The sequence below is a fragment of the Ruegeria sp. CDSA033 genome, assembly GCF_059612305.1.
In genome coordinates this window covers 1-54,422 of the sequence record NZ_JBXWQI010000021.1, presented here as the reverse complement: position 1 = coordinate 54,422, position 54,422 = coordinate 1, and the positions used below count along the sequence as shown (strand labels likewise).

53 protein-coding genes and 1 pseudogene are annotated in these 54,422 nt (G+C 58.3%); 20 read left to right on the top strand and 34 right to left on the bottom strand.

Annotated elements, in window-relative coordinates; genetic code table 11:
* Nucleotides 1-368 (top strand): annotated as a pseudogene (locus AC2FLA_RS19550) (CAP domain-containing protein); the annotation flags it as partial.
* Nucleotides 369-428: 60 nt separating this feature from the next.
* Here AC2FLA_RS19550 and ppk2 read toward each other — a convergent pair.
* Entirely contained in the window at nt 429-1,346 is a 918-nt protein-coding gene (gene ppk2 / locus AC2FLA_RS19545; RefSeq protein WP_496724508.1) for a polyphosphate kinase 2, read from the bottom strand.
* Between the two features lie 289 nt (nt 1,347-1,635).
* On the opposite strand from ppk2, the gene AC2FLA_RS19540 reads away from it, so the two are divergent.
* Nucleotides 1,636-2,475 (top strand): CPBP family intramembrane glutamic endopeptidase, encoded by an 840-nt coding sequence (locus tag AC2FLA_RS19540; RefSeq protein ID WP_496724506.1) that lies wholly within the window; start codon nt 1,636-1,638, stop codon nt 2,473-2,475.
* Between the two features lie 3 nt (nt 2,476-2,478).
* Here the strand turns inward: AC2FLA_RS19540 and AC2FLA_RS19535 are convergent, their stop codons facing one another.
* Nucleotides 2,479-2,937 (bottom strand): Lrp/AsnC family transcriptional regulator, encoded by a 459-nt coding sequence (locus tag AC2FLA_RS19535; protein WP_058278916.1) that lies wholly within the window; start codon nt 2,935-2,937, stop codon nt 2,479-2,481.
* A gap of 138 nt (nt 2,938-3,075) precedes the next feature.
* Here AC2FLA_RS19535 and ald point away from each other — a divergent pair, with 138 nt between their 5' ends.
* The gene (gene ald / locus AC2FLA_RS19530; protein ID WP_496724504.1) at nt 3,076-4,194 is read left to right on the top strand and encodes an alanine dehydrogenase; all 1,119 of its coding nucleotides are present in this window, start codon (nt 3,076-3,078) and stop codon (nt 4,192-4,194) included.
* Between the two features lie 194 nt (nt 4,195-4,388).
* Here the strand turns inward: ald and AC2FLA_RS19525 are convergent, their stop codons facing one another.
* Nucleotides 4,389-5,201: a mechanosensitive ion channel family protein gene (locus tag AC2FLA_RS19525; protein ID WP_496724512.1), complete on the bottom strand. Its 813-nt coding sequence runs from the start codon at nt 5,199-5,201 to the stop codon at nt 4,389-4,391.
* 211 nt (nt 5,202-5,412) lie between these two features.
* On the opposite strand from AC2FLA_RS19525, the gene AC2FLA_RS19520 reads away from it, so the two are divergent.
* Nucleotides 5,413-6,111 carry a glutathione S-transferase family protein gene (locus tag AC2FLA_RS19520; protein WP_496724502.1) on the top strand — a complete coding sequence of 233 codons (699 nt, stop codon included), beginning with the start codon at nt 5,413-5,415 and terminating at the stop codon, nt 6,109-6,111.
* Here AC2FLA_RS19520 and AC2FLA_RS19515 read toward each other — a convergent pair.
* Together AC2FLA_RS19515 and AC2FLA_RS19510 are read right to left on the bottom strand one after the other, a co-directional pair.
* A complete protein-coding gene (locus tag AC2FLA_RS19515) occupies nt 6,092-7,699 on the bottom strand; it encodes a GMC family oxidoreductase (RefSeq protein WP_496724500.1) in 1,608 nt (535 codons plus the stop codon). The genes AC2FLA_RS19520 and AC2FLA_RS19515 overlap by 20 nt on opposite strands.
* A gap of 73 nt (nt 7,700-7,772) precedes the next feature.
* Nucleotides 7,773-8,222, bottom strand: a complete 450-nt coding sequence (locus AC2FLA_RS19510) for a YtoQ family protein (protein WP_496724498.1) — start codon at nt 8,220-8,222, stop codon at nt 7,773-7,775.
* Between the two features lie 226 nt (nt 8,223-8,448).
* Between AC2FLA_RS19510 and AC2FLA_RS19505 the strand changes: the two genes are divergently transcribed.
* Nucleotides 8,449-8,958, top strand: coding sequence for a hypothetical protein (locus AC2FLA_RS19505; protein ID WP_496724496.1), 510 nt, complete (start codon nt 8,449-8,451; stop codon nt 8,956-8,958).
* A 77-nt stretch (nt 8,959-9,035) separates the two neighbouring features.
* Here AC2FLA_RS19505 and pheT read toward each other — a convergent pair whose 3' ends face one another.
* The 10 genes from pheT to AC2FLA_RS19455 all read right to left on the bottom strand — a co-directional run bounded on the left by pheT (nt 9,036) and on the right by AC2FLA_RS19455 (nt 19,333).
* On the bottom strand, nt 9,036-11,432 hold the full coding sequence (pheT, locus tag AC2FLA_RS19500; protein WP_496724494.1) for a phenylalanine--tRNA ligase subunit beta: 2,397 nt from the start codon (nt 11,430-11,432) through the stop codon (nt 9,036-9,038).
* Nucleotides 11,433-11,520: 88 nt separating this feature from the next.
* Nucleotides 11,521-11,928, bottom strand: a complete 408-nt coding sequence (locus AC2FLA_RS19495; RefSeq protein WP_496724492.1) for a cupin domain-containing protein — start codon at nt 11,926-11,928, stop codon at nt 11,521-11,523.
* 65 nt (nt 11,929-11,993) lie between these two features.
* Complete coding sequence (locus AC2FLA_RS19490) at nt 11,994-12,788, bottom strand: CE1 family esterase (protein ID WP_496724490.1); 795 nt, start codon at nt 12,786-12,788, stop codon at nt 11,994-11,996.
* A 370-nt stretch (nt 12,789-13,158) separates the two neighbouring features.
* Nucleotides 13,159-13,470, bottom strand: coding sequence for a hypothetical protein (locus tag AC2FLA_RS19485; RefSeq protein ID WP_496698659.1), 312 nt, complete (start codon nt 13,468-13,470; stop codon nt 13,159-13,161).
* Between the two features lie 8 nt (nt 13,471-13,478).
* The gene (pheS, locus tag AC2FLA_RS19480; RefSeq protein WP_058273613.1) at nt 13,479-14,552 is read right to left on the bottom strand and encodes a phenylalanine--tRNA ligase subunit alpha; all 1,074 of its coding nucleotides are present in this window, start codon (nt 14,550-14,552) and stop codon (nt 13,479-13,481) included.
* 65 nt (nt 14,553-14,617) lie between these two features.
* Entirely contained in the window at nt 14,618-15,739 is a 1,122-nt protein-coding gene (locus tag AC2FLA_RS19475; protein ID WP_496724488.1) for a Hint domain-containing protein, read from the bottom strand.
* 64 nt (nt 15,740-15,803) lie between these two features.
* Nucleotides 15,804-17,174 (bottom strand): glutamate--cysteine ligase, encoded by a 1,371-nt coding sequence (locus AC2FLA_RS19470; protein ID WP_058273615.1) that lies wholly within the window; start codon nt 17,172-17,174, stop codon nt 15,804-15,806.
* Nucleotides 17,175-17,238: 64 nt separating this feature from the next.
* Complete coding sequence (locus tag AC2FLA_RS19465) at nt 17,239-17,766, bottom strand: hypothetical protein (protein WP_058273616.1); 528 nt, start codon at nt 17,764-17,766, stop codon at nt 17,239-17,241.
* Nucleotides 17,763-18,611: a GNAT family N-acetyltransferase gene (locus tag AC2FLA_RS19460; protein ID WP_496724487.1), complete on the bottom strand. Its 849-nt coding sequence runs from the start codon at nt 18,609-18,611 to the stop codon at nt 17,763-17,765. Before AC2FLA_RS19460 ends, AC2FLA_RS19465 begins: the two co-directional genes overlap by 4 nt.
* Nucleotides 18,608-19,333 carry a 16S rRNA (uracil(1498)-N(3))-methyltransferase gene (locus tag AC2FLA_RS19455; protein WP_496724485.1) on the bottom strand — a complete coding sequence of 242 codons (726 nt, stop codon included), beginning with the start codon at nt 19,331-19,333 and terminating at the stop codon, nt 18,608-18,610. The genes AC2FLA_RS19460 and AC2FLA_RS19455 overlap by 4 nt, the downstream gene beginning before the upstream one ends.
* 12 nt (nt 19,334-19,345) lie before the next feature.
* Here AC2FLA_RS19455 and ubiA point away from each other — a divergent pair, with 12 nt between their 5' ends.
* The 4 genes from ubiA (at nt 19,346) to AC2FLA_RS19435 (ending at nt 23,334) form a co-directional block, all read left to right on the top strand.
* Nucleotides 19,346-20,308: a 4-hydroxybenzoate octaprenyltransferase gene (gene ubiA, locus AC2FLA_RS19450; RefSeq protein ID WP_496724483.1), complete on the top strand. Its 963-nt coding sequence runs from the start codon at nt 19,346-19,348 to the stop codon at nt 20,306-20,308.
* Between the two features lie 65 nt (nt 20,309-20,373).
* On the top strand, nt 20,374-22,308 hold the full coding sequence (locus tag AC2FLA_RS19445; protein WP_496724481.1) for an OmpA family protein: 1,935 nt from the start codon (nt 20,374-20,376) through the stop codon (nt 22,306-22,308).
* 1 nt (nt 22,309) lies between these two features.
* Nucleotides 22,310-22,630, top strand: a complete 321-nt coding sequence (locus tag AC2FLA_RS19440) for a hypothetical protein (RefSeq protein WP_058273621.1) — start codon at nt 22,310-22,312, stop codon at nt 22,628-22,630.
* A gap of 173 nt (nt 22,631-22,803) precedes the next feature.
* Complete coding sequence (locus tag AC2FLA_RS19435; RefSeq protein ID WP_058278867.1) at nt 22,804-23,334, top strand: hypothetical protein; 531 nt, start codon at nt 22,804-22,806, stop codon at nt 23,332-23,334.
* Nucleotides 23,335-23,383: 49 nt separating this feature from the next.
* Here the strand turns inward: AC2FLA_RS19435 and AC2FLA_RS19430 are convergent, their stop codons facing one another.
* The 3 genes from AC2FLA_RS19430 to pgsA are packed head-to-tail and all read right to left on the bottom strand — an operon-like array spanning nt 23,384 to nt 24,749.
* The gene (locus tag AC2FLA_RS19430; protein WP_282121369.1) at nt 23,384-23,827 is read right to left on the bottom strand and encodes a molybdenum cofactor biosynthesis protein MoaE; all 444 of its coding nucleotides are present in this window, start codon (nt 23,825-23,827) and stop codon (nt 23,384-23,386) included.
* Between the two features lie 4 nt (nt 23,828-23,831).
* On the bottom strand, nt 23,832-24,077 hold the full coding sequence (moaD, locus tag AC2FLA_RS19425; RefSeq protein WP_058278869.1) for a molybdopterin converting factor subunit 1: 246 nt from the start codon (nt 24,075-24,077) through the stop codon (nt 23,832-23,834).
* Between the two features lie 3 nt (nt 24,078-24,080).
* Complete coding sequence (pgsA, locus tag AC2FLA_RS19420) at nt 24,081-24,749, bottom strand: CDP-diacylglycerol--glycerol-3-phosphate 3-phosphatidyltransferase (RefSeq protein ID WP_282121368.1); 669 nt, start codon at nt 24,747-24,749, stop codon at nt 24,081-24,083.
* 178 nt (nt 24,750-24,927) lie between these two features.
* Here pgsA and AC2FLA_RS19415 point away from each other — a divergent pair, with 178 nt between their 5' ends.
* Nucleotides 24,928-25,812 carry a DMT family transporter gene (locus AC2FLA_RS19415; RefSeq protein ID WP_496724510.1) on the top strand — a complete coding sequence of 295 codons (885 nt, stop codon included), beginning with the start codon at nt 24,928-24,930 and terminating at the stop codon, nt 25,810-25,812.
* Here the strand turns inward: AC2FLA_RS19415 and uvrC are convergent.
* The 7 genes from uvrC to AC2FLA_RS19380 all read right to left on the bottom strand — a co-directional run bounded on the left by uvrC (nt 25,809) and on the right by AC2FLA_RS19380 (nt 33,918).
* On the bottom strand, nt 25,809-27,683 hold the full coding sequence (uvrC, locus tag AC2FLA_RS19410; protein WP_496724478.1) for an excinuclease ABC subunit UvrC: 1,875 nt from the start codon (nt 27,681-27,683) through the stop codon (nt 25,809-25,811). The two genes, AC2FLA_RS19415 and uvrC, sit on opposite strands and share 4 nt — an antisense overlap.
* A gap of 290 nt (nt 27,684-27,973) precedes the next feature.
* Nucleotides 27,974-28,753: an SDR family oxidoreductase gene (locus AC2FLA_RS19405; protein WP_496724476.1), complete on the bottom strand. Its 780-nt coding sequence runs from the start codon at nt 28,751-28,753 to the stop codon at nt 27,974-27,976.
* Nucleotides 28,754-28,773: 20 nt separating this feature from the next.
* Nucleotides 28,774-29,736 carry a calcium/sodium antiporter gene (locus AC2FLA_RS19400; RefSeq protein ID WP_058273628.1) on the bottom strand — a complete coding sequence of 321 codons (963 nt, stop codon included), beginning with the start codon at nt 29,734-29,736 and terminating at the stop codon, nt 28,774-28,776.
* 168 nt (nt 29,737-29,904) lie between these two features.
* Nucleotides 29,905-30,702 (bottom strand): S49 family peptidase, encoded by a 798-nt coding sequence (locus tag AC2FLA_RS19395; RefSeq protein ID WP_496724474.1) that lies wholly within the window; start codon nt 30,700-30,702, stop codon nt 29,905-29,907.
* Nucleotides 30,703-30,806: 104 nt separating this feature from the next.
* Nucleotides 30,807-31,568, bottom strand: coding sequence for an ABC transporter permease (locus AC2FLA_RS19390; RefSeq protein WP_058273631.1), 762 nt, complete (start codon nt 31,566-31,568; stop codon nt 30,807-30,809).
* A complete protein-coding gene (locus AC2FLA_RS19385; RefSeq protein ID WP_496724472.1) occupies nt 31,565-32,494 on the bottom strand; it encodes an ABC transporter ATP-binding protein in 930 nt (309 codons plus the stop codon). The genes AC2FLA_RS19390 and AC2FLA_RS19385 overlap by 4 nt, the downstream gene beginning before the upstream one ends.
* Nucleotides 32,495-32,595: 101 nt before the next feature.
* Nucleotides 32,596-33,918, bottom strand: coding sequence for a TAXI family TRAP transporter solute-binding subunit (locus tag AC2FLA_RS19380; protein WP_496724470.1), 1,323 nt, complete (start codon nt 33,916-33,918; stop codon nt 32,596-32,598).
* A 66-nt stretch (nt 33,919-33,984) separates the two neighbouring features.
* On the opposite strand from AC2FLA_RS19380, the gene AC2FLA_RS19375 reads away from it, so the two are divergent.
* On the top strand, nt 33,985-35,094 hold the full coding sequence (locus AC2FLA_RS19375; RefSeq protein WP_496724468.1) for a CaiB/BaiF CoA transferase family protein: 1,110 nt from the start codon (nt 33,985-33,987) through the stop codon (nt 35,092-35,094).
* 47 nt (nt 35,095-35,141) lie between these two features.
* On the opposite strand, the gene hemE is transcribed toward AC2FLA_RS19375, so the two are convergent.
* Nucleotides 35,142-36,185, bottom strand: a complete 1,044-nt coding sequence (gene hemE, locus AC2FLA_RS19370; RefSeq protein ID WP_496724466.1) for a uroporphyrinogen decarboxylase — start codon at nt 36,183-36,185, stop codon at nt 35,142-35,144.
* Between the two features lie 107 nt (nt 36,186-36,292).
* Here hemE and hemC point away from each other — a divergent pair, with 107 nt between their 5' ends.
* Nucleotides 36,293-37,252, top strand: coding sequence for a hydroxymethylbilane synthase (gene hemC / locus AC2FLA_RS19365; protein ID WP_496724464.1), 960 nt, complete (start codon nt 36,293-36,295; stop codon nt 37,250-37,252).
* Between the two features lie 228 nt (nt 37,253-37,480).
* Here hemC and AC2FLA_RS19360 read toward each other — a convergent pair whose 3' ends face one another.
* From AC2FLA_RS19360 to AC2FLA_RS19330, 7 genes are all read right to left on the bottom strand, one after another.
* Nucleotides 37,481-38,758, bottom strand: coding sequence for an aspartate aminotransferase family protein (locus AC2FLA_RS19360; protein ID WP_496724462.1), 1,278 nt, complete (start codon nt 38,756-38,758; stop codon nt 37,481-37,483).
* 1 nt (nt 38,759) lies between these two features.
* Entirely contained in the window at nt 38,760-39,863 is a 1,104-nt protein-coding gene (locus AC2FLA_RS19355; RefSeq protein ID WP_496724460.1) for a mandelate racemase/muconate lactonizing enzyme family protein, read from the bottom strand.
* Nucleotides 39,860-40,966: a mandelate racemase/muconate lactonizing enzyme family protein gene (locus AC2FLA_RS19350; protein ID WP_496724458.1), complete on the bottom strand. Its 1,107-nt coding sequence runs from the start codon at nt 40,964-40,966 to the stop codon at nt 39,860-39,862. The genes AC2FLA_RS19355 and AC2FLA_RS19350 overlap by 4 nt, the downstream gene beginning before the upstream one ends.
* On the bottom strand, nt 40,963-41,247 hold the full coding sequence (locus AC2FLA_RS19345) for a cupin domain-containing protein (protein ID WP_496724456.1): 285 nt from the start codon (nt 41,245-41,247) through the stop codon (nt 40,963-40,965). Before AC2FLA_RS19345 ends, AC2FLA_RS19350 begins: the two co-directional genes overlap by 4 nt.
* A gap of 88 nt (nt 41,248-41,335) precedes the next feature.
* Complete coding sequence (locus AC2FLA_RS19340; protein WP_496724454.1) at nt 41,336-41,914, bottom strand: dimethylsulfonioproprionate lyase family protein; 579 nt, start codon at nt 41,912-41,914, stop codon at nt 41,336-41,338.
* Nucleotides 41,911-42,993 carry an alcohol dehydrogenase family protein gene (locus tag AC2FLA_RS19335; RefSeq protein WP_496724452.1) on the bottom strand — a complete coding sequence of 361 codons (1,083 nt, stop codon included), beginning with the start codon at nt 42,991-42,993 and terminating at the stop codon, nt 41,911-41,913. The genes AC2FLA_RS19340 and AC2FLA_RS19335 overlap by 4 nt, the downstream gene beginning before the upstream one ends.
* Nucleotides 42,993-45,446, bottom strand: coding sequence for an FAD-dependent oxidoreductase (locus AC2FLA_RS19330; protein WP_496724450.1), 2,454 nt, complete (start codon nt 45,444-45,446; stop codon nt 42,993-42,995). Before AC2FLA_RS19330 ends, AC2FLA_RS19335 begins: the two co-directional genes overlap by 1 nt.
* 68 nt (nt 45,447-45,514) lie before the next feature.
* On the opposite strand from AC2FLA_RS19330, the gene AC2FLA_RS19325 reads away from it, so the two are divergent.
* The 3 genes from AC2FLA_RS19325 (at nt 45,515) to AC2FLA_RS19315 (ending at nt 47,991) form a co-directional block, all read left to right on the top strand.
* Nucleotides 45,515-46,402, top strand: a complete 888-nt coding sequence (locus tag AC2FLA_RS19325) for a MurR/RpiR family transcriptional regulator (RefSeq protein WP_496724448.1) — start codon at nt 45,515-45,517, stop codon at nt 46,400-46,402.
* Entirely contained in the window at nt 46,399-47,487 is a 1,089-nt protein-coding gene (locus AC2FLA_RS19320) for an aromatic ring-hydroxylating oxygenase subunit alpha (protein ID WP_496724446.1), read from the top strand. Before AC2FLA_RS19325 ends, AC2FLA_RS19320 begins: the two co-directional genes overlap by 4 nt.
* Before the next feature lie 120 nt (nt 47,488-47,607).
* On the top strand, nt 47,608-47,991 hold the full coding sequence (locus AC2FLA_RS19315) for a carboxymuconolactone decarboxylase family protein (RefSeq protein WP_058273646.1): 384 nt from the start codon (nt 47,608-47,610) through the stop codon (nt 47,989-47,991).
* Nucleotides 47,992-48,063: 72 nt separating this feature from the next.
* Here the strand turns inward: AC2FLA_RS19315 and AC2FLA_RS19310 are convergent, their stop codons facing one another.
* Nucleotides 48,064-48,666: a helix-turn-helix domain-containing protein gene (locus AC2FLA_RS19310; RefSeq protein WP_058273647.1), complete on the bottom strand. Its 603-nt coding sequence runs from the start codon at nt 48,664-48,666 to the stop codon at nt 48,064-48,066.
* Nucleotides 48,667-48,813: 147 nt separating this feature from the next.
* Here AC2FLA_RS19310 and glyA point away from each other — a divergent pair, with 147 nt between their 5' ends.
* The 5 genes from glyA (at nt 48,814) to AC2FLA_RS19285 (ending at nt 54,317) form a co-directional block, all read left to right on the top strand.
* On the top strand, nt 48,814-50,067 hold the full coding sequence (glyA, locus tag AC2FLA_RS19305) for a serine hydroxymethyltransferase (RefSeq protein ID WP_108860661.1): 1,254 nt from the start codon (nt 48,814-48,816) through the stop codon (nt 50,065-50,067).
* Between the two features lie 11 nt (nt 50,068-50,078).
* Nucleotides 50,079-51,461, top strand: a complete 1,383-nt coding sequence (lpdA, locus tag AC2FLA_RS19300) for a dihydrolipoyl dehydrogenase (RefSeq protein WP_496724444.1) — start codon at nt 50,079-50,081, stop codon at nt 51,459-51,461.
* A 14-nt stretch (nt 51,462-51,475) separates the two neighbouring features.
* Nucleotides 51,476-52,420: a lipoyl synthase gene (gene lipA / locus AC2FLA_RS19295; RefSeq protein ID WP_496724441.1), complete on the top strand. Its 945-nt coding sequence runs from the start codon at nt 51,476-51,478 to the stop codon at nt 52,418-52,420.
* A gap of 25 nt (nt 52,421-52,445) precedes the next feature.
* Nucleotides 52,446-53,816, top strand: a complete 1,371-nt coding sequence (locus tag AC2FLA_RS19290) for an alanine/glycine:cation symporter family protein (RefSeq protein WP_282121348.1) — start codon at nt 52,446-52,448, stop codon at nt 53,814-53,816.
* Nucleotides 53,817-53,894: 78 nt separating this feature from the next.
* On the top strand, nt 53,895-54,317 hold the full coding sequence (locus AC2FLA_RS19285; RefSeq protein ID WP_496724439.1) for a universal stress protein: 423 nt from the start codon (nt 53,895-53,897) through the stop codon (nt 54,315-54,317).
* Nucleotides 54,318-54,422: the final 105 nt, after the last annotated feature.

The following is a 54,422-nucleotide window of genomic DNA, read 5'->3' as shown; positions in this document are numbered from 1 at the left end:
AAGTTACCGAGCCCGAGGAACCGGTGGCCGAAGTACCTGACCCCGAAGTTACCGAGCCCGAGGAACCGGTGGCCGAAACGCCCGGAACGGAAGAACCCGAAGAGTTTGCCTGTTTTGACGTTCAGGAGTTTCTTGCCGAGATCCGGGCATTCGTCCAATCGATTCAGGCGCAGTTTGACCAGTTTGATTGGAACGACACGGACTATGCCGATGCGGAACCCGAAACCGACGATTTCGATATGGTGATGACCGGCGGTGACAATCCTGTGGACGATGTTGAGACATGTTCTGACATGGCCGGCGACAATTCGGGTGATGTCTTTGTGTTCAACTATTATGATTTCGACTGCATGATGGACGCCGCTTAACGGATACCACGGTGCGAGGCGGGGGCGATCCTGCCTCGCACCAATTTCTACTTCAATAGTTCAATAGACCTTGGGAACATACAGATCGTCCGGCAAAATCCGGCGTTCATATTCCGGGTTATACTTTCGATCCGGCAGATCGACCTTTTCCTGCGGCACATCCGAATACGGGATCTTGGTCAGCAGGTGTTCAATGCAGTTCAGGCGCTCGCGCTTTTTGTCATTGCCTTCGACGATGTACCAGGGCGCTTCGGGTATGTTCGTGCGAAACAACATGTCCTCCTTGGCCTTGGTGTAGGATTCCCACCGAATGCGCGATTCCAGATCCATCGGCGACAGCTTCCACTGCTTCATCGGATCGTGAATGCGCATCAGGAATCGCAACTGCTGTTCTTCATCGGTGATCGAGAACCAATATTTCAGCAGGATGATCCCCGACCGCACCAGCATCCGTTCGAATTCGGGAACGTCCTGAAAGAACTGTTCGACCTGATCTTCACTGGCAAAACCCATGACCCGTTCGACGCCCGCACGGTTGTACCAGGACCGGTCGAACAGAACGATTTCGCCAGCTGCGGGCAAATGCGGCACGTAGCGTTGGAAATACCACTGGCTTTGTTCCCTGCGACTGGGTGCGGGCAACGCAACCACACGCGCAACACGCGGGTTCAGGCGCTGGGTAATCCGCTTGATTACCCCCCCTTTACCGGCACTGTCGCGACCTTCGAACAGGATGCACACTTTGGCGCCCGTGTGTTGAACCCAATCCTGAACCCTGATCAGTTCGGCCTGCAATCGCAGCAGGTTCTGGAAATAGACCTTGCGGTCCAGCATGTCAGGATGCTGTTCCTTATAGATCTTGCGAACTTCCATCGACAGCATCGGCTCGCTGAATTCGATTTCGAGATCTTCATCCAGCGTGTCTTCGAGCTCGGCTTCCAGCCAGTCTTTTGGGGCATCATTGTTTTGGTAAGCCAAGATCTGCTCCTTATCAGTCAACGGGTTCCGACCATACCCAGAGAGTGTGACCGCCTGATGTCATCAGATACAATTGATGAACGCTCCGCGCCGGTTCAATTTCAAGTTGGTGCGGGGCCGTAAAACAGGCAGACGTTCGGTCATTCCTATAATTGAACCGACCTGCGCCTAGATACAAGCGTCTGATTTGACGCAACGCCGGCAGTTATGCAAAGGCTGATCCTTGCACGGCCTTGCCATTTGGGGTTGTCCGACGGCATCAATACGCACCTGAATACATGAGAGAGCCGTGGCGCATTTTGTATTCCTTCTGCCATTGATATGGCCCTGGTCCATACTGGTCGCCGGCATGGTCAGTGCGGCCTCGGGCAGGCGGCAACTTGGCCTGACGCTGCTGTTGGTGTTTGGTCTTGCCGCCCTCGCCATGGGGCTGGTCACGCCTTTGGCTGTTGGAGTTGTTGCTGCCGGATTGTTGGGGGCTGCGGCCCTGAACCATCTTACAGGCACCGGCGCGGCGGTTGGCCACGTCATGTTGATCGGCTGGTGTCTTGCATTGGGCGCGCATCAGGTGCCCGGTTTTCAAAACCTGCTGGTACTGGACCGGGTCTACGCCGGGCCGGACAGTTCGGCGTTTTCAATGTACTTGAATCTGGACAAGCCAATGGTGCTGTTCGCGGTCCTGCTGGCCTGGCCGGGAATGACTGATTCAGCGAGACCTGTCCGGAGAACACCCTTGCTAGTTGGCCTCGCGACCTTGCCCGCCCTCTTCGCCTTTGGGCTGGCCGCGCAGGCCATCCGGCCAGAACTCAGCCCACCACCTTGGTGGCTGATTTTTGCATTGTCGAACCTGTTTCTGACCTGCCTGACGGAAGAGGCTTTTTTCCGCGGGTACCTGCAGTCGCTTATTGCTTCCAAACTTGGTGCAGCACTTGGTGTGACTCTGGCCAGCTTTCTGTTTGGTCTGGCGCATTTTGCAGGGGGTACGGCCCTGGTCGCTTATGCCGCGATTCTTGGTGCGGCCTGTGGTTTGGGATTTTATGCGACCGGTCGGTTGTGGGTGCCCGTTCTGATGCATTTCGGCTTCAATGCCGTGCATTTGATCCTGTTCACCTACCCGGCCCCAGCCTGACGGTCACACCGGCAAGGCCGTCGTCTTGAACACAGTGCGCAAGGCAAATGAGCTTTGCATTTGCGCCACGCCGGGCAAGCGCGACAGGTACTGACGGTGAATTCGGGCGAAATCCTCTGTGTTCTCGGCGACAACTTTCAAAATATAGTCCGCCGTCCCCGCCATAAGATGACACTCCAGAACGTCGGGAATACGCGCCACCGCTTTTTCGAACGCATCCAAAAGCTCTTCGGCCTGGCCCTGCAACGTGATCTCGACAAACACGGTGGTCGGGACGTTCATCTTGCGTGCATCCAGCAACGCAACGTAGTTTCGAATGTACCCTTCGGCCTCAAGCCGTTGGACCCGCCGGTGACATGCCGATGGCGACAGATTCACCTGGTCTGACAGCTCGGCATTCGACATCCTGCCGTTTCTCTGCAGGGCGGCCAGAATCTTTCTATCGGTCGTATCGAGGCTCATTGGCGCAAGTCCTTTGCAAGAAATTCCAATAATACCGAAGATTCTCGCAAAGAAAACCCAAATGACGGGCAGAGTTTCACAGAAATTGCATCCCGAATTGCACATAATTTGGGCAGTTTATGAATGGAGGAGCGAGAAATGAAAATCGGTTGCCCCAAGGAAATCAAACCCCAGGAATTCCGTGTTGGCATGACCCCCAACGCTGCGCAAGAAGCTGTTGCGCGCGGCCACGAGGTCATCATTGAAACCAATGCCGGCATGGGTTCCGGCTTTGACAACGACTCGTATGTCGCCGCAGGTGCGCGTATCGTCGACACCGCAGAAGAAGTTTTTGCGACCGCAGACATGATCGTAAAGGTCAAAGAACCTCAGGCGGTCGAGCGCAAGATGCTGCGTGAAGGCCAGCTGCTGTTCACCTACCTGCATCTGGCACCTGATCCAGACCAGACCCACGACCTGCTGGCGTCGGGCTGCACCGCGATTGCCTATGAGACCGTAACCGATTCCAAAGGCGGCCTGCCGTTGCTGGCACCGATGTCCGAAGTTGCCGGTCGTCTGGCACCTCAGGTCGGTTCGTGGACCCTGCAAAAGGCCAATGGCGGTCGCGGCGTTCTGATGGGTGGCGTTCCCGGCGTTGGCCCGGCCAAAGTCATCGTGATCGGCGGCGGCGTTGTTGGCACGCACGCAGCCAAGATCGCGGCAGGCATGGGCGCTGACGTCACCGTTCTGGACCGGTCTCTGCCACGCCTGCGTTACCTCGACGACGTTTTCGGCGGCACCTTCAAGAGCCAGTACTCCACAGCCGGCGCAACGGCCGAGCTGATCCAGGATGCCGACATGGTCATCGGTGCGGTTCTGATTCCTGGCGCTGCGGCACCCAAGCTGATCTCGCGCGCGCAGTTGTCCACCATGAAACCCGGCGCGGTTCTGGTTGACGTTGCCATCGACCAGGGCGGCTGCTTTGAAACCTCCAAAGCGACCACCCATGCCGATCCGATCTATGAAGTGGACGGCGTCATGCACTATTGCGTGGCCAACATGCCGGGCGCAGTTGCGCGAACCTCAACCATCGCATTGGGCAACGCGACTATGCCGTTCCTGCTGGCACTGGCGGGTAAAGGCTGGAAGAAAGCATGTCAGGACGACTCGCATTTGCTGGCAGGTCTGAACGTCCATGCCGGTCAGCTGACTTACGAAGCTGTTGGTACGGCGCTGGGTCTGGATGTTGTCTCGCCCGAGGCAATCGTCAACGCCTGAAGCACTCCCGCCCCTGTAAGGAGCCGCTAAAGCGGCTGCTTTACAGCGTTGGGCATGGCGGCGCGCCTTTGGCGCGCCGCTTTTCTTTTGATCGAACGACTTTTGCACCGACAAAAAAACGCCGCGCTAAAAGCGCGGCGCCGGGCCCAAACGGAGGAGGGCATTTCCAATGCCCGCGCGACGGGCGGGAGAATTTACCCTTCTTTGTGAATTTCCACAGAATGCGGGTAGGGAATCGAAACGCCTTTGGCGTCAAACGCTTCCTTCACGGCTTTGGTCAGGTCGAACTTCACATCCCAATAGTCCGCGGCCGCGCACCAGAGGCGCGCCGTCAGATCGACCGAGCTGTCACCCAAGTTTGTCACACGCACCCAAGGTTCCGGATCACTGTGGATACGGTCATCGGCCTTCGCGACATCCAGAATGATCTTCATCGCCTCATCAGCGCTGTCACCGTAATCAATGCCGAACACCAGATCGACACGCCGCGTGTCATGCGCCGAGTAGTTTGTGATGATCGATCCCCAGGATTGTCCGTTGGGAACGATGATCTGCACGTTATCCGGCGTCACCAGCTCGGTCGTGAACAGGTTCAGATCCTTAACAGTGCCTGCGGTGCCGCCGATATCGACATACTGACCCAGCTTGTAAGGGCGGAAGACAACCAGCATAACGCCCGCAGCAAGATCGCTCAGCGTTCCCTGTAGGGCCAAACCGATGGCCAGAGAAGCAGCACCCAAAATGGCGACGATGCTTGTCGCCTGAATGCCAAAGATGCCCAGCACTGCAACCAGTACCATGGCCAGTATGACCCATTTCACCAGACTGGCGACGAAATTCCCAAGCGTCTGATCAATATGCGGTGTCGCATTGATCCGGCGCCGGACGACACCGGCAATGGCGCCAGCAATGATCCATCCAAGGATCAGTACGACCAGCGCTTTGACCGCGCTTATGATCAGCGGGGCATAGGCTCCCACCTGTGTTACGACCTCATCCACGCGCATCTCCTTTCGATTCACGGCAAACCCGCGTCTCTCAGCGCGGGATTGGCGGAATAGTGATCCATAAGCGCGCTTCGGTCTAGGTGTGAGATACGCAGGTTTTCCCCGTTGTTCTCACGTACACAGCCCCTGACCTTGTATGCACAGCCCAGATGCTGGCAAGACTGGACAATTGAACCTACCTATTGCACGCAACCCATGACAGGAGCCCCCCATGCTGGATACCGCCTCTCACCCAATAACGGCACGCTGGCCTGCGCAGTTTCCCGACAGGATTCAGCTCTATTCTTTCCCCACGCCGAACGGCGTCAAAGCGTCAATCATGCTGGAGGAAACCGGCCTGCCCTATGAAGCCCATCGGGTTACCCTGTCAGACTCGGATGTCAAAAGCCCCGAATTCCTGTCATTGAACCCCAACAACAAAATCCCGGCGATCATCGACCCGAATGGTCCGGACGGAGAATCCATTGGTCTGTTCGAAAGCGGAGCGATCCTGATATATCTCGCCGAGAAAAGCGGCAAGTTTCTGGGTCAGACCAAAGCCGACAAATATCGCGTGATCCAATGGGTGATGTTCCAGATGGGCGGCATCGGTCCGATGTTCGGGCAACTGGGCTATTTTCACAAATTCGCAGGCAGCGAGATCGAAGACCCCCGCCCCCGCGAACGCTACGTGAACGAAGCCAAGCGATTGCTGAATGTCCTGAACCAACAGCTTGAAGGCCAGGATTGGATTGCCGGAGACTATTCGATTGCCGATATCGCAATCGCGCCGTGGCTGCGCGGGCTCGAATTCTACAATGCGCACGACCTTGTTGGTTGGGAAGACCACGCCAATCTGGTGGCCTATCTCAACCGGTTCCTGGAACGACCCGCGGTGCAAAAAGGCCTGGTTACGCCGCCCCGGGACTGATTGCTTCGGCGATCTTTTCGGCAATCATGATAGTGGGCGCATTGGTATTGCCACCGACCAAAGTCGGCATGACTGAAGCGTCCACCACCCGCAGCCCATCGACCCCATGAACCCGACCTTCGGTATCGACAACGGCCATATCGTCGATCCCCATCTTGCAGGTGCCCACCGGGTGATAGATCGTGTCGGCACGGCTGCGGATATCAGCCTCCAAGGCCTGATCACTGCCGTCATGGGCATAGAGCCGCTTTTTGCGCCAAGGTTCCAGCGGCTCGGATTCGAGAATTGATTCCATGATACGAGCCCCGCGCTTCAACAGATCCAGATCGCGGTCATCGCTGAGATAAGCCGGATCAATACGCGGCGGTTCTCCTGCCCGGTCCGAGGTTAGCCCAACGCTGCCCCTGCTGAACGGGCGCAACACACAGACATGGCACGAAAACCCGTGCGACAAGTGAATCTTGCGCATGTGGTCGTCAACGATTCCGACAACAAAGTGCAGCTGAAGATCCGGTTTGGAAACGGATGGATCAGATTTGAAGAACGCGCCGCCTTCGGCAAAGGGAGTCGCAAACAGCCCCTCTCCAGTGCGGCGCCAGTCCAACCCTGCCTTGGCCAGGTTCCATAGCCCGCCCGGGGTCAGCCCGATGACATCCTTACGTTTCGAATGATAGCTGAGGACATAGTCCAGGTGGTCCTGCAGATTCTGACCAACGCCGGGCAAGTCGTGCAGAACAGGAATACCGTGCTGTTTCAACTCGTCTTCGGGCCCAATACCGGACAACATCAGCAATTGTGGCGAACCAAATGCACCCCCCGAAAGGATGACTTCCCGACGGGCGCGAACTTCGACTTCTTTGCCTTTCTGACGCAGCAAAACCCCGGTTGCGCGCTTTTTGTCAAAAAGGATCTTCTGGGCTTCTGCCCTTGTCATGATTGTCAGGTTCGGCCGCGATTTGACGCCCCGCAAATAGGCCGCAGCTGCCGAGCAACGTTCACCCTTATGCGCCCCGTCCTGGAACTGCGTGACCTGATACAGGCCTGCGCCTTCCTGCTCCGGCCCGTTGAAATCCTTTGTCTTGCGAATTTGTTGCTGGCCACAGGCTTCGACAAACGCATGAGAGATGGCACGCGGCTCAGACTGGTCCGACACCTGCAAGGGACCATCACCGCCGTGGAGATCATCCGCACCGCGCGCATTGCCCTCGGTCTTGCGGAAGTAAGGCAGGACATTCTTCCAATTCCAACCTTCACACCCCAAATCCGCCCATTCATCATAGTCGCTGGGATGACCACGCACGTAAAGCATGGCATTGATCGCCGATGAGCCCCCCAGCGCTTTGCCGCGTGGCTGAAACCCTTTCCGACCATTCAACCCGGGCTGGCGCACCGTTTGAAAGGCCCAATTATTCAGCTTGGGTCGCCCCGACACCATGGCTGCCACCAGGGCCGGAGCCCGGATCACCAGATCCTCACCCGCCCCGCCCGCTTCGATCAGGCAAACGCTTGTGTCTGGTTGTTCGCTCAGCCGCGCGGCCATCACACAACCAGCGGACCCGCCGCCCACGATGACGTAATCGAATTCCATGGCTGCTCTCCCCCACTGCCCTATCAGACGGTAGAAAGCGCCCTGAAATCAGGCAAGCGGAACGTAGCGTGAGTTATTTTGGCAGGGCGCCCGTCAGAACATAGCGCAGCACATCAACCACTTGGCCCGGGTGCTCGGCCACAGCCAGCGCCGCAGCATCCACTTCTTTCAGCGCGTGCTGGTGATCAGGACCGTGCAGTACGATCAAGGACTTTCCCAAAGCCGCAGCATAACCCGCATCGAAGGCTGCATTCCACTGTTTGTACTTCTCGCCGAACCGGACCACGACCACATCGGCATCCGCAATACCCTTGCGGGTGCGGATCGCGTTGACCATCGCGCCTTTGTGGTCGTGCCAATACTTGTTTGGCTCGGCCCCCAGAATGGCAACACCGCAATCGTCGCTGGCTGCGTGATCGGTGACCGGACTGTTGAACGTGATGTCCAACCCCTGCGCGCCGTCGATGATCTGCTCACGCCAGTCGGTGTGGATTTCGCCAGAGAGGTAAACGTTCAGGCCCATGGGTGTCTCCTTTAATCTTTTGCAGCGACCCTAGTGGGAATAGCGCAGCAACCCAAGAGAGGGATCAGACAAATAGATTGGATTCACCCGCCATAAACGCAAGAGTTGAAACGGACATTGATCGCTCTCGCAACATTCGACAGAGTTCGGATAAGGCGTTGAATTGAAACAGTTTCCGACGTCACCTGCAGGTGGCCCCAACGGAATGCGAGACAAGGAAGGTATCATGGGCGGTTTTTTGGACGGGTTTGTTCGGCAGGCATCGATTACCAAACTGAATCAGAACAACCGGGATATGAAAGACATGGCCAAGGGGATTGGTCAGGTCGTTGCCCATGCGGTTGCGCAACAAGAGCGCATCAACGCTGAAACCGCGACGAATGAGGAGCTTCGGGAAGAGATACAACGGCTTCAGCAGGAAGTTTTGGACTTGAGATACAGCATCGACAAAAGAGAATGCCATCGATTGGCAGATGAAGCGCGTACTAAGTATTTAATGTCGTTGCTGGACCAAATCTGCCTGGATAACGGGAGCCTTAACCCGGCGCGTACACCCGCTTACAAAGACCCGGATAAATTGCGCATCCCTTCCGGTAATCGCAAGGGAGTGGCGATGACGTCAGCGGATCATGCTTACCTTGAAGCTTTCGCAAGCAAGTTTGTTGATTGTTTTGCCGAAAAATGGACCCACATCGACGACTGGAAAGACTTTCTACACGGAAAAATCTCGTATTGATCAGGCGTCTACAAAAAGAAAAAGGGGCTCCGCATTCGGAACCTCTTTTTTTTTGAATGGTCATAATACCAGTCGGCTTAGCCGCGAAGGACACCGCCGGTTGCCTTTGTGACCTTTGCGATGATCTTCTCGGCCACCGCTTCGATGTCTTTTTCCTTAAGCGTCGTGTCCGTCGGCTGCAGGCGCACGGTGATGGCAAGTGATTTCTTGCCCTCACCGAGACTGCCACCGATGAACTCGTCAAAGACGCGGACATCTTCGATCAGCGCCTTGTCGGCACCGGCCGCGGCATTGACCAGCGTCAGCGCCTCGACGCTCTCGTCGACGACGAATGCAAAGTCACGCTCGACCGCCTGCAAATCACGCAGTTCAAGCGCGGCGCGGGTAGCGCCGGATTTACGCGGCAAAGGCACCTCTTCTGGCCAGATGGTGAAGGCCATCGCCGGGCCTTTGATGTCCATCGTCTGCAACACCCGTGGATGCAGTTCGCCAAAGACACCCAAAACCTTTTTGGGACCCAGGCAAATTTTACCGTGACGACCCGGATGCCACCAGGCGTCACCGTCGCGCAGGACCTGCACCTTGGCAGGTGCACCAATGGCCGTCAGCACGGCCTCGGCATCCGCCTTGGCATCGAACACGTCTACAGGGCGCGAGGCACCGTGCACATCCTTCGGACCATTGCGGCCAACCAGCAGACCGGTGATCTGGGTTTTCTGATCGCCGGGCTCGCCATCATGGAAGACGGGGCCAACCTCGAACAAAGCAACATCGGCATAGCCACGCGCCTGATTGCGGGCAACGGCCTGCAACAGACCGGGCAGCAGATCCGGGCGCATATGGCTCATCTCGGACGAGATTGGGTTTTCCAGCTGCGTCGCCTCATCCCCGCCACCAAACAGCGCGGCCGAAGCCTGATCAATGAAGGTGTAGCTGACACATTCGTTGTAACCCAGCGCCGCACAAGTGCGACGCGCCATCGACTGACGTCGCTGCGTCGGGGTCATCACCGCCTTGGGAATACCATCCGTCACACGCGGCAGCGGCTTGCCCTGCAATTTAGTCAGGGATGCAATCCGCGCGACCTCTTCCACCAGATCAGCTTCGCCCATAATATCGGGGCGCCAGCTTGGGACATGCGCCATCTCGCCTTCCAGACGGAAACCTAGGCGGGTCAGAGTCTGGCGTTGCTCGCTTTCCGGAATGTCCATGCCCACCAGCGACTGCACGCGTTCAGCGTCCAGCTTGTAAGCACGCGAGTGATCCGGTGCCTTGCCAGCTTCGACCACTTTCGAAGCTTCGCCACCGCAGATATCCAGGATCATCTGCGTTGCATGTTCTAACCCTTCCAGCGTGTATTCAGGGTCCACGCCACGTTCGAACCGATAACGCGCGTCCGAGTTGATCTTAAGCGCACGACCGGTCAACGCGATCTGCACATGATCCCAAAACGCGCTTTCAAGGAACACATTCACGGTGTCCTCGGTACAGCCGGTTTCCTCACCGCCCATGATGCCGGCAATCGACTCCGGGCCCTTATCGTCCGAAATCACCATCATACCGGGCTGCAGGGTGTATTCTTTCTCGTCCAGCGCAACCAGCTTTTCACCGCCTTTGGCACGGTGAACGCGCAGGTTACCCTGCACCTTGTCCGCATCGAAAACGTGCAGCGGGCGGTTCTGGTCGAACGTCATATAGTTGGTGATATCCACCAAAGCCGAGATCGGACGCAGGCCGATTGCCTTCAACTGATCCTGCAGCCATTGCGGGCTGGGGCCGTTCTTGACCCCTTTGATCAGGCGGCCAGTGAAATGCGGCGCACCGTCCAGCGTATCCTCATCGATCGTCACCTTGATCGGGCTTTCGAACTCACCCGGCACCGGTGTATAGCCGCGTTCCTTCAGCGTACCGACGCCACGTGCAGCCAAATCGCGAGCGATCCCGGCCACGCCCAGCGCATCGGGGCGGTTCGGCGTGATGGCGATTTCGATCATCGTATCGACTTTCGCCGGCTCGTTCTCGGCCAACCAGTCAACGAATTTGTCGCCGACTTCGCCCGAGGGCAGCTCGATGATGCCGTCATGTTCTTCTGACAGCTCCAACTCCCGCTCCGAGGCCATCATGCCAAAGCTTTCGACGCCGCGGATCTTGCCCACGCTGATCGTAAGATCCAGACCGGGGATATACATGCCCGGCTTACAGACCACGACCGTGATACCTTCGCGTGCGTTGGGCGCGCCGCAGATGATCTGCAGATCGCCCTCGTCAGTCGCGACCGTGCACACGCGCAGCTTATCCGCATCCGGGTGCTTTTCCGCGTGTTTCACATAGCCCAGCGTAAAGCCCGCCAGACGGTCCGCCGGGTTCACGATCTCTTCGACTTCCAGTCCAAGATCGGTCAGCGTCTCTGCAATCTCATCCACCGACGCATCGGTGTCGAGGTGGTCTTTCAGCCAGGAAAGAGTGAATTTCATCGGTCGGTTTCCGCCAGTAAATCTAGGGTCAGACCGCGTGTAACGGATATTGCGGACAGGGGAAAGAGGGTGCGGGGGGCTTGGGCGCCTACTCTTCCGCGACCGTGTTGGAAACACCATCCGCACCAGCAAACACCGCCAGAATCCGAGCAATACCGTCCCCGGAATTCACTCCTGCATGAGGTGTGCGAAACGCCTCAACCAGCGCATCGCCGGTTTTGTAGGTTTTGGTCCCGGCATCCCCGTAATCCACCGTGATTTCACCCTCCAGCATGTAAGCCGCCAGCGGGACCTCGTGCCTGTGCCAGCCGGTTTTTTGACCAGGCTGCATGGTCACGATGGCCATGGTTATCTGCGCCTTGCCTTCGGGGTATTCCAGTGCCTCGCCAATCACGGACTTATCGGTCTGCAACAGAACCTCAACCGGCGGATACGTATCGCGCGCCAGAACAGGTGTGGTTGCAAGGATTAGGGCGCTTAGCAGCAAGGTTCGCATCGGGCAGTTCCATTCTCGGATCATTCCGGGCAACCAAGCTGGAAATACCTGTCCAAGTCAAATGTTCAGGGGTAGGTCGGTTCCCGCCCCAAAAGCTCATCCAGTTGTCGCCCGATCCAGCCATGCGGGATGAAGTGCCCGCCGGGATGCGTATCCAGCGAAACCTGTCCCCGTGCGCAATCCGTCCATTCCACCCGGCTGAGCGTCAGGATCGGCACAACGCTCCAATCCCCGCGCGGCGTCGCTGTTTCACACCCGAATTTCTGCCGCCACAGCGCCACTGGATAAGTCGTGTCCCCGCCCGGCCCAAAGGGGAAATCCATTACGGTGTCGCTGGTCCCGTGCACATGGCGCACCTCGGCCGGGGCTTGCGGGCAGTGCTCGGTCTGACGGATCGACCCCGCGACCGCCAGCAAGGCAGCCGTGTCATTGCCTGACTGGCACACATAGCGCCACGCCATCGCACCACCAAAGGAATAGCCCGATACATAGATGCGGTCCGGGTCAATTGGATAGCGTTTGGCCACATCCTCAAGCACCCGGTCGGCAAAGGGGACATCGCGCGTGTCCGAGGTCCAGAAATCCCAGCTTTTGCCCAACCCGTTCGGGGCCACCAACAACACGCCGCGCAGTTTCGTGGCCCCGGCGATGCGTTCGTGGTTCACCACCACCGTTCCCTGCCGCGCCCAGCCGTGAAAATGCAGCAACACCGGCAAAGGCGTTTCGCCATCCCAGCCGTCGGGCTCCAGCACATGATAGGAACGGTCGCCGACCTGACAGGCGGTATCACCGTGGCAGGTATCCACGGCAGCGGCGTGGGTGGCGATCAGCAGAAAGAGGAAGAGCAGTCGGTAAATCATCTGCCGAACCCTAGCGAGCCTGCGCCCGCTGTCACGTCACAACCCCGTGGGAGATTGTGACAAGCCGCGCCTATTTTTTTGAACGATCAATTAGCTTCTTAGTTTTCCACAACTGTGCATCTCTGTCTCGCGCCGCTTGATCTCGTTTTTCCCAAACCTTCTGATTTGCCATCATGAAAAGGAGTGAAAATGGCGAAGACGCAAATAAAATTAGAGCGCTCAACCATCCTGGCAGAAAACTCGCAAGCACACAAAAGAGAACGAACCATCCAAAGAGAATCACATTTCCCACCCAGCGACTATTTCGGGAAGAGAGCGCGAAACTCCAATCATAGAATTTCGAAAAATAAAGCCCTAGTAGATACACTATCTACCACCACTTCCAAAAACCGCTGTTCCGTCTATTGATCAGGTCGTGGGTTTTCTCTCTTTGGAATCTGTCGCGCAGGAGGAAACTTCCTATCCGCACGAATTCAAGCCCAGCAATAAGAATGCCTGGCAGAAACAGAAACGCGGACGCAAAAAATGCGATCAGAACGGCGGCAGAGTTGCTTTCCCAAACCCACGATGCGAGCGTTGGCAACACAAACAGCGCAAGAATCAAGCATAACAGCCAAAGCAACGGGTAGTTGGAAACCCTACGTTTCCACCAATCGCGATACGCTGTTAGCCAGTCGTCCAATGATCCCCCTAACGGCTCAAACCACCATGCAGGTTCGGCATATCCAGCGCCGCAAACCCATAATGGCGCAGCCAGCGCAGGTCGGAATCAAAGAACGCGCGCAGGTCAGGAATGCCGTATTTCAGCATCGCCAGACGGTCGATGCCGATGCCAAAGGCAAAGCCCTGATAGACGTCCGGGTCTATACCACCGGCGGCGATCACCTTGGGGTGGACCATGCCGGAACCCAGAATCTCCATCCAGTCGTCGCCCTCGCCGATCTTCAGCTGACCGTTATCCCAGGAACAGCGGATATCGACCTCAGCCGACGGCTCGGTGAAGGGGAAGTGCGAAGCGCGGAAGCGCAGTTCGACATCGTCGACCTCGAAGAACGCCTTCACGAACTCTTCCAGAACCCATTTCAGGTTCGCCATCGAGATGTCCTTGTCGATGGCCAGACCTTCGACCTGATGGAACATCGGGGTGTGGGTCTGGTCATAGTCGGCGCGGTATACGCCGCCCGGACAAATGATGCGGATCGGCGCGCCCTGTTTCTCCATCGAGCGGATCTGGACCGGCGACGTATGGGTGCGCAACACGTGCGGCGGGCGATTGTCGCCCTCGGCACGGTGCATATAAAACGTATCCATCTCGGCCCGCGCGGGGTGGTGGCCGGGGATGTTCAGAGCGTCGAAATTATGCCAGTCGGTCTCAATCCGCGGCCCTTCGGCCACCGAGAAACCCAGTTCGGCAAAGATCGCGGTCAGCTCCTCAGTCGCTTGGCTAACTGGGTGGATCGAGCCCTGACGGCGCGCGCGGGTCGGCAGAGTCACATCCAGCCATTCTGTGCGCAGGCGTTCGTCCAGCGCGGCATCGGCCAAAGCGGCTTTCTTGGCGGACAGGGCCGAGTTGATCTCATCCTTCAGGGCATTCAGCGCGGGGCCAGCGACCTGTCGTTCCTCGGGCGTCATCTTGCCCAACTCGCGCATCTTCAGCGCGACTTCGCCTTTTTTGCCGACAGCCGCGACACGGATCGCTTCGAGCGCGTTTTCGTCGCCTGCATCGGCGATCTGACCCAGATATTTTGCCTTAAGATCGTCCATGACGGTTCCCTGAATGCTGTTGAAGCTCTGCTATCACAGCAGTCTGTGAAAGCAAGAGGGGCGGTTCAGATCGCCCGCAGCATTGCCACTTGTGGGCCGCACCGGACCGGGCGAACGGTCGGGCCATAGGTTTGCGGCTGATCCAAAAGTTCGGGGAACAGGGCGAACAGCTCGTCTGCGGCTTCGCGGTCAAGACTCGACAGGCCCTGAGCCCCGGGAAAGAAGCTTTCCGAGATCAGGCCAGAGGTCGACACCAGTTGATGCCGGTCAAAGAACAGATGAACATAGTGAACATGGTCGCAAGGCGCGGATGTGATGGTCGTGTCATTGACCATTGATTTGGCCGCGACAAGGACCTCATCTTCTCCGAACAGCAGCTGCGCCTGCCAACCTGAGACCAGCAGGCGGTGTTGCGGCGAGACGTAAATGTCCCTTTCCGCCCCCAACGCGCCGGAACGGATGCGAACGGGTGCAAAACGACCCCGTCCTGAAACAGTGCAGCCACCGGCCCAGCGAATGATGCAAGCACCATCGTCCTGCGTTAGCACCAGGTCACCCGGCCCCAGAGTTTCAACCCTGCGCGGGCCGTCTGGCGTGTCGACCAACGTGCCAGCCGCGAAACACGGCGCGCCTGAATCGCCGGGTGAGAGCGGCGCATGCACAAGTGTGTCCGGGTTGGGCTGATTGAATTGCAGGGTCGTTGTGGTTTGGTTCGGCCCGACAAGAACCGGCAGATTTTCCGAAGTTTCCCCGGCGGCTAACCCATTTTGAGCGACGATATCAGTGGTGCCGCCACCGATATCGTAGAAATCGATGACCTCATTCGTCGACGTATTGGTCAGCGCATAGGCTTCATAGTTGGTAGCGCCGCCGCCATTGGGATCGGTCAGCAGGATCGGAAAGAAATCCGCTGAAATCACAAAGACCTGTTCGTTATTGTCAGGGTCTGTCGAGACCTGAACCGACGGGTGATCCAGCGGAATTTCGATCCCGACCTGACCATTCGCCTGATAGAAGGACACAGTGAAATTGGCCGGATCCTCATCGGATCTCAGCGCAACCTCTAGGAACTCGGACACACCGCTTTGGGCGGCGTAGGCATTGGAATAATGCAGTTCGCTGATACGGGCCATGACGCCATCACGCTCGGGAATATCCCGCCAATCATACTCGAAGGACCCCGCCACATGGCAAGGTCACATCGCGTTAATTGGCAAATACTCTCCTAAAGGCAACAGACCTAAAAGACGGTCAGTAACTGAAATCGGGATAAATCCGGGTCAGATCGCCGTTCCAGTCGCCGTTATAGTGATCCAACAATTCATCCGCCGGAACCTTGCCGGTTTCGATACTGTCCTTGAGCGCATTCAGGAAATGCGTCTCATCCGGTACCAACCCACCTGCACCGGGAAAGGCGCGGGATTTCAGGCCGGCTTGGGCGATCGAAACCACCTCACCAGCCAGATCGTGCATGTTGATATCGCCGACCTGCGCCTGCAAACCGTCCCGGGCCGCGGCAACCCGCAGCTCTTCGCGCGTTTCGGCGTCCCAGCCTTTAACCAGATCCCAGGCCGCATCCAACGCACCCTGATCATAGGTCAGACCCACCCAGAATGCGGGCAAGGCACACAGGCGGCGCCATGGGCCACCATCGGCCCCGCGCATCTCCATGAACTTCTTGATCCGCGCCTCGGGGAAGGCTGTGGTCAGGTGATCCGCCCAGTCTGACAAAGTCGGCGTTTCGCCCGGCAATGCAGGCAGTTTGCCTTGCAGAAAGTCACGGAAGGACTGGCCCAGCGCGTCGATATACTTGCCGTCGCGATAGACGAAATACATCGGCACATCCAAGGCGTACTCGACCCAAGCCTCGAACCCGAACCCGTCTTCGAACACAAAGGGCAGCATACCGGTGCGCGCATCATCCAGATGACGCCAGATATAGCTGCGCCAGCTTTTCTGACCGTTGGGTTTCCCCTCAAAGAACGGCGAATTGGCAAACAGTGCGGTTGCCACCGGCTGCAACGCCAGCGCGACGCGCAGTTTCTGCACCATGTCAGCCTCGGATCCAAAGTCGATATTGACCTGAACCGTACACGTCCGGCGCATCATCGACCGGCCCATGGTGCCGACCTTTTCCATGTAGTCATTCATCAGCCGGTAACGCCCCTTGGGCATCAGCGGCATTTCCTCGTGGGTCCAGATCGGGGCGGCCCCAAGGCCGATGAAGCCGACACCGATCTTGTCCGCGATATCCTTCACATCGCGCAGATGCGCGTTCACCTCGTCACAGGTTTCATGAATGGTCTCAAGCGGCGCGCCTGACAATTCCAACTGCCCACCGGGTTCCAGCGAGACATTGGCGCCGTCCTTTTCCAACCCGATCAGCTTGCCAGCCTCTTCCACCGGGGCCCAGCCGTGCAGATCGCGCAGCCCCTGCAGCACCGCAAGAATGGAACGCTCACCCTCAAAGGGCAGCGGTTTCAGCGTGTCCTTGCAATAACCGAACTTCTCATGTTCGGTTCCGATGCGCCAATCCTGTTTGGGCTTGCAGCCCGATTCCAGATATTCGGCCAGTTGCTCATGGCGTTCGATCGGTCCGCCGCCGGACTGGGGAATGGACATGAACCGTGCTCCGATCCTGATGTGTCTGTCGTTTGGTCAGTCGTGGTCTTAAACCGCGCCAGTGTCAATGCAGCCTCAAATGGGCCGGACGCAGAGGCGTACGTTCCCAAATAACCACAGGATGCGTCGCGCCACCGTTCAGTTCCGACAGCATTTGTTCAGTTTTCAAACCCGGAAGGGCCGAGAACACATCGAACAGCGCTTCGGCACCTTCCGCATTCACAGGAATGTGAAGCGTCGGCTGCCCCTGTTGATCCAAAATCCAATGCGCCGGCGACGATGTCGGGTCCAGCGCAAGGCGCTCGATTTCACGTGTCGCAACGATGCCGCCTGTCAGCGGTCCTAGATAAGTGATCTGACCTTCATCGATGGTCACCAGACCAGGGCCACCTGCACCGGTTCGGAACCGGGCACGTTGAATGCCAATAACGGCCAGCGCCACCGAGACTGCGATCAGAACCCAGCCCAACCAACCCAGCAATCCACCGGGTCCGCCGATCCAGCTGAGGCCGACCAACAAGACGACCCCTGCCACCAGCACTTCGCGCCAGCGCCACAGGGCCAGTTTGGCTTCGGGTCGGATGAAACTCATGCCGTATCCTCGGGGTTTTTGAACAGAATCAGGGAATAGTGGCCTGCTGGCCGGAACCCAATTGCTATATAGGCACGCGCGGCGGCATCGCTAGCGGCAAACAGAACAGCGCGGGTTGCACCGTTGCTGTGCGCCTCGCGTAGATGCAGCGCCACTGCCAGTCGCGCGTATCCAAGCCCCCGAAGATCGGGCGGCGTGTACACGCCCCCAATCTGGACAACCTCTGGCAAACGCGAGTTGAACCCGGTCATTCCTACCGGCTGGTTATCCATCAACAAGGCCCGATGAGAATCGCGTTCGATATAGGCAGCGATATCTTTTTGTGCCTGAGGTTGCGCACGTTCGGGGTCAAAGCCCATTGCTTCGATCAGATAGTCTTGCCGCCATCCCACTGTTATGGATCGGTCCAGTTCATCCAGCGGCACCAGTTTCGCGCCTGCGGCGTCCGGCATGACAAGTCGACTCAGATCCAGCGAGAATCCCGGCTCGTCACTGTTTAGGGTTGCAGGCCGGTCTTCCCATCCCGCAAGCTGCATGATCCGACCGGCTTGAGTTGCCTCAGCCGCCAGACCAAACAACTTGCGCCCTCGGATCAGGCGAATCGCATGGCTCAGGTCTTCGTCCGAGCATTCTGGGCATTGCGGCAGAACCATACCTTCATTTGTGATTCCAAAAACCGCCCGCGGACCTTCACCCAATGTCCACAAGTTCACGGCGCGCGGGTCTGAGCCGCGCAAGCCGAAGTCCCGCAGGTTCGCCAGAGGGAACATGGACGTCTGGATGTGTTCGAACAGGAACCTGTCGATCTTTGGAACGTCTGCGCCTTTCGCTTCTTGCCAGTTCACACCCAGTCTCCCAGCGCCTGCTGCCACATGGTCAGCGCCGCTACGGCAGCCGTATCGGCGCGCAGGATGCGCGGACCAAGGCTGACCACATGTGAATAAGGCAACGCGGCCAACCTCGCGCGTTCACGCTCGGAAAAGCCACCTTCGGGGCCGATGAGAATAGCCCAGGGTTGGTCCGTTTCATTGCCAGCCAACCGCAGGGCCGAGCCTACCTCGGCCTCATCGCAGAACATCAGTTGCCGCCCCTCGGGCCAGCTTTCCAATACGCGATCCAATCGCTGCAGATCAGCCACCTTGGGCACAAATGTTCCACCGCATTGCTCGGTCGCCTCAACGGCGTGCGCCTGCAATCGGTCCTGACGAATGCGTTCCGAATTGGTAAATTCCGTCTGCACCGGCATGATCCGCGCTGCGCCCATTTCCGCTGCCTTTTCAACGATAAAGTCAGTGCGCGCTTTTTTAATCGGCGCGAACAGGAACCACAGATCTGGGGGCAGTTGCAGCGGTTTGGATTGCTCAACGCAGGACAAGACGCCGCCCCGCTTGCCTGCCTCTATTACCTCGGCCAGCCACTCTCCGTCCTGCCCATTGAACAGCGCGACCTGTCCGCCAACGGACAGGCGCATGACGCCAAACAGGTAATGGGCCTGCTCGCGCGTCAAAGGAACCGATTGCCCCTGACCCAGAGGGTGCTCTACATACAGTCTGATCTTTGCACTCATGAGACCTTACATATGCAAGGCAATGCCCCAACACCAGACGGTCAGGTTGCCGACGCTGTCAGCGGCAACTGGGTCGATAAATATGCGCCCGCTTTCACCCGCCCCTACCTGCGCCTCAGCCGTGCTGACCGGCCCATCGGCACGTGGTTGCTGTTGATTCCCTGCTGGTGGGGATTGGCACTGGCCATCCTCAGCGACGGCACCCCGCGGTGGGAGGATCTGTGGATCGCCATCGGCTGCGCCTTCGGCGCATTTCTGATGCGCGGCGCGGGCTGCACATGGAACGACATCACCGACCGCGAATTCGATGGTCAGGTCGAACGCACACGATCCCGCCCAATCCCGTCCGGTCAGGTCAGCGTGCGCCAGGCCGTGATCTGGATGGGGCTGCAATGCCTGCTGGCGCTGATGATTCTGCTGACATTCAACCAAGCTGCGATTGCGATGGGTGTGCTATCGCTGTTGCCTGTAACGATCTACCCATTTGCCAAGCGCTTCACGTGGTGGCCGCAGGTGTTTCTGGGGCTGGCCTTCAACTGGGGCATCCTGCTGGCCTGGGCTGCCCACACGGGAACCGTGGGTATACCCGCAATCACGCTGTACATAGCCGGGATCGCATGGACGCTGTTCTACGATACGATCTATGCCCATCAGGACGCCGAAGATGACGAACTGATCGGGATCAAGTCCACCGCCCGCCTGTTTGGCACCGACACTGCGCGATGGTTGAAGTATTTCCTGATGGCTACTGTGGCGCTTATGGGACTGGCAATCATCGACGCCGCGACGACCCAGACGTCAATCATGGCCCTGGTGGTGGCCCTTGGCGGGCCTTGGGCGATGGGGTGGCACATGGCATGGCAATTGCGGGGACTTGATATCGAGGACAACGCTAAACTGCTGCAATTGTTCCGTGCCAACCGTGACACCGGCCTTATTCCGCTGATCTTCCTTTGCGTCGCCTTGTTGCTCTGATTGCACCCAGGCCTAGGCCTCTGTAAGAGTTCTGAACACTCACCCGAGGAGTCGATAGTTCGCACATGCGTCTGCCTTATATCTTCGTCGTTGCCTTTGTATTCCTTGTGTCCGCCGGGCTGTCTCTGCTGGCGGCAAGCTTTGCCGTAACAAAGGTCGAAGAAGCCTCGGAATTCGCCGTTCGGCGTGCGCTGGACCTGAAAGGCCATAACTGGGCCGAGGTCCAGTCAGACGGGCTGCGGGTGGTTCTGACCGGCACCGCTACGGATGAGGCCACACGATTCAACGCTTTGACGGCGGCGGGGACCGAGGTCGACACCTCCCGCGTGATTGATGAAATGGAGGTCGCGCCCTCTACGCAGCTGGCCTCCCCACGCTTTTCAGCCGAAATTCTGCGCAATGACAGCGGTATCTCGGTTATTGGCCTGATCCCAGCCAGCGAAGATCGCGACGCACTGACGAAAAGATTGCGCACGCTGAATGACGGGCCGGTATCAGATTTGCTGGAAACCGCCGACTATCCAAAACCCAAAGGCTGGGACGATGCGATCGCTTTTGCTGTTGAGGCGCTGACCCGACTGCCACGAGCCAAAATCTCGGCCAGCCCCGGGCTTGTAAAGGTGACGGCAATTGCCGACAGCCAGCAGGAAAAAGAGCGGCTTGAGCAAGAGCTGACGCGCGCAGCGCCGCCCAGCCTGCGCATCGGCTTGTCCATTTCCGCACCGCGCCCGGTCATTACACCCTTCACCCTGCGTTACCTGATCGACGAAAATGGCGGGCAATTCGATGCCTGTTCAGCCCAGGACGAAAAGGCGCGGGACCGGATCGTCGCAGCCGCACAGGATGCTGGCCTGACCGGGCCTTATTCCTGCACCATCGGTCTGGGTGAACCCTCACCTCGCTGGCCCGACGCCGCCGTGTTAAGCATTCGGGCGCTGGCGGAAATCGGCCAGGGTACGGTGACTTTGTCAGATGCGGATATCACTTTGGTCGCGGCCGAAGGCACTGGCGCCGCGCTGTTTGACCAGGTGATCGGCGAACTGGAAAACGCACTGCCCGAGGTCTTTGCCCTGCATGCGGTTCTGCCGGAACCCGAAACGGAAGACCAATCCGGCCCGCCCGAATTCTCAGCAACACGAAGTCCCGAAGGCCTGGTGCAAATGCGCGGCCGCCTGGGGGATGAAACCCAGCGCGACATGGTCGACAGTTATGCCCGTGCAGCCTTTGGTTATGAACACGTCCATACCGCAACCCGCGTGGCCTCTGACCTACCCGCTGATTGGCCCATTCGCGTCCTCAGCGGGCTTGAAGCGTTGTCGCAATTGCACAATGGTGCGCTGACCGTGACGCCGGACGAAGTGGTTCTGAACGGTGTCAGCCACGATCCCAAAACCCGGGCCTATATTTCTGGGCTTTTGTCGGAAAAACTGGGCGAGGCACAAGATTTCAGCCTGTCGATCACCTATCAAAAGCCGCCCGAGCCCGCAGACAAGCTGCCCGACCCGGATGTTTGCGAAGAGCGCATCGCCGAAGTTCAGGCGGGTTCGAAAATCGCCTTTGAACCGGGTTCTGCCACGGTCGCCGCCGAGTCGCGCGATACGGTTAATCAGATCGCCGACATCCTGCGGGAATGCGGGCCTATCCGGCTGGAGATTCAGGGCCACACTGACAGCCAGGGCCGCGAAGAGATGAACCAGCAGCTCAGCCAATCACGGGCACAATCCATCCTCAATGAGCTGCGCGCGCGGCGCGTGCCCACAGCCAGCTTTACCGCCTTGGGCTATGGTGAAACCCAGCCAATCGCCGACAACGACACCGAAAACGGGCGCGAAGAAAACAGACGTATCGAATTCCGCCTGATCCGGCCCGAATCCACTGCCGAATCTCAAACGGCGCTGGAAGCGATGGAAGACGAAGCAGAGACGTCACAAGACGCAGAGCCAGAGGCCGAAGCCGCGGAACCGGATGCGGAAACCGACTCGGGCGCAGGGGACCAGTAAGTTGAACAGAATCGAATTCATTATCGCGACCGCCGTCATATTGTTTGCCGCCTTTTGCATGGGGTGGTTCGCCAATTGGCTGGCCCATCGCCTGTCACGTGTCCGCCAAAGCGACGTCGCCGATCTGGACCGCATGAGCCAGGAGCTGCATGAGGCAGAAGAAACCCGCGACCAGGCCATCACCTATCTGCAGCAGCGCGAGGCCGAACTGACCAACCAGCTGACCCAGACCGAGGCCGAATTGGCCGCCGCCATGGACGGCCTGCGCGCCGCCCGGCAAGAGGCGGAAGAACTACGCGGGCGTATCAACAACGCGGATTGATCCCAGCCCCGGGCTTAATAGCTGACCCCGGTTGGGGCCGACTGCACCTTCGGCACAAATCAGCCGATCCGAGGCAATCGCCTTCAATTCTTACAACAAATTCAATATTAGGAATTGGTGCATTTTTTACACATGCACATCACTGTTCACTATCCAGAAAATTGGAGTGTACTATGAATTTCAAATCATCATTAACAACCGCTGCGACTCTAAGCATCTTCTCTGCTGTAGCCGCTTGGGCTTCAAGTGACGTCATACCGTCAGAGAACGATACCTTCACCAACTGGGGCGAAGAATCCGGTTGGACTATCTTTGTGGATGACTCCCGCGGGTCCTGCCTGATCGAGCGTATGGACGAAAACCAGAACGTCGTTCAGATGGGTCTGACCAAGGACCACGAGATGGGCTATCTTGGTGTGTTCACGAAGAACGACATTGGCCTGAAGGGTAAGAAGGAAAAGATCTTCCTGTCACTCGACGGCAACGTCTACGAAGCTGAGGCGCACAAGAAGACTAAGCATCTCGCCGACGGATATACAGGCGGATACATCCTTGCGAACAACGCCCAGTTTGTGGATGACGTCATGAACAAATACGAAATGACCGTGTTTCCGAAGAAAGAGTTCGCATTCACCGTTAGTCTGGATGGTACTAAAAAAGCCATCGAAGCGGCACGGCAGTGTAACACCGAACAAAGCACCTAACTCGCTATGATAGACCCGGCACCAGATAATCCGGTGCCGGGCACAGAACCTACCACCGCGTCAGCGCATCTTCATCCTCATCCTTGGCTGCGACCCATTCCGCGCCGGATGTGGTGATTTCCTTTTTCCAAAAGGGAGCGCGGGATTTCAGGTAATCCATCAGGTATTCTGCCGCCTCAAACGCATCCTTGCGGTGCCGCGCGGCAGTGGCCACCATCATGATCCGATCCCCCGGGGCAAGGCGCCCGTGGCGGTGGATCACCAGCACATCGCCCAACGACCAGCGCTGCTGTGCCTCTTCGGCGATTTTGGTTAGCGCCCGTTCGGTCATACCGGGGTAATGCTCGATCTCCATCACATCCAGATCGCCGGATGCCAGATCGCGCACCACGCCGGTAAAGGTCACAATGGCGCCGTTGGCATCGTCTCCGGCGGCGAAGGTATTGGCTTCGGCCCCAAGATCAAATTCTTCTTCCTGAACCGCGATGCGCATGGATTTAGCCGCCGGTCATCGGCGGGAAAAAAGCCACTTCGCGCACGCCAGAAAGCGATGCGTCAAAATCGGACAGTTCCTGATCCAGTGCCACGCGCAATGCGGACAGGTCCGCAAATGCGGCAGCATAGCGGTCTTCACGCGCACTCAGCTCGGCGACCAGATCGGATACGGTTGCGGCCTCGGTTTCGATCCGCTCTTTCGGCAGGCCGATCCGTTCGCGTACCCATGCAAAATACAGCACGTCCATCCCTTAGCTCTCCTTCAGATGGGGCATGGCTTTACGTAGGTAGTCATAGCCGGTGATCAATGTCAGCGCTGCCGCGATCCACAACAGCCACAGCCCAATGCGACCGGACCAGAACATCGCCTCAAGGTGCCAGCGCATATGATTCAGGTCTTCCAATTGACCCGTTAGAACCTGATCCATCGTTGCGGCATCCATGCCGAACGTAGCCATCACAAAATAGTGCTCGAAAATCCCCTGCGAAAACAGAATGGCAATCGCCACCATCTGCGCGGTCGTTTTCCATTTCGCCAGCTTTGTGACCTTCAGCGTTCCGGCCGTATCGCCCAGATATTCCCGCAGGCCCGAGACAAAAACTTCGCGGAACAGGATGACCGTCGCTGGCAGCACCAACCAGGGAGTCCAGTGCTCAGCGGAGTAACCCACAAGGATCATCAGCGCGATCACCACCATCGCCTTGTCCGCAATCGGGTCCAGCATGGCGCCGATCTTGGTTTCCTGTTTCCACGCTCGCGCCAAATATCCGTCAAACCAGTCGGTAATGGCCGCCGTCAGAAACAGGATCAGCGCAAACCAGTCTGCATAGGGTCTGGTGAAATACAGAAACATTACGGCCAGACCGGGCGCGGCCAGCAGGCGCAGGACAGTCAGGATATTCGGCAGGTTCCACTTCATGAAGCAGACCCTACATCGCTGACCGGGGACAGGAAAGACGGGGCGGAAAAAAACTGTACCGATCACAGAGGCTTGGTCAAAGCGCCGCAGTCCGGCGAGGCACCGGTTATTGGCCTTGGCCCCGGGTCGGATTGTCGTCAGAGTGCAGCCGACCAAGCCCAATGGCAAAGACGACCCGATGACCCCGAATATTGAGACCGACGCGCGCGCCAACCTGATCGGTAGCGCATGGATGATCGGCGCGATGGCATGTTTCGCACTGGAAGACGCGCTGCTGAAAGCGGCGGCGGTTGCCTTGCCCGTCTGGCAAATACTTGTCCTGTTCGGATTGGGTGGCGCGCTCATCTTTGCCTGTGTCGCAATGGCACGTGGCACGCGGCTGCTGCAACCGGATGTGCTGTCGCCTGCAATGAAGATCCGCGCGGTTTTCGAAATTCTTGGGCGGCTGTTCTACGTACTGGCCATCACATTGACGCCCTTGTCATCAGCAACTGTTATCCTGCAGGCCACCCCGCTTGTGGTCGTCGCCTGTGCCGTGCTTCTATTCGGAGAGACCGTTGGTTGGCGGCGGTGGAGCGCCATTCTCGTTGGCCTGATCGGCGTTGTGATCATCATCCAACCAACTGGGGACAGTTTCACCATCTTGTCCCTTCTGGCCGTGCTGGGGATGTTGGGATTTGCCGGCCGTGATCTGGCCAGCCGGGTCGCACCTGCCAGTCTTGGAACCGAAGTTTTAGGGTTCTACGGCTTTGTCAGCGTGATTGTCGCTGGGTTTGCCTACAGCTTTTGGGAACAGGCCCCCATCGCGCCTGTGCCGTTGCTCACAAGCCTGCATATCGCCGGAGCCGTGGGCCTGGGCGCAATCGCATACACATCCCTGATGAAGGCCATGCGAACCGGAGAGGTGTCCGCCGTCACGCCTTTCCGCTATTCCCGCCTGCTGTTCGGTGTCGCCTTGGGCGTGATCTTTTTTGGCGAGGATCTGGACCAGACAATGTGGATCGGTAGTGGTCTGATCGTGGCCTCCGGCCTCTACATCCTGTGGCGCGGGCGCAAGGCCTAGCCCTTGTCGTGGAAGAAATCATAAACCTTCTGCGCCAACCCGGCTGAGATCCCCTCGACCGCTTTCAAATCCGCCAGATTGGCCCGGCTAACAGCCTTGGCACTGCCGAAATGCGCCAGTAATGCCCGTTTGCGCGCAGCACCAACTCCGGGGATTTCGTCCAACGGCGTCGCGCCAACCGCTTTGGCCCGTTTGGCACGGTGAGTGCCGATTGCAAACCGGTGCGCCTCGTCCCGCAGACGTTGAATAAAATACAGCACCGGGTCATTGCGTTTTAAGGCAAAGGGGCGCTGGCCAGTACGATGGAACTCTTCTTTGCCGTGATCGCGATCAACGCCCTTTGCAACACCGACCATAGGAATATCTTCGACCCCATGTTCAACCATGATTTCGCGCACAGCACTCACCTGCCCCGCGCCGCCGTCGATCAGTAACAGGTCGGGCCACAACCCCTTGTCACGATCCGGATCCTCTTTTTGCAAGCGGGTAAAGCGGCGGGTCAGAACCTCTTTCATCATGCCAAAGTCGTCACCGGGGGTCAGGTCATCACCCCGAATGTTGAACTTTCGATAGGCGTTTTTCATGTACCCTTCTGGGCCTGCCACGATCATCCCACCAACGGCGTTGGTGCCTTGGATATGAGAGTTATCGTAAACCTCAATCCGGTTCGGCGGGCTGTCCAGATCAAACGCTTCGGCCACGCCAAGCAACAGCTTGGCCTGCGTGGCGCTTTCCGACATCCGACGGGCCAAGGATTCCCGCGCGTTGCGCAAGGCCCCTGCAATCAGTTCCTGTTTCTCACCGCGCTGAGGCACTAGGATTTCGACCTTGCGCCCTGCCTTCTCGCTCAGCGCCTCGTGCATTAGATCGGCATTTTCGACTGCGTCCGACAGGATCAGCTGCCGGGGCGGTTCCTTGTTGTCGTAGAACTGGCCAAGAAACGCCTCCATCACCTCTGCTGCGGACACATCCGCACCGACACGAGGATAGAAATCCTTGTTCCCCCAGTTCTGGTTGGCGCGGATAAAGAATACCTGAACACAAGCTTGCCCACTGTCCATATAGAGGCCGATCACATCCGCCTCAGCCACGCCGCGCGGATTGATACCCTGGGACGTCTGCACCTGCGTCAGCGCCCGGATGCGATCTCGTAGCCCGGCGGCGCGTTCGAACTCCATCGCCTCGGACGCGGCCATCATCTGTTCGGCCAGCTCCTCTTGCACTTTGGTCGACCGCCCCGACAGGAACCGCTCGGCATCTTTGACGCTTTCGCCGTATTCATCTTCCGAGATCAGGCCAACGCATGGCCCCGAGCACCGCTTGATCTGATAAAGCAGACAGGGCCGCGTGCGGCCGTCAAACATGGAATCCGAGCAATTGCGCAGCAGAAACGCCTTTTGCAGCTGGTTCAACGTTCGATTGACCGCGCCAGCACTGGCGAAGGGGCCAAAATAGGTCCCCTTCTCTTTCTTCGCGCCACGGTGCTTTTTGATCTGCGGAAAGGCATGGCCCTTGGCGACCAGAATATTGGGAAAACTTTTATCGTCCCGCAGCAGCACGTTGTACTTGGGCTTGAGCTGCTTGATCAGGTTCTGCTCAAGCAGCAGAGCCTCGGTCTCGGTCCGCGTGGTCAGGAACATCATCGAGGCTGTCGCCGCGATCATCCGCTCAATCCGCCCCGAATGTCCCGGCCGCGCATAGTTCGACACCCGCGCTTTAAGGTTGCGCGCCTTGCCGACGTACAGCACCCGGCTGTCCGCATCCAACATCCGATACACACCGGGTGAGCTGTCCAGCGTCTTCACATACCGCAAAATGCAGGCATAGCCGGTCAATTGAGTGTCAGGGGTCGAGTCGCTGTCTGTTGTCATTTGCCTGAGATATGATTCTCTGACCATGGCTGCAATCTTGTGGCCCCCAGATCAAGAGAAAACAAATCCACGGTTTCTGTGGATAAGTGTGAAGATAAGTTTCTGAGCGTGGCGAATTTCCCTTGATTCATTAAGGAATCCTTGATTTGCACAAAAAATAAGCAAATACTTAACTCATTGTTTTCATTGTATATAATTTCATTCACAAGGCAAGTGTATGAAAAAAAAGACATTTTTGTAACGCGAAGGTAACAGAACCGAGAGCGGTGCAAAACTTGCCGCAGTTTTACTTATTCAAGGCCCAGAACATCCGGTGTTTTCCACCCCAGATGCTGACCCCCGTCGACGCACAATAGTTGACCTGTGACCGCATGCGCATCCAGGAAATAGCCCAAAGCCGCGGTGATATCGGAAGGGTTTGACCCGCGCTCCAGCACCGTGTTCGCGCGCTGCGCATTGAAGTGTTCTTGGCTTTGCCGATGACCTTGCATCGTTGGACCTGGCCCGATCGCGTTAACCCGGATCGCTGGCGAAAGCGCCTGCGCCGAGGTCCGCGTCAAGGCCCACAGACCCATCTTGGCAATCGTATAGGTCATGAACTCTGGCGTGAGCTTGCGCACCCGCATATCCACCATGTTCACGATCAGCCCGGTGGCAACAGGCTCACCCGCCTCGTCCCTGCCGGGCTTCAGCCCCTGGGCAGCCATGGCCTGCGTCAGGACGAAAGGCGCGCGCAGGTTGCTGTCGAGGTGCCGGTCCCAGCTTTGCCGCGTGGCGGACTGAAGGCTGTCGTATTCAAAGATCGACGCGTTGTTCACCAGACAGGTGATTGGTCCGCCTAACGCCTCTGCCGCGCGGGGTAGCAAGGTCAGGACCTGCGCCTCATCCAGCAGATCGGCGTGCAAGGCGACCGCCTTGCGTCCAAGCGCCTGCACCTCGGCTACGGTTTCGGAGGCAGGTTGTTCAGACGTCGCATAGTGCACTGCGACGTCATATCCCCGCTCTGCCAGATACAGAGCCATTGCCCGACCCAGACGAATACCTGCACCGGTCACCAACGCTCGGGCCATGGATTTCCCCTATCTTCAGGTCACGCCAGCAGCGAGACGATGTACACGGCATACAGCAGCGTCAACACCAGACCCCAGCCGCGCGTGATATCTTGTTTCAAGAACACGAACGGGATCAACAAAAGCGATGCGCCCAGCATGACCCACAGATCGAAACGCAGGAATTCCGGGTCCACCGGGATACGTCCAAACAAAGTGGCGATACCGACGATGGCCAAAAGGTTGAACATGTTCGACCCGATCACGTTACCCAAGGCGACATCCGCTTGCCTACGTAAGGCCGCCATCACAGTCGTTGCCAGTTCCGGCAGGGATGTCCCAACTGCGATCAGCGTCAGTCCGATAATCGTTTCGCTGACGCCGTATGTGCGGGCAATGATCGTGGCGTTGTCGACCAATAGATGCGCACCCATCGGCAGGCCTATCAGGCCCAGGACCAGATAGATCGATAGTTTCCAATAGGGCATGTCCGGATCGGCCTCTTCCAGACCTTCCAGCTCATCCTCTTCCGCGCAGGCTTCACCGCAGGCTTTGCGATGCGCGCGCGCATCGCGGAACGCGTTAAGCAGGACCAATCCCAAAGCAGCCAGCAAGATCGCACCACTGGCAATATTGAACACGCCGCAAAATGCCAGGCCGATGAACAGCACCGTGGCCAGCAGCATGAAAACATAGTTTCTTCTGGTGTTGCATTCGCTGGTGTGCAGCGTGGCAAGCAAGGCTGGCAAACCCAGAACCAGCAAGATGTTTGCCGTGTTCGACCCGACCACGTTACCCAGCGCAATCCCCGGCGCGTTTTCCTTGATCGCACTGATCGCGATTAACAGCTCGGGGGCCGAGGTGCCAAAGGCCACAATGGTCAGGCTGACGATCAGGGCTGGTACACCCAGGCGCAGGCTCAGGTTCACTGCGCCGCGGACCAGAGCATCACCTGCGAGAAGCAAGATCAGCAAGCCGAGGCCGGATAACAGCCATGCCGTCATGTACGGCCTCCTTTTTCGCAGGAGCAAGGCCCCTTACCGATACTGAACCGTCCACAGCGCGGACATCTTGCAGATTGCAACTTCTTCTGCCCCGGAAAGCGCAGCTTGCCGAACATCGCCAAGACACCCATGGCAATCAGGAAAAGGGTGACAATCTTGACAATCACGTCACAAACCAAAGCGCGCGTAAGCCGCCCGCTCCTCAATTCCGGTTATGGCGTCTTGCGCAAGTGTGGCACCGAACCGCGACCAGAACGGTTTGCGCAGGCCATAGCGGCGGAACTTCACCTTGTCGCCGAACCGCTCCTGCATTTTCGGCCTCAGGTGCGCGACGCCGTCAATCAGGCCCAGTTCCTGCGCACGCCTGGCAAGCCAGACCTCGCCGGTGAACAGATCCGCACTTTGATCCAGCTTGTCACCGCGACGGGCTTTGACATGGTCAATGAAGTTCGCGTGGACATCACCCAGCAACCCTTGCAGCCGCGCGACATCTTCTTCTTTCTCCGGCGAAAACGGGTCGAGCATTGATTTTGATTTGCCCGCCGTATGTACGCGCCGCTCGATGCCTTGCCGCGCCAGAAGGACATGCGCGCCAAACCCAGCCGAAATCACACCGATCGAACCCAGGACCGAGCTGTCATCCGCCCAGATTTCGTCGGCGGCAGCGGCCAGCCAGTAGCCGCCAGACGCTGCAACGTCTTCGACAAAGGCGATAACGGGGATCTCAAGCTCTTCCGACAGCCGCCGGATTCGCGACCCGATCAGAGAGCTTTGCACCGGCGATCCACCGGGCGAGTTGATCTCAAGCGCCACGGCCGCAGGTTTGCCTTTGCGAAACGCCTTTTCCAGAACGGGGGCCAGCGCGGTGTCGTTCAACGATCCACGCCCCGCCATTCCGATGGCGCCGGACAGGCGAACCACGGCCACGAGGGGCTGCTTTTTGACAAATGGCAGGCTGAGCTTCATGGGTGCCGATGTAGAGTGCAGCCGGGCCCTAAACAAGGGACCGTTCGGGCCTTAGACGTGACGTGAACCAAATTCACACACATGGCGGGCAAAAATGCAACGCCCTAGCTGCGAATGCGCCAACCGGTTTTGAAGATCCAGCCGATCACAGCCAGACAAGTCCCCGTGAAGACCAGAATCGCCAACAGGCTGAATCCGATCGGGACATCGGCCAACCCGTAAAACGACCAGCGGAACCCGGAAATCAGGTAAACAACCGGGTTGAACAGGGTGATCGTCTGCCACACCGGAGGCAGCATCGAGATCGAATAGAATGTGCCGCCCAGAAAGATCAGTGGCGTGACAACCAGTTGGGGCACCAAAGATATCTGTTCAAAGTTGCTGGCCCATATCCCGACGATAAAGCCCAACAGCGAAAAACTGAGGCAGGACAGGATCAGGAACGCTGCCATCGCAAAAGGATGTTCGATGCGTATGTCCACGAAGAATGTGGCTGTCACAAGGATTACCAACCCGACAAATAGCGACTTGGTCGCGGCGGCCCCGACGTAACCTATTACGATCTCTATGAAATTTACTGGCGCCGACAACAGTTCGTAGATCGTACCAAGGAATTTCGGGAAGTAGATCCCGAATGACGCGTTCGAGATTGCCAGCATCACAACGGACAACATGATAAGCCCCGGCACGATAAACGCGCCATAAGATACACCCTCGACCTCTTGGATGCGGCTGCCGATCGCAGTGCCAAAGACCACAAAATACAATGAGGTCGACAGGACCGGCGACAGAAAGCTCTGTGCCAGAGTGCGGAAGAACCGGGCCATTTCGAACCGGTAGATTGCAGCGATGGCAGACCAGTTCATGCGGGCTCTCCGGACACAAGGTTCACAAAAATCTCTTCCAGGCTCGACTGCCGGGTCTGCACGTCGCGCAGAACAAGCCCCGCCTGCGCCACATCGTTCAGCAAAGTGGTGATCCCAGTGCGGTCCGCGTGGGTGTCATAGGTATAGACCAGCGCATCGCCATTGCCGTTCAACGTCAGGTTATGCACAGCCAGACTATCAGGAATGGCCCGGATAGGATCGGCCAGCATAACCTCGATCTGTTTCTTGCCCATCTGGGCCATCAGGGTGTTCTTGTCCTGCACCAGCCGCAACTCACCCTTGTCGATCACACCTACCCTGTCGGCAATGGCTTCGGCCTCTTCGATGTAATGCGTAGTCAGGATGATGGTGACCCCGGCCTGTTTCAGCTCGGCCACGATCTCCCACATGTCCTTGCGCAGTTCGACATCCACGCCGGCGGTCGGCTCATCCAGGAACAGCACGCGCGGCTCATGTGCTAGGGCTTTGGCAATCAGCACGCGGCGCTTCATGCCACCCGAAAGTTCCTTGATCGCATTCTTGCGCTTATCCCACAGAGACAGCTTGCGCAGGATCTCTTCGATCCGGGCATTGTCGCTGCTATATCCGAACAGGCCCCGCGAGAACCGAACCGTGTTCCAAACTTTCTCAAACGGCTCAAGTGCGATTTCCTGCGGCACCAGCCCGATCATCCGGCGCGCTGCACGAAACTCGGTCTGGATGTCATGCCCACCTACAGTAACGGTGCCCGAAGTCGGAGTGGTTATGCCGCACACGGTGGAAATCAGCGTTGTCTTTCCAGCCCCATTTGGGCCCAGCAACGCCAGAATTTCGCCCTGCTCGATATCCAAGGACACCCCTTTGAGCGCCTCGAATCCGTCGGCATAGGACTTACGCAAATCCCTAATGGACAGAATAGTTGTCATGCACATTCCCTGTTCTGGCGGGGACACTACCCCGATGGCCCGTCACAGAACAGGTCAATTCCGCACATTGTTCTGCGCTTTTTTGTGGGCGCGCGGCTGGGTCAGGTCTGACTATGCTGCTGCAATTCGGTCACCCGTTTTTGTACAAGTTCGACATGCAACCGCGCATCGTACAATCCTTGCCTATAGGCCGCGGGCAGCCGCAATGTTGCGAGGCGTTCGTCCAAGGCGTTCAGATGCGCCTGCATCTCGCGCAGCTCGTTGACACCGGGATTGTTGGCCAGTTCCTCCTCAATTTCCCGGATTTCGGGGTAGTGCTGCCAAACCCGCCACCTCATCGCGTAGGCATAAGCCAATGGCACAAGCCGGATCAGAGGCACGACAATAAAAAAGAACGGCAGCAACAGCAAAAGAACCCGGTTAATCTGTGCTGCGATCCAATAGGGCAGCCAATTATGCCATGTCGAAGGACCATCAACAATTAGCTGCCTAGCCGTATTGTTGATCGTCATCCCTGCACCTTCGAGGTTGGGGAATGCCCCCGGATCGGCGATAATTCCGCGGGCACTGTGCAATTCAATCGCCGCCATCGTCAGACGGTTGATCAGCGCAGGGTGCAAATCCGGTCGCACGACCAGACGGGCTTCGATCGCTATCAACTCTACCGGTCGCGGCGGAAGAACTGGGTCCAACGACATTCCTCCCGCCGGAACTGTCACCACCGTCGCGTATTCCAACCGCCGCGAGATCGCCTGAACATGATCCAGCGCCAGCACGCGAAGCCCCGGCTCTGCATATGCGGCCTTCAGATAGGGAGCTTCGATGGGCGCAACATAGACGGCGATATCCAAATCTCCGTCCAACAAAGCGGCCGCGGCTTTTGCATAGGGGATTGAGAAATGTGTATTGTCCCCCTCATTCAAGCCGACCGCCTTTTCGAAATCCCGAAAAGCCGCAGCCGTACCTGAGCCTGGTGCGCCGCTGTTGATCCTCAAACCGGTCCACAAGGCGGGGTTTTTGGGGATAGTTGCGCCTTCGTTGACCAAAAAGATGATGGGTTCAAAAAACGCTGCCCCGACGGCCTCAGCCTTTTTTGGATCAACCCGGATACCGCCTTGTAGAAATGCAGCGTCGACATCGCCCGCGCTAAGCAGTTCAGCATTTTCGACCGAACCAGCGGTATCCAGTATTTCTAGTTGAATATCATCGCGCGCCAGAATTTCGGCGTAGTCTCGCGCAACCGTTTCATAAGCGCCGCCTTCTGGACCCGCCGCCAACATCATACTGCCAGGGGGATGCAGGCGCGAAAACACGCCTACCAACACCGCCAGCGCAACGGCGCCACCAAAAAGGAACCACAACCGCATCCGAGCCTCGCTCTCCATCCCGTTTGGAACGCTAAGGATCGCGTGACCATCTGGCAAGCCAACAGAATCCGGGCTTGCAATCCCCGGGTATCCCCGAAAACCTGCGCAGAAAGGAGAGGGCTCATGCTCAGCGGAATACGGATCATTGAAATTGAAGGTTTGGGGCCAGGTCCGTTCGCCGCCATGCTGCTGGCCGATCTGGGGGCGGACGTCATCACGATCCACCGCAAAGGCCAGCCTGCCGTACCGGGTATGCCCGAGCAATCCGTTCTGGACCGCGGCAAACGCTCGATTGACTTGAATCTGAAGGATGCCGCCGATCTGGACATCGCAAGGCGTCTGATCGCCTCGGCCGATGCGCTAATCGAAGGGTTCCGCCCCGGCGTGATGGAAAAACTGGGACTGGGTCCCGACACGTTCAACGCGTCGAACCCCAAACTGGTCTATGGTCGCATGACCGGATGGGGTCAGAACAGCCCGTTGTCCGAAACGGCCGGACACGATCTGAACTACATCTCATTGTCCGGGGCATTGTGGTATGCATCAGCAGCGGGCCAGCCCCCGCAGACCCCAGCGACCCTTGTCGGGGATATTGGCGGCGGTGCCATGTATCTAGTTGCCGGTATTCTTGCCGGGCTTCTCAACGCTCAGCGGACCGGACAGGGCACCGTGGTTGATGCCGCCATTTATGACGGATCGGCCCACATGATGAACCTGTTGATGAGTATGCGCCAAACCGGAAACCTGTCTGAGACGCGCGGTCAAAGCCTGCTGGATGGCCCGCATTGGAGCCGCACTTACGCGTGCCTGGATGGGGGCTTCATGTCCGTCCAGTGTCTTGAGCCCAAGTTCTACGTCGAATTCTTGCAAAAACTGGGACTCACCGACGATCCCGAATTCAAAGACCAATATGTTCCGGCACTTTGGCCCAAACTCACGCAACGACTCACCGACTTATTCGCCAGCAAAACCCGCGCCCACTGGGCCGGTATGTTCCAGGGTTCCGACGCCTGCGTCGCGCCCGTACTCGACCCGGTCGAGGCGCAAGCCCACCCCATGAACGCCGCGCGCCAAACATGGATCGACCATGACGGCGCGCTGCAGGCTGCGGCTGCGCCCCGCTTTTCGACCGGGACATGGCAGCCCAAAACCAGCCCACGCCGAGGCGAACACAGGCAGGATATTTTGGATCAGCTGTCTACCAACACGCCTCCTGACCCCTCACCTGGCTAAAAATCTCCCTGGGTGAGTTGGCCAAAATCCGAGTGGGGCTGGCCCCTCTACGCGTCCCGCCACGACCGCACCGTGTCGATCATCAGCTGAACATTACCGGGATCGGCATCGGGTGTGATCCCGTGGCCCAGATTAAAGATATGCGGTCCTTTCGAGAAGGCCTCGACAATCTGACGCGTCTCATCCACCAGCGCCTGTCCGCCGGTCACCATATGCGACGAGGCCAGATTGCCCTGAACGCAGCCATCCACCTGCACATGCTCGACCGCCCAATCCGGCGACACGGAGTTGTCCAGCGCAACGCAATCCACACCGGTGGTTTTGGCAAAACCTATGTAACCATCACCTGCCTCGCGCGGGAAACCGATCACCGGAATGTCCGGATGGCGCTGCTTGATGGCCTGCGTGATCACACGGCAAGGCTCGACCGCATATTTCTGAAAGGCATCGCCCTTCAGCGACCCGGCCCAGCTGTCGAAAATCTTCACCACCTCGGCCCCGGCCTCGATTTGGGCCGAGAGATATTCGATGGTGGCCAGCGTGATGCGCTCCAGTAGCGCTTCGAACAGGGCGGTGTTTTCCTCGCGCAGCGCATGAGCCGGTCCCTGATCTGGCGTGCCGCGACCGGCGATCATGTAGGTCGCAACCGTCCATGGCGCGCCTGCAAACCCGATAAGAGTGGTCTCGGATGGCAATTCTCGCGAAAGGATTCGGACAGTTTCGTACACCGGCGACAGGGTTTCATGGATATCCGATACCGGTTTCAGCGCATCGAAATCGGATTGCTGAGTGATCGTCGACAACCGCGGCCCCTCACCTGTGACAAACCACAGATCCGCACCCAGAGCTTGCGGCACCAACAGAATGTCAGCAAACAGAATAGCCGCGTCAAAGCCATAGCGGCGGATTGGCTGTAACGTCACCTCGGCCGCCAACTCGGGGTTATAACACAAAGACAAAAAGTCCCCGGCCTGCGCCCGGGTTGCGCGGTACTCCGGCAAATAACGCCCCGCCTGCCGCATCATCCAGATCGGTGGCACGTCCTGTACTTCGCCAGCCAGCGCCCGCAGCAGTTTCTTTGTCTCGGCCATCTTTGTCCCCAATCGTCAGGTTTGTCGCAACGGGTCATGCCTCAGTGGCAATTTGTCAAGCTCTGCCCCCATTGTCAGGGCAATGTGACGCGACTAAAGCTGTGCCCATGACTTTGACCCTGCCAACCCCCGCATCACCGCTCAAGATCGGCACTCGTGGCTCACCGCTGGCGCTGGCGCAAGCTTATGAAACCCGGCAACGGCTGGGCAAAGCCTTTGATCTGCCCGAAGACGCGTTCGAGATTGTGGTGATCAAGACCACCGGCGACAACCGCGCCATGATTGATGCGGACCGTCCGTTGAAAGAGATTGGCAACAAAGGCCTGTTCACCAAGGAAATCGAAGAGGCGATGCTGCGTGGCGATATCGACATCGCGGTGCATTCCACCAAGGACATGCCGGTTGAACAGCCAAAAGGTCTTGTCCTGGACACGTTTCTGCCGCGCGAAGATGTGCGCGACGCCTTTATCTCACCCAGCCTGAGCTCGATCCGTGACCTCGCGCAGGGTGCAGTTGTGGGCACCTCATCGCTGCGGCGGCGGGCACAATTGTTGAACCGTCGCCCGGACCTGAATGTGGTCGAGTTCCGGGGCAATGTTCAAACGCGCCTCAAGAAGCTGGCAGATGGTGTGGCCAATTGCACGTTTCTGGCCATGGCCGGCATCCGGCGACTGAATATGGAGGAGGTTCCCGCAACCGCCATCGCCGTCGAAGATATGCTGCCCGCCATCGCCCAAGGCACGATCGGCATCGAGCGTCGTGGCGATGATTCCCGTGCGGCCGAAATGCTCGAGGCCATCCACCACGCTGAGACCGGGCAGCGATTGGCAGCGGAACGCGCATTGCTGGCCGCTTTGGACGGCTCTTGCGAAACGCCGATCGCGGGTTTGGCAGAAATAAAAGGTGATCAACTACGCCTGCGTGGTGAGGTTTTGCGCCCCGACGGGTCCGAATCCATATCCGAGGACACCACTGGGTCGGTCGCAGATGGCCCCGAAATAGGTCGCGCCATGGCAGAATCCCTGCTGAAACAGGCAGGCCCAGGCTTTTTTGATTGGAAAAAATAAAAAAGTTTAAGAAAAGTGAACTACTTCACTGAGACAGTGCCGTCGATGGTGCATAAAGTATTCATACCGGTTGTGAAGTCGGGTCGGTCTCGAAATAGTCGAAAGTTTTTTTAGTCCGTTCTCTTTTAAGTGGTATTCGAGGGGGCGAGACCAGACCCTGAAATCCAACCAGTTAGGGCCGCTGTCAGAAATGACAGCGGCCCGCTTGTTTTTATGACCTTGTGACCTCTATTCTGCGCTGATCGCCTGAACCGCTTTCTCAACGGCCATCCGCGTCTGATCCAGATCTGCTTGGGTCACAGCCAGAGACGGATAGAGTTTGCCGGGGGCTTTGAAAATCCCATGTGCGCGCAGCGAATCGTTGTAGATGGCGTTGCGGCGGGGGTCATCATGTTTGGCGCTGCGGTAGTCGCGACAGTCCGCATCCGTGAAATAGATGTCGAACAGGGTTTCGTCCCCGCAGATCTGATGCGGAATACCGGCCCCGGTCAGTGCATCCACCTGCATCTGTTGAAGCTCGGCACCGATCGCACGCAGGCGGTCATACATGCCGTCGCGCCGCAAAACCTCCATTGTCTTCAAACCGGCAGCCGAAGCGACGGGGTTACCCGACAGCGTGCCCAACTGCATCAGCCAGCCTTCCTCGCCTACTTTCGCTTTGTCGAAATGCTGCATGATCTCGGCGCTTGCGCCCAGCGCGGCCAAAGGGAAGCCGCCGCCGATGATTTTGCCCAAGGTGCAGATATCGGGCGTCACGCCATATTTTTCTTGCGCGCCGCCATAGGCCAAACGGAATCCAGTGACGATTTCATCGAAAATCAACAGGACATTGTGTTTGTCGCACAGATCGCGCAATCCCTGAAGGTATCCGGGTGCCGGAGGGACAATTCGTTGTAACGGCTCAACCATGATCGCGGCAACGTCATCATGCTCGGCCAGCAGGTTGGCAACGGCTTCCAGATCATTGAAAGGCGCGATCAGCATCTGCTCGGCCACGCTGTCCGGAATGCCCGCACTGTCCGGGACCGCCTGTGGGAAGTTGACGTGGCGGCTGGGGGCCAGACTCATCTGTGCCTCGGCGCTCATCCCGTGATAGCCGCCTTCGAATTTCAGGATCTTGCTACGGCCAGTATAGGCACGGGCCAGACGAATGGCGTACATATCAGCCTCCCCCCCCGCAGCGACAAAGCGGACCTGCTCACAACACGGCACCGCGTCAACGATGGCCTCGGCCAGTTCGATGCCCCGGGCGTTGTTGGCAAAGAAAGTCATACCCTTGGGCAGCTGTTCCAGCACGGCTTCTATGACTTCGGGGTGACCATGGCCCAGCAACATCGGGCCCGAACCGATCAGGTAGTCCACATATTCATTGCCGTCTTCATCCCAGACATGGCTGCCCTCGCCGCGCGCGATGATGATTCCAGGATCGAAATTACCAAACCCACCAGCGGGCAGTACCTCATTCGCGCGGGCGATCCATTCGGATTGGGTGTTGATTTTCAGCATCTCAAACGATCTCCAAAATTGGCGGACCAAGAACCTCTGGGTCTGGCACAACACCTAACCCCGGTCCGTCGGGCGGGGCAATCCGGCCGTTTTCACGGTTTGGTGCGTCGGGGCAAATGCGTGGTGACACATACGATGACAGGTCGCACGTGTTCATCAGTGACCCGTGCGGGGTCGAGGCCGCAAAATGCAGCGATGCAACGGTGACAATATCCGAGCCCCAGGTACATTCGGCACAGATTTCGGCCCCGAAATGCACAGTCAGATCACGCGCCCGGCGCATGGCCGACAACCCGCCAAACTTAGACAGTTTCAAAGCGACGGCATCCATGCAGCCCAACTCATGCGCGCGCCGCAGCGACGCCAAATCATGGGCGTTCTCATCGATTTTCATTGGCAATCCAGTGGCCTGCCGAACCGCCGCACAGTCCTCAAGTGTTTTGCAGGGCTGTTCCAGCATCACATCCAAGTGGGCCACCGTCCTGCCCGTTCGCGTAGCTTGCAGGCGTGACGCACCGCAGTTCCAGTCGCCATAAACCAGAGGCCCCGGTCCCACGGCCTCACGCACTTTGGTCAAACGCTCGGCGTCGGCCTGCCAGTCGCCTTCGACCCCCAGCTTGACCTGAAACTGGCGAATGCCGGTCTGGTAAGCCGTCTTGGCGATCCGCGCCATATCATCCGGCGCGACGCAGGTGATCGAGTGGTACAGCGGCATGTCCTTTCGTGTCCGCCCACCCAGCAACGCATAGACCGGTTGACCCGTCGCTTGTCCGAACAAATCCCAAAGTGCGATGTCGACGAGTGACTTGGCATAGAGATGCCCCTGCAGGAACCCGTCCAGCTTTCGCATCGGCGCATCTACCCCGAAGGGGGACATGCCCAGAATCTCGCGGCCTATCTCTGTCACTGCGCCCGGCACTCCGCCCGCAAACGCTGGCAGGTAATGCGGGATCGGGCAGACCTCGCCCCAACCCCTCAAGCCTGTATCTGTCTCAAGGCACAGGATATGAGAGGTCACGGTCGCGCAGGTCTTACCCTCAGCCATGTGATAGGTCTCATGACTCGTCAGATCGACGGCCCAGAGCGTTATCCTGATGATCCTCAATGATAAACCCCGACGGGATCGCCCAACGCATCTTCGTCAGGGTGCACACCAAGTCCCGGCGTTTCCGGCAAATGCAGGTGGCCGTCGATATTGCGGGGGCCTCGCCCACCAGCAACATCGACGGTGATCATGTCCTGACACGCCCAGACGGCGTGACAATTTTCATCCGGAATTGTCGCAGCCAGATGCAGCGCCTCGGTATCGGCCAGAACCGAACCGCCGGTGGCCATCACGAACATGTCGATTCCATGCGCTAACGCGATGTCCCGCATCCTTGCCGCCTTGGTCAGGCCACCGACACGGTTCAGCTTTATTCCGAACACCTCAGCCAACCCTTCACGGGCAATGCGGGCAGCATCTTGCAGGGTCACAAGACTTTCATCCACCGAAACGGGTGAGGCATGGCGGCCCGAGATCGCGGCGATATCGTCCAGCGACTCGCAGGGCTGTTCAAACATCACGTTCAGGTCCTCACAGGCGCTCATCACCCGCAGGGCCTGCTGCCGGCTCCAGCCGCGGTTGACGTCATAAAGGACGATCTCGCCGGGGCGTCGGATACTTTCCACATCGCGGACGCGCGCAATGTCGCGTTCTACGTCGCCACCGATTTTAACCGAATGCGCAACGTAGCCGCGGCTGCGATAGCGCTCCATCACTTCGCGCGTTTCTTCGACGGTCTTCGCACCGACCGACGAGGCAATCGGGCGCGGCGTGCGAGACCCGCCGCCCATCAGATCGGCAATTGGCAGACCCGCCGCCTGACCCGCAATATCCCAGCAAGCCATATCAATGGGGCTTTTGGCATAGAGGTGCCCGGGCAGAGCGACATCCATCGCCCGTTCGACATCCAGCACCCGACGCGGATCAAGACCCAGAATGAACGGTGCCATCGTCTGAATTCCGGCGCGAATACCCGGACCGTGGGCTGGAACATATGTGTGGCCCCACGGGGTACCCTCGCCCCAACCAGTCAGACCTGAATCGGTTTCGACTTTGACCAACGTTGCATCCAGCACTTCGAACTTCAGCCGGCCACCAGACAACCAGTAGGGATGCTCAAGCGGTAGGTCGACATGGTAGACTGAAAGACGAGTGATTTTCATTTCAGTTCCACTTCAACAAAGGTCATCGGCGCGTCCCCGGCATTGATCACGTTGTGTTCGACACCCTCGTCGCGGCGATAAGTTACTCCCGCAGCAACCGTTACTTCATTGACCGAACCATCAGGCAGTTCCAGCCGCATATGGCAATCGGTTATGGCGGTGATGACGTAGTCCATTGCGTGGCGATGCCATCCCGTTTCGGCCCCCGGTGCAAAGTCAAATCGCGTCACACGCACGCGGGCGTCATCAATCATCTGAGTGGCTTCGGCTTGCGGTCTCATAGACGGAACTCCTCAATGGGTATACTGGGCCATTTCGCAACACAGGCATGCCCACATTGGGATGACCAGATAGGTATCGGGATGGTTTTCATGCCGCATCCATTTGTGGCAAGTCGTTCAATCCTTGTCCTCGCCAAAGAACGAAAGCCAGAATTGGCTCTTCGGTTGTTGTCATGGCGTGGCTTTGCCAGCTGCAGTGATGTCGTGTCTGATTGGGGCCGACGTAAGTCTCGTCTTCTTCGACGCGGAACATCGCCCCACCGCCTACGATCAGATAGAGTTCTTCGGCCTGATGGCTGTGCCAATCGTAATTCAGACCCGCCCCCCAGTAAGCGACGTAGCCGCGCATTTGGGTCGAGTGGAAATGCCCGGTTGGGCCGAACAGCTCATAATAGCCATAGCGATTAAGGAAATCGGCTCCGACCTCCTCTTCCGTATAGGTGTGTTGCCACCGCGCCAGATGTGCGGTTGCCCTGATCGCGTCTGAAAGGGATCGCGTTGCATCCCCGGTCCGGAAACCGGTCCGCTGAATCAGTTCAACGGCAGGGATTTGGTTTGGCTCCTGATCCGTTGGCGTCAGGTCATCAGGCCAGACTCCGAAATCTGAAAGCTCAGGATGTGATTGATGCAGCTGTCGGGCCGCTTCGAGAACGTCGTCCATCGTCATGGGATCACCACGATGTTCCCGGTGTGCTGCTTGGCAATGAATGCGGCCTGTGCCTCGCGCAACTCTTCCAGGGGATAGGTCGCGGCCAGGGCGGGCTTGATCTCACCGGCTTCGATATACTGAACGATGTTACGCATCACCTGGGGGTCAATCACGGTAGAACCGGTGAAGGTCAGGTCACGCAGGTAGAACGTGCGCAGGTCAAATTCGACCATGGGCCCGGCAATCGCGCCCGAGCAGGTGTACCGCCCACCGCGCTCCAGAACGTCGATCAGGTTGGGCCAGTAGGGGCCACCAACCACATCGGCCACAACAGTGACCTTTTCATCGCCAAGCGCCGCGCGCAGGTTTTCCGGGGCGCGCGGCATGATCATGTCGGCACCCAGTTCGGCAACGTCTGCGTGTTTGGCCTCCGCCGCCATCGCGATCACTCGTGCACCCCGGCGTTTCGCCAGTTGCACCAAGGCACCGCCAACCCCGCCCGAGGCTCCGGGCACCAGAACCGTGTCAGTGTCAGTTACACTTGCGCGGGTCAGCATGCCCTCGGCGGTCGAATAGGAACACGAGAACGTGGCCAGTTCGGCATCCGACAGGTCGGACCGGATCGGCACGGCATTTACCGCCAATGTTGTGGCGTATTCGGCGAATCCACCGTCCCGTTCCGAGCCGAAATAGCCGGTTTTGTCCTTATTGCCCGGATCAGACGGGTCGCGCAGCCAGCCATCGGTAATGACACGTTCGCCGATCAGCCCAGGATCGACACCGCCACCCACGGCCACGATTTCCCCGCAGATATCAGCCCCTTGGATTCGGGGAAAAGTGATGGGCGCGCCGCCCCATGTCGGATCCTCGTCACTGACTTCCTCGAACGCGTCACCTGTCGTCGCATCGGTCACGGTTTTTGAATACCAGCCGGATCGCGTGTTGACGTCGGTGTTGTTTAGCCCGCAGGCAGCGACTTTGATCAACACCTCGCCGGCCGCGGGTTCCGGGCGCGGCCAGTCTTTGTGCAGCACCATTTGTTCCAAGCCGCCATGGCCCATCGTGACCATGGCCTTCATTTTGTCAGGCAAGCTCATTATGCAGTCTCCAAAATAGCGTCGGTGCGGGGCAGCAGGCTTTGCGGATCATAAGCAGGTTCGCCCAGAACACGGGCCGCGCGGGGTTGGCCGTGGATGACGACCTCCAATTCGGTGCCGGGGTCGGTAGCCTCGGGCTTGATGTATGCAAAGGCCAGGATCTTGCCGACCGTGTGCCCATAGACGACCGAGGCTGTCGAGCCCACGACACGTCCATCCAGAATCACTGCTTCTCCACCGTGGCCGTCAATTTCACCATCCGGCTCGATCTGCAGATACGCGCAGACCCACGGCAAGTCAGTGTCCAGGGTTTTGTCTTTACCCAAATACTCCTTGTCGGAGCGGGCAAAACGCAGCACGTCAGCCTCGGCCAAAGTGACCTCGTTGGTCAGCTCGCTCGCGCCCTTGAACCCCTTCTCCATCCGCATCACGTTCATGGCAAAGCTGCCATAGTCGGCGATGCCATGCGGTTCGCCTGCGGTCCAGAGCGCGGTGTAGATGTCGAGGCAGGCAGCATTGGGCATGTGCAGCTCCCACCCCAACTCACCGGCATAGGACATGCGGAAAGCCCAGACCGTATGACCCGCGATGATGATTTCCTGTGCCGACAACCAGCGGAATCCGGCATTGCTCAGATCGGTATCGGTGCACTGTCCCAACACGTCCCGCGACCGGGGGCCGTTCAGCGACAGGGCGGACCAATCGGTGGACAGCGCGGTTATGTGAACATCCTCGTCCGCGCGCTGTTGTGCCAGATGATCCAGCAGACGCTGTTCAAAGAAGGCGGCGCAGACCAGATAGAAGCAGTCTTCGGCCATTCGGACAATCGTGGTCTCCAACTCGATCCGACCACGGCGGTTCAGCATATGAGTCAGGGTGATTGAGCCGACCTTTTGCGGCATCCGGTTGGCGGTCAGCCGGTCCAGCAGCGCGTAGGCGTCAGGGCCCGAGACTTCGACCTTGGTGAAGGCGGTCACGTCCATGATGCCGACCTTTTCGCGCACCGCTTTGACTTCGGCTGCGACCATGCCATCTGCAGGGGTGCGGCGGAAGGAATAGTGATCGCGCTGCTCGGCCCCGTCCCGCGCGAACCAGCGGGGGCGCTCAAAGCCATAAACCTCTTCATGTACAGCACCCTTGGAATTCAACAAATCATAGAGAGGCGACGGCTTGATCGGACGCCCTTCCAAACGGTTGAAATGGGGAAACGGAATTTCGTGGCGCAGGCAATAGTCTTCCTCGGCCTTAACCACCTGCCAGTCCTTAGTGGCATAGCTGCCGAAGCGGCGCGGGTCGAAGTCACGCATCGAGATATCGGCCGCGCCATGCACCATCCAGCGTGCCAACTCGCGGGTCAGACCCGGCCCCCAGCCGATGCCGATCTGCGTCCCGCAACAACACCAATAGTTCCGCACACCCGGCGCCGGCCCGATCAGAGGGTTGCCATCGGGCGGATGCGAAATCGCCCCATGCACATCGCGCTGAATGCCCAACTCGGCAAAGATCGGCATGCGGTTCAGACTTTCCTCAAGCCACGGCATCACCCGGTCGTAATCCGCGTCGAACAACCAGTTCTCGTATTCCCACGGGCAGTGATCGTGCCAAACCGAGTTCGGGTTCTCTTTCTCGTAAATCCCGATCAGGCCGCGCTGCTGCTCCATCCGGATATAGCCCGAGACCTTGCGATCATCGCGGATCACCGGCAATTCTTTGTCCAGGTTCTGAAACTCGGGCACCGGCTCGGTCACAAAGTAATGGTGCGTCATCGAGGTCATAGGCAGCTGCAGACCCGACCATTCGCCCATTTGACGTGCATAGGTGCCGCCAGCGTTCACCACATGCTCGCAGGTGATGGTGCCCCGCTCGGTCTCAACCACCCACTCGCCGTTTTCGGCCTGGGTGATGTTGGTGGCGCGGCAATTGCGGAAAATGCGCACGCCCTTCTGACGCGCCCCGGTTGCCATCGCCATGGTGACGTTGGTCGGGTCCACATGTCCGTCATCTGGCGTGTATAGCGCACCCAATACGCCGTCGAGATTGTAGAACGGGTGCAGTTCCGCCACCTTTTCAGGTCCGACCAATTCAATGTTGAACCCCAGCGACCGGCCCACCGAGAGCGTATGCCGCAGCCAGTCCATCTCATCCTCGGTATAGGCCAACCGAAACGAGCCGCAGCCATGCCATGTCACCGGCTGGCCGGTCTCAGCCTCCAGCGCGCCTGAGTAGAGGTCGATATTGTAGTCGACGCATTTACCCAAACCGAAACTCGAGGTCGAATGCGTGATCTGCCCCGCCGCGTGCCAGGTGCTGCCGCTGGTCAGCTCGGCTTTTTCAAGCAGGACGGTATCACCGCCCCAACCTTCATGCGCCAGATGATAGGCCAGACCGACCCCCATGACGCCGCCACCGACAATCACCACATGGGCGTGTGACGGCAGATTCTTCTCGGACATGATTTTTCCTCTTCCCGAGTCGCGTTTCTGCTCGACAGGCTAATTCCACAAATGTACCATCGTCAATCATGAATGACACAAATGTATCATCAACTGTTCTGGATCGCCTGTCCGAGGAATGGGACGCCTTGACGCCCGAGGCGCAGAAGGCCGCGCGTTACGTGCTGGAAAACCCAACGGACGTTGGGGTTTCAACCGTGCGCGAGATTGCCGAGGCCGCCAGAGTAAAACCGAACACCTTCGTGCGGATGGCCCAGCAGGTGGGGTTCGAAGGCTACGAAGATTTTCGCGCCCCGTTCCGGGATGCGATCCGGCAGGGACGTGTGTCATTTCCGGACCGCGCCCGCTGGTTGCAGGACATCGGCAAGTCAGGGGAACTGGGCGGCCTCTACGCCGATATGATCGGCGCCGCGATCCGCAATATTGAAGAAACCTTTGCCGGGATCGACGCCGCAAAGCTGAAGGCCGCCGCTGAGGACATCTGGAATTGTCGCCAGATTTTCACACTGGGTGTGGGCGTCAACAATTCGAACGCACGAAATTTCACCTATCTGGCTTCAACCGGCATGAAACAGTTCCACGCTATCCCGCGTCCCGGTTCCACTCCGGTGGATGATCTGGCATGGGCGGATGAGCAGGACGTACTGATCGCGATCACCTGCCATCCCTACCGCACTGAAGTCATCGACGCTATCAAACTGGCACGGCAACAGGGAATGACCGTCATCGGCATTTCCGACAGCCCGGCCAGCCCGGTGATCCTGAATGCACAACACGGTTTTGTCGTTGCCGCCGACACACCACAGTTCTTTCCGTCCTCGGTTTCGACCATCGCCTTGCTGGAAACGCTGCTTTCCTTTGTGATCGCCGTGTCCAGCGATGAGATCGTCGAGCGGGTAGAACGGTTTCATCTTCGCCGCCACCAGCTTGGCCTTTACGCGGAGGAACCCGAATGAACGCCCCTCTGACGCATTCGCTCGACGCGCGGTATTATACCGACCCCGCCATTTTCGAGCAGGAGATGCAGGGGCTTTTGGCCCGCACGTGGCAGTTTGCCGGGCACGTGGCGCAGGTCCGGGAATCGGGCGATTACTTTGCTTTTGAAATCGCCGGGCAAAACCTGTTCTGCATTCGGGGCCGAGACGGCGAAATTCGCACGTTCTATAACGTGTGCCAGCATCGCGCACATGAGATGGTAACTGGCGCAGGCAACACCCGCGTCGTGGTCTGCCCCTATCACGCGTGGACCTTTGAGCTGTCAGGCCAATTACGCGCTGGACCCAACATCAAGTCCGTTCCGGGTTTTGATCGCAGCGCCATCTGCCTGACCTCGGTTCGGACCGAGGTATTCAACGGATTCATCTTCGTCAATCTCGACGACGATGCCGCTCCAATGGACGACTGGTACCCCGGCGTGCGCGAGGAAATCCGCGCGTTCGTTCCGCATATCGACGATCTGGAACCGCTGGAGTGGGTCGAAATCCCGGAAAACTGCAACTGGAAAGTCAGTATCGAGAATTATTCGGAGTGCTATCACTGCCCGACCAACCACCCGACCTTTGCCGAGGGTGTGGTCAAACCTGAGACCTACGACATCCAGCCCGATGCAGGCGGCGGTTACGTGCTGCGTCATACGACCGAATGCCAAAGCCTCGACAAGATGACCTACCCGATCGACCTGTCGGTGCCGCATGCCGGCGACTACCAGTCATGGTTCTTGTGGCCGATGTTCTCGTTCCAATGCTATCCCGGCAATGTGCTGAACACTTATCACTGGCGCGCCATTGATGCCGATCACTGCACCGTCTGGCGCGGCTGGTACACCGAGGGTGGATCCGAAAGCGCGGTGATCCGACAACTGGCCGTGCAGGACCGGGAAACCACAGTCGAGGAAGACATCCATCTGGTTGAAAGCGTCCATCGCGGCCTGAAATCCCGCGGGTATCGCCCCGGTCCGCTTGTACTGGACCCCGGTTGTGGGGTGATGTCAGAACACTCAATTGCCCGGTTGCAACAATGGATGCGCGAAGCGGTGGAATAATCTGGGCGCGCCTGAAAGTGACCTGCAGGATCGGATCGAACGGGTACAGTTCAGGACGAACCCACATTATGATCGCATTTACGAACACCGCGCAAAGCGATGAAGAACCGGAGACCATAGATGGCTGATATTTTCGACGAAGACCTGTTCCTGAAAGGCCTGGAGCAGCGCAAGAACACGCTTGGTGCGGAATATGTGGAAAAGAACCTGGCGGCGGCCGATGACTTTACCCGCCCGTTTCAAGAAGCGATGACGGCGTGGTGCTGGGGATTTGGCTGGGGCGATGACGTGATCGATGCCAAGACGCGGTCAATGATGAACCTGTCCATGATCGGCGCGTTGGGCAAGATGCATGAATGGGAAATTCACTGCAAAGGCGCGATCAACAACGGCGTCTCGCCCGAGGAAATCCGTGCCATCATCCACGTGATTGGCATCTACTGTGGCGTTCCGCAAGCGCTGGAGTGTTTCCGCGTTGCCCGCAAGGTACTGGGCCACACCTGACCAAGTGACCGTCTTATCCTACAAAAAAAGCGGCCGCTGGGGCCGCTTTTATTCATGCCTTGTGCGCCGCGCTTATTCGAGTGACACCCACAGCACCTTCGCATCTTCCTCACTGGTTGAAATGCACCCGTGCCCCATCCCGCTGTCATAATAAAGCGAGTCACCAGCCTTCATTGGCAGCGGGCGATAATGCTCTGATACGAAGATCAGCTCGCCGCTGATGACATACATGAACTCTTCACCCGTATGCCGGATCCAGTTTTCGAACTCTGACAGGTCGCGAGCTTTGATTGTCGCGATATAGGGCAGCATCCGCTTGCTGGTCAGCTCGGGACACAGCAATTCGTGCAAATAGGTCGGCGTGCTTTTTATCTCGCCTTCACCTTTCGGGGTAAAGTCGCGCCTTCCCGAAATCCCCGATTGCCCGGACTGCAGAAACAGCTGAGGGGTGCTCATATCCAGCGCCTGTGTCAGCCTGCGCACGATGTCGAAACTTGGCCGCGTCTGGTTGTTCTCGATCTTCGACAGGGTGGACCGACCGATTCCCGCCGCGCGTCCGGCTTCCTCCAAAGTCCAGCCTTTTGCACGTCGTGCATCGCGGATGGAACGCCCCAGAACCTCACCTTCGTCCTGATCTTCCGGTGAGGAAACATCACCGCGAGTCTCGTCGCCCATAAATATCTCCCTGTTTTACCAGAGGTTACAGAATTCCCTCAAACCACACAACTTCACAAATGTGAGATATATGTTGCTTTAGCTGCACGAATTCCACTATAGGAAACAAAATTTCGTACTGAGGATTCGGTGCCTGAGGAGGAAACCATGTTCAAAACGTCGCTTACCGAAGCAGATCCGGTTGTCGCCGCGTCAATTGCGCGAGAAGGCAAACGTCAGGCTGAACAGATCGAATTGATCGCGTCCGAGAATATTGTCTCGCAAGCTGTGATCGACGCGCAGGGGTCAGTCCTGACCAACAAATACGCCGAAGGGTACCCTGGTCGTCGCTACTATGGCGGCTGCGAATTTGTAGACGAAGTTGAATCCGAGGCCATCGATCGTCTGAAACAGTTGTTCGGTTGCGAATACGCCAACGTACAGCCGCATTCGGGCGCGCAGGCAAACGGCGCCGTTAAATTGGCCCTGCTCAGCCCCGGCGACACGATCCTGGGTATGTCACTGGATGCAGGTGGCCACCTGACGCACGGCGCCAAACCAGCACAATCCGGCAAGTGGTTCCGCCCGGTTCAGTACGGTCTGACAGACGCAGGTCTGATTGACTATGATCAGGTCGAAGAACTGGCGAAAGCCGAAAAGCCGCAACTGATCATCGCTGGCGCATCCGCCTATTCACAAAAGATCGATTTTGCCCGCTTCCGCGCCATTGCGGATGAGGTCGGCGCTTGGCTGCTGGCGGACATGGCCCATATCGCCGGTCTGGTCGCAACCGGGCTGCACCCCTCGCCAATCGGCCACGCGCATGTGGTTACCTCGACCACGCACAAAACCCTGCGCGGTCCGCGCGGCGGGATCATTCTGACGAATGACGAGGCGCTGGCGAAAAAGATGAATTCGGCCGTATTCCCCGGCCTTCAAGGTGGCCCCCTGATGCATGTGATTGCCGGTAAGGCTGTCGCGTTTGGTGAGGCGCTAAAGCCCGAATTCAAGGACTACATGCAACGCGTTGTGGATAGCGCATCGGCGCTGGCAAATGTCATGATGGCGCGTGGATGTGACATCGTTTCGGGCGGCACGGAAAACCACCTGATGCTGGTCGATCTGCGCCCGCTGGGCGTGACCGGCAAAGACGCAGAAGCCGCGCTGGAGCGTGCCGGTTTCACCTGCAACAAGAACAGCGTGCCGGGCGATCCGCAAAAACCTACCGTGACCAGCGGTATCCGGCTGGGTACCGCAGCAGGCTGCAGCCGCGGGTTTGGACCGGAAGAGTTCAAACAGATCGGTCACCTGATCGGCGACGTGCTCGAGGCCTTGGCCCAATCCCCCGAGGGCGACGCGAAGATCGAAGCCGAAACCCGCGAAAAAGTCCGCGCACTCTGCGCCAGCCACCCGATCTACTGAAAGACCGTTCAATGAGTATCTACGACCTAATCGTCATCGGGGGCGGACCCGGCGGATATGTTGCAGCAATCCGCGCAGCACAACTGGGCATGAAAGTCGCCTGCGTTGAAGGCCGCGGTTCGCTTGGCGGAACCTGTCTGAATGTGGGGTGCATACCCTCCAAAGCGTTGCTGACCTCCTCGGCTAAGTATGCCGAGCTTGCACATCTCTCCTCCCATGGCATTGCTGTCGAGGGGGCCAGCATCGACCTGAGCTCGATGATGGGTCGCAAGGACAAGATCGTCGGCGATCTGACCAAGGGCATTGCGTTTCTGTTCAAGAAAAACGGCGTCGATCTGGTTGAGGGCTGGGCCAGTATCCCCTCTGACGGGCAGGTCAAAGTTGGCGACGATGTTTATGAAGCCAAAAACATCCTGATCGCCACCGGCTCCGAGCCCACCCCGTTGAACGGGATCGAGATTGACGAGCAGGATATCCTGAGCTCGACCGGAGCAATCGCGCTGGAGACGGTTCCCGAACATCTGGTGGTCGTCGGTGCCGGCGTGATCGGTCTGGAACTTGGGCAGGTCTGGTCCCGGTTGGGCGCGAAGGTCACAGTTGTTGAATATCTTGACCGCATTCTGCCCGGAATCGACGGCGAGATAGCAAAACTCGCACAGCGCGCCCTGTCAAAGCGTGGCCTGAAGTTTCAGCTGGGACGCGCATTGAAAACCATCGACAAATCCAACGTTGGATTGACGCTGACATTGGACCGGGTCGGCAAAGACAAGGAAGAGGTGATCGAAGCCGACAAGGTTCTGATCGCCGTCGGACGCCGCCCCGTATCGCGCGGGCTTGGGTTGGAAGATCTGGGGATAGCCCTCGACCCGCGCGGCTTTATTCAGGTGGACACGTCGTTCCGCACCTCGGTTCCCGGCATCTATGCGATTGGCGACTGTGTCCCCGGCCCGATGCTTGCCCACAAGGCCGAAGAAGACGGCGTCGCCTGTGTCGAGATGCTGGCAGGTGAAGCCGGTCATGTGGATTACAATACCGTTCCAGGCGTTGTGTATACTGACCCCGAGGTCGCCTCGGTCGGTTTGACCGAGGAAGCACTGAAAGAGGCTGGCACCGAATATTCGGTTGGCAAGTTTGCCTTCATGGCCAACTCACGCGCGCGTTCGACCGGCGAGACGGACGGTGCCGTCAAGGTTCTGGCCGACCCAAATGGTAAAATCCTGGGCGCGCATATCTGCGGCGCACATGGTGGTGACCTGATCGCCGAACTGGTTCTGGCCATGACCAAGGGCGCAACCGTCGGCGAGGTCGCCTCAACCTGTCATGCGCATCCGGCAATGGGCGAGGCCGTCAAGGAAGCCTGCCTGGACGCCATGGGCCGCGCAATCCACGCCTGAGAGGGAACAGCCAGATGACCATCCAGCTTCGCACCCGCCATCCGGAAAAAGCCAAAAAGGCTGACAGCGTCATCCCGCGAAAGCCCAAGTGGATTCGCAAGAAAAAGGTCGACGGGCCCAAGTATTACGAGACCCGTCGCCTGATGCGCGACCACAATCTGACGACGGTTTGTGAAGAGGCTGCATGCCCCAACATTGGCGAATGCTGGTCCAAGCGCCACGCCACCATGATGATCATGGGCGAAGTCTGCACCCGCGGCTGTTCCTTCTGCAACGTCTCAACAGGACGCCCCGATGCACTGGATCTGTTCGAGCCGGGCCGTGTTGCTGCAGCGGTTAAGAAACTAGGCTTGCGTCACGTGGTGATCACCTCGGTCGACCGCGATGATCTGGCAGACGGTGGGGCCGAACATATCGCCCGAACCATCCGTGCCGTGCGTCATCAGAACCCCGGCACCACGGTCGAGGTGCTGACCCCCGATTTTCTGGGCAAAGGTGATGCGGCGGATGTGGTGTTCGATGCTGCCCCGGACGTGTTCAACCACAATCTGGAAACCGTTCCGCATCTGTACCCGACCGTTCGCCCCGGCGCACGCTACTATACTTCACTGCGACTTCTGGATGATGCCAAGCGCGCAAACCCAGAAATCTTCACGAAATCCGGCTTGATGGTTGGCCTGGGCGAGAGCCTGAATGACGTGCGTCAGGTCATGGACGATCTGCGCGCGGCACAAGTCGATTTTCTAACCGTAGGTCAATACCTGCAGCCGACCCCAAAACACCATCCAATTGACCGGTTCTGGTCACCGGAGGAGTTCGCCCAACTGGAACAGATCGCAAGGTCCAAGGGCTTTTTGCATGTGTCGGCGACGCCGCTGACACGTTCCTCGTTCCACGCCGACGAAGATTTTGCCGCCCTCAAGCAGGCCCGCCAGCGGGCCATCGCCAACGGGGCATAAACCAAACGCAAATGGGAGGGAAACCATGGAAGCGTTAAATTCAATCGTAGGAGCCATCAATGGCGTCGTATGGGGGCCGCTGATGCTGGTCCTCATCCTTGGCGTCGGCTTCTTCCTGCAGGTCGGGCTGAAATTCATGCCGATCCTGAAAGTAGGCACCGGCTTCAAGCTGCTGTTTGCTGGCCGCGAAGGCCAAGGTGATGGTCAGATCAGCCCGTTCAACGCGCTGATGACGTCGCTGTCGGCAACCATCGGTACGGGCAACATCGCCGGTGTGGCCACTGCTGTCTTCCTGGGCGGTCCGGGCGCTTTGTTCTGGATGTGGATGACCGCCCTGGTGGGCATGGCCACCAAATATGCCGAAGCCGTTCTGGCGGTGAAATACCGTGAAAAAGACGAGCTGGGCAATTTTGTCGGCGGCCCGATGTACTACATCAAAAACGGCCTCGGCGCGAAATGGGCCTGGCTGGGTGTTGCATTTGCCCTGTTCGGTGCAATCGCGGCCTTCGGCATTGGCAACGGCGTACAAGCCAACGGTGTGGCCCAGGTTCTGGAATCGAACTGGGGCGTCAACACCTCGGTCACCGGTGTTGTCCTGATGGTCCTGACCGCTGCCGTTATCCTGGGCGGCATCACCCGCATCGGTGCGGTTGCCGGTAAACTGGTTCCGGCGATGGCAATCGCTTACATTGTCGCTGGTCTTCTAGTTCTGATCATCAACATTGGCGAGATCGGCAACGCCTTGTCGCTGGTCTTCACATATGCCTTCACCCCTTCGGCCGCTGAAGGTGGTTTCGCAGGCGCGGCCGTCTGGGCCGCCATCCGCTTTGGTGTGGCACGTGGTGTGTTCTCAAACGAAGCCGGTCTGGGTTCTGCGCCAATCGCACACGCCGCGGCTGAGACCAAAGGTCCGGTCAACCAAGGCCTGATCGCGATGCTGGGCACATTCATCGACACGATCATCGTCTGCTCGATCACTGGTCTGGCGATCATCTCGTCGGGTGCGTGGACGTCAGGTGAATCGGGTGCAGCTTTGACTTCTCTGGCATTTGCTACGTCTTTGCCGGGTGGTGGTCACCTGATCGCAATCGCGCTGTCAATCTTCGCCTTCACCACCATCCTCGGCTGGTCGTTCTACGGTGAGAAATGCGTCGAGTTCCTGTTGGGTGTCAAATCCCTGATGCCGTACCGCATCCTGTGGATCATCGCGATCTACTTTGGCGCAACCGCGGATCTGGGCTTTATCTGGCTGCTGGCAGACACGCTGAACGCCATGATGGCCATCCCGAACCTGATCGCCCTGGCCCTGCTGAGCCCGATCGTCTTCAAACTGACGAAAGAGTTCTTTGCCTCGGGTGGCAAGTCCGAAGAGCCGGGTGGAACACCTGCCGAGTAATCCGGCCCTGAAGAATACGGGGGGCCATTCCGGCCCCCCGCCTTTGAAATAGAATTCCATATCTCGAGGAGAGACGTGATGGCCACGAAAATCCTGCTGCCTATTGACCATACCGACGACCGCTCGTGGAAAATGGCCCTGCCGGTCGCACTGGAACAGGCGAAGTTCTACGGTGCCGAACTGCATGCGGTTGCTGTCATCCCCGAGATCATCCAGCTGCCGAACCTGCCTGCCAACTACGGCGCTGGTGCCAAAGACCACGTGCGCAATGCGGTTCAGGCCATACTGGATCACGGCAACGCTTCTGACGTGCAAGTGCATGTCGAAGAAGGCAGCGTCTACCGCGAAATCCTGAAGCTGGCCTACAAGGACGGCTTTGATCTGATCGTCATGGCGTCAACCAAAGGCGATTTCCCGAATTATGAGATTGGCCCAAACCTGGCCCGTGTCGTGCGCAACGCGCATTGCACCGTCATGGTCGTTCGTGACCAGTCTCGCTGATCGAAAGGCTAGAGATATGACCGAATTAAAACGCACCCCATTGCATTCTTTGCACGTTGAGTTGGGAGGTAAGTTGGTTGATTTTGCTGGGTGGGAGATGCCTGT

Bases quoted from the DNA above. Each gene is read 5' to 3' on its own strand.
- AC2FLA_RS19535 (WP_058278916.1), bottom strand. From the start codon at position 2,937: ATGAGCCTCGATACGACCGATAGAAAGATTCTGGCCGCCCTGCAGAGA.
- ald (WP_496724504.1), top strand. From the start codon at position 3,076: ATGAAAATCGGTTGCCCCAAGGAAATCAAACCCCAGGAATTCCGTGTT.
- AC2FLA_RS19525 (WP_496724512.1), bottom strand. From the start codon at position 5,201: ATGCGCGTGGATGAGGTCGTAACACAGGTGGGAGCCTATGCCCCGCTG.
- AC2FLA_RS19520 (WP_496724502.1), top strand. From the start codon at position 5,413: ATGCTGGATACCGCCTCTCACCCAATAACGGCACGCTGGCCTGCGCAG.
- AC2FLA_RS19515 (WP_496724500.1), bottom strand. From the start codon at position 7,699: ATGGAATTCGATTACGTCATCGTGGGCGGCGGGTCCGCTGGTTGTGTG.
- AC2FLA_RS19510 (WP_496724498.1), bottom strand. From the start codon at position 8,222: ATGGGCCTGAACGTTTACCTCTCTGGCGAAATCCACACCGACTGGCGT.
- AC2FLA_RS19505 (WP_496724496.1), top strand. From the start codon at position 8,449: ATGGGCGGTTTTTTGGACGGGTTTGTTCGGCAGGCATCGATTACCAAA.
- pheT (WP_496724494.1), bottom strand. From the start codon at position 11,432: ATGAAATTCACTCTTTCCTGGCTGAAAGACCACCTCGACACCGATGCG.
- AC2FLA_RS19495 (WP_496724492.1), bottom strand. From the start codon at position 11,928: ATGCGAACCTTGCTGCTAAGCGCCCTAATCCTTGCAACCACACCTGTT.
- AC2FLA_RS19490 (WP_496724490.1), bottom strand. From the start codon at position 12,788: ATGATTTACCGACTGCTCTTCCTCTTTCTGCTGATCGCCACCCACGCC.
- pheS (WP_058273613.1), bottom strand. From the start codon at position 14,552: ATGGACGATCTTAAGGCAAAATATCTGGGTCAGATCGCCGATGCAGGC.
- AC2FLA_RS19470 (WP_058273615.1), bottom strand. From the start codon at position 17,174: ATGTCCATTCCCCAGTCCGGCGGCGGACCGATCGAACGCCATGAGCAA.
- AC2FLA_RS19465 (WP_058273616.1), bottom strand. From the start codon at position 17,766: ATGAGTTTCATCCGACCCGAAGCCAAACTGGCCCTGTGGCGCTGGCGC.
- AC2FLA_RS19455 (WP_496724485.1), bottom strand. From the start codon at position 19,333: ATGAGTGCAAAGATCAGACTGTATGTAGAGCACCCTCTGGGTCAGGGG.
- ubiA (WP_496724483.1), top strand. From the start codon at position 19,346: ATGCAAGGCAATGCCCCAACACCAGACGGTCAGGTTGCCGACGCTGTC.
- AC2FLA_RS19445 (WP_496724481.1), top strand. From the start codon at position 20,374: ATGCGTCTGCCTTATATCTTCGTCGTTGCCTTTGTATTCCTTGTGTCC.
- AC2FLA_RS19435 (WP_058278867.1), top strand. From the start codon at position 22,804: ATGAATTTCAAATCATCATTAACAACCGCTGCGACTCTAAGCATCTTC.
- AC2FLA_RS19430 (WP_282121369.1), bottom strand. From the start codon at position 23,827: ATGCGCATCGCGGTTCAGGAAGAAGAATTTGATCTTGGGGCCGAAGCC.
- moaD (WP_058278869.1), bottom strand. From the start codon at position 24,077: ATGGACGTGCTGTATTTTGCATGGGTACGCGAACGGATCGGCCTGCCG.
- pgsA (WP_282121368.1), bottom strand. From the start codon at position 24,749: ATGAAGTGGAACCTGCCGAATATCCTGACTGTCCTGCGCCTGCTGGCC.
- AC2FLA_RS19415 (WP_496724510.1), top strand. From the start codon at position 24,928: ATGACCCCGAATATTGAGACCGACGCGCGCGCCAACCTGATCGGTAGC.
- uvrC (WP_496724478.1), bottom strand. From the start codon at position 27,683: ATGACAACAGACAGCGACTCGACCCCTGACACTCAATTGACCGGCTAT.
- AC2FLA_RS19405 (WP_496724476.1), bottom strand. From the start codon at position 28,753: ATGGCCCGAGCGTTGGTGACCGGTGCAGGTATTCGTCTGGGTCGGGCA.
- AC2FLA_RS19400 (WP_058273628.1), bottom strand. From the start codon at position 29,736: ATGACGGCATGGCTGTTATCCGGCCTCGGCTTGCTGATCTTGCTTCTC.
- AC2FLA_RS19395 (WP_496724474.1), bottom strand. From the start codon at position 30,702: ATGAAGCTCAGCCTGCCATTTGTCAAAAAGCAGCCCCTCGTGGCCGTG.
- AC2FLA_RS19390 (WP_058273631.1), bottom strand. From the start codon at position 31,568: ATGAACTGGTCTGCCATCGCTGCAATCTACCGGTTCGAAATGGCCCGG.
- AC2FLA_RS19385 (WP_496724472.1), bottom strand. From the start codon at position 32,494: ATGACAACTATTCTGTCCATTAGGGATTTGCGTAAGTCCTATGCCGAC.
- AC2FLA_RS19375 (WP_496724468.1), top strand. From the start codon at position 33,985: ATGCTCAGCGGAATACGGATCATTGAAATTGAAGGTTTGGGGCCAGGT.
- hemE (WP_496724466.1), bottom strand. From the start codon at position 36,185: ATGGCCGAGACAAAGAAACTGCTGCGGGCGCTGGCTGGCGAAGTACAG.
- hemC (WP_496724464.1), top strand. From the start codon at position 36,293: ATGACTTTGACCCTGCCAACCCCCGCATCACCGCTCAAGATCGGCACT.
- AC2FLA_RS19360 (WP_496724462.1), bottom strand. From the start codon at position 38,758: ATGCTGAAAATCAACACCCAATCCGAATGGATCGCCCGCGCGAATGAG.
- AC2FLA_RS19350 (WP_496724458.1), bottom strand. From the start codon at position 40,966: ATGAAAATCACTCGTCTTTCAGTCTACCATGTCGACCTACCGCTTGAG.
- AC2FLA_RS19345 (WP_496724456.1), bottom strand. From the start codon at position 41,247: ATGAGACCGCAAGCCGAAGCCACTCAGATGATTGATGACGCCCGCGTG.
- AC2FLA_RS19340 (WP_496724454.1), bottom strand. From the start codon at position 41,914: ATGACGATGGACGACGTTCTCGAAGCGGCCCGACAGCTGCATCAATCA.
- AC2FLA_RS19335 (WP_496724452.1), bottom strand. From the start codon at position 42,993: ATGAGCTTGCCTGACAAAATGAAGGCCATGGTCACGATGGGCCATGGC.
- AC2FLA_RS19330 (WP_496724450.1), bottom strand. From the start codon at position 45,446: ATGTCCGAGAAGAATCTGCCGTCACACGCCCATGTGGTGATTGTCGGT.
- AC2FLA_RS19325 (WP_496724448.1), top strand. From the start codon at position 45,515: ATGAATGACACAAATGTATCATCAACTGTTCTGGATCGCCTGTCCGAG.
- AC2FLA_RS19320 (WP_496724446.1), top strand. From the start codon at position 46,399: ATGAACGCCCCTCTGACGCATTCGCTCGACGCGCGGTATTATACCGAC.
- AC2FLA_RS19315 (WP_058273646.1), top strand. From the start codon at position 47,608: ATGGCTGATATTTTCGACGAAGACCTGTTCCTGAAAGGCCTGGAGCAG.
- AC2FLA_RS19310 (WP_058273647.1), bottom strand. From the start codon at position 48,666: ATGGGCGACGAGACTCGCGGTGATGTTTCCTCACCGGAAGATCAGGAC.
- glyA (WP_108860661.1), top strand. From the start codon at position 48,814: ATGTTCAAAACGTCGCTTACCGAAGCAGATCCGGTTGTCGCCGCGTCA.
- lpdA (WP_496724444.1), top strand. From the start codon at position 50,079: ATGAGTATCTACGACCTAATCGTCATCGGGGGCGGACCCGGCGGATAT.
- lipA (WP_496724441.1), top strand. From the start codon at position 51,476: ATGACCATCCAGCTTCGCACCCGCCATCCGGAAAAAGCCAAAAAGGCT.
- AC2FLA_RS19290 (WP_282121348.1), top strand. From the start codon at position 52,446: ATGGAAGCGTTAAATTCAATCGTAGGAGCCATCAATGGCGTCGTATGG.
- AC2FLA_RS19285 (WP_496724439.1), top strand. From the start codon at position 53,895: ATGGCCACGAAAATCCTGCTGCCTATTGACCATACCGACGACCGCTCG.